Source organism: Citrobacter sp. T1.2D-1 (assembly GCF_950098555.1).
Taxonomy (GTDB): Bacteria; Pseudomonadota; Gammaproteobacteria; order Enterobacterales; family Enterobacteriaceae; genus Citrobacter_A; species Citrobacter_A telavivensis.
In genome coordinates this window covers 55515-113185 of sequence record NZ_CATNHH010000001.1, presented here as the reverse complement: position 1 = coordinate 113185, position 57671 = coordinate 55515, and the positions used below count along the sequence as shown (strand labels likewise).

At 55.1% G+C, this 57671-nt stretch carries 50 protein-coding genes (1 of these 50 only partly in view); 25 read left to right on the top strand and 25 right to left on the bottom strand.

What is annotated here, in order from left to right; genetic code table 11:
• The 3 genes in view from QQZ17_RS00575 to QQZ17_RS00565 are tightly spaced (at most 10 nt apart) and all read left to right on the top strand, a layout consistent with a single transcriptional unit that may run on beyond the window.
• A protein-coding gene (locus QQZ17_RS00575) for a non-oxidative hydroxyarylic acid decarboxylases subunit B (RefSeq protein WP_152402482.1) crosses the window boundary here: on the top strand, positions 1-489 show its 3' portion. Its footprint begins 105 nt before the window's first position; only the last 489 of its 594 coding nucleotides appear in the window; its start codon lies beyond the left edge, outside the window; it ends in the stop codon at positions 487-489.
• Positions 489-1916, top strand: coding sequence for a non-oxidative hydroxyarylic acid decarboxylases subunit C (locus QQZ17_RS00570; RefSeq protein ID WP_152402484.1), 1428 nt, complete (start codon positions 489-491; stop codon positions 1914-1916). The genes QQZ17_RS00575 and QQZ17_RS00570 overlap by 1 nt, the downstream gene beginning before the upstream one ends.
• A 10-nt stretch (positions 1917-1926) precedes the next feature.
• On the top strand, positions 1927-2163 hold the full coding sequence (locus QQZ17_RS00565; RefSeq protein WP_152402486.1) for a non-oxidative hydroxyarylic acid decarboxylases subunit D: 237 nt from the start codon (positions 1927-1929) through the stop codon (positions 2161-2163).
• A gap of 98 nt (positions 2164-2261) precedes the next feature.
• Here the strand turns inward: QQZ17_RS00565 and mutS are convergent, their stop codons facing one another.
• Complete coding sequence (gene mutS / locus QQZ17_RS00560) at positions 2262-4829, bottom strand: DNA mismatch repair protein MutS (RefSeq protein ID WP_152402488.1); 2568 nt, start codon at positions 4827-4829, stop codon at positions 2262-2264.
• Positions 4830-5890: 1061 nt separating this feature from the next.
• Between mutS and sinH the strand changes: the two genes are divergently transcribed.
• The 3 genes from sinH to QQZ17_RS00545 all read left to right on the top strand — a co-directional run bounded on the left by sinH (position 5891) and on the right by QQZ17_RS00545 (position 14832).
• A complete protein-coding gene (gene sinH, locus QQZ17_RS00555; protein WP_152402490.1) occupies positions 5891-8089 on the top strand; it encodes an intimin-like inverse autotransporter SinH in 2199 nt (732 codons plus the stop codon).
• A gap of 63 nt (positions 8090-8152) precedes the next feature.
• The gene (locus tag QQZ17_RS00550) at positions 8153-9130 is read left to right on the top strand and encodes a SinI family autotransporter-associated protein (protein WP_152402492.1); all 978 of its coding nucleotides are present in this window, start codon (positions 8153-8155) and stop codon (positions 9128-9130) included.
• 125 nt (positions 9131-9255) lie between these two features.
• Positions 9256-14832 carry an adhesion domain-containing protein gene (locus tag QQZ17_RS00545; RefSeq protein WP_187696612.1) on the top strand — a complete coding sequence of 1859 codons (5577 nt, stop codon included), beginning with the start codon at positions 9256-9258 and terminating at the stop codon, positions 14830-14832.
• Positions 14833-14889: 57 nt separating this feature from the next.
• Here QQZ17_RS00545 and sitD read toward each other — a convergent pair whose 3' ends face one another.
• From sitD to QQZ17_RS00525, 4 genes are read right to left on the bottom strand one after another with little or no spacing between them, the layout of a single operon-like run.
• Entirely contained in the window at positions 14890-15738 is an 849-nt protein-coding gene (sitD, locus tag QQZ17_RS00540) for an iron/manganese ABC transporter permease subunit SitD (protein ID WP_152402497.1), read from the bottom strand.
• Entirely contained in the window at positions 15729-16586 is an 858-nt protein-coding gene (sitC, locus tag QQZ17_RS00535) for an iron/manganese ABC transporter permease subunit SitC (protein WP_152402499.1), read from the bottom strand. The genes sitD and sitC overlap by 10 nt, the downstream gene beginning before the upstream one ends.
• Positions 16583-17404, bottom strand: a complete 822-nt coding sequence (sitB, locus tag QQZ17_RS00530; RefSeq protein WP_152402501.1) for an iron/manganese ABC transporter ATP-binding protein SitB — start codon at positions 17402-17404, stop codon at positions 16583-16585. Before sitB ends, sitC begins: the two co-directional genes overlap by 4 nt.
• Positions 17401-18318 (bottom strand): metal ABC transporter substrate-binding protein, encoded by a 918-nt coding sequence (locus QQZ17_RS00525; RefSeq protein WP_152402504.1) that lies wholly within the window; start codon positions 18316-18318, stop codon positions 17401-17403. The genes sitB and QQZ17_RS00525 overlap by 4 nt, the downstream gene beginning before the upstream one ends.
• A gap of 199 nt (positions 18319-18517) precedes the next feature.
• On the opposite strand from QQZ17_RS00525, the gene QQZ17_RS00520 reads away from it, so the two are divergent.
• The gene (locus QQZ17_RS00520) at positions 18518-18862 is read left to right on the top strand and encodes a nitrous oxide-stimulated promoter family protein (protein WP_152402506.1); all 345 of its coding nucleotides are present in this window, start codon (positions 18518-18520) and stop codon (positions 18860-18862) included.
• Between the two features lie 43 nt (positions 18863-18905).
• Here QQZ17_RS00520 and QQZ17_RS00515 read toward each other — a convergent pair whose 3' ends face one another.
• From QQZ17_RS00515 to hypA, 7 genes are all read right to left on the bottom strand, one after another.
• Entirely contained in the window at positions 18906-19334 is a 429-nt protein-coding gene (locus tag QQZ17_RS00515) for a TOBE domain-containing protein (RefSeq protein ID WP_152402508.1), read from the bottom strand.
• A 45-nt stretch (positions 19335-19379) separates the two neighbouring features.
• Positions 19380-21458, bottom strand: coding sequence for a formate hydrogenlyase transcriptional activator FlhA (flhA, locus tag QQZ17_RS00510; RefSeq protein WP_152402510.1), 2079 nt, complete (start codon positions 21456-21458; stop codon positions 19380-19382).
• A 168-nt stretch (positions 21459-21626) separates the two neighbouring features.
• Positions 21627-22637 (bottom strand): hydrogenase maturation carbamoyl dehydratase HypE, encoded by a 1011-nt coding sequence (gene hypE / locus QQZ17_RS00505; RefSeq protein WP_152402512.1) that lies wholly within the window; start codon positions 22635-22637, stop codon positions 21627-21629.
• The gene (gene hypD, locus QQZ17_RS00500) at positions 22634-23755 is read right to left on the bottom strand and encodes a hydrogenase formation protein HypD (RefSeq protein ID WP_152402514.1); all 1122 of its coding nucleotides are present in this window, start codon (positions 23753-23755) and stop codon (positions 22634-22636) included. The genes hypE and hypD overlap by 4 nt, the downstream gene beginning before the upstream one ends.
• On the bottom strand, positions 23755-24027 hold the full coding sequence (locus QQZ17_RS00495) for a HypC/HybG/HupF family hydrogenase formation chaperone (RefSeq protein WP_152406267.1): 273 nt from the start codon (positions 24025-24027) through the stop codon (positions 23755-23757). Before QQZ17_RS00495 ends, hypD begins: the two co-directional genes overlap by 1 nt.
• Positions 24018-24890 carry a hydrogenase nickel incorporation protein HypB gene (hypB, locus tag QQZ17_RS00490; RefSeq protein WP_152402515.1) on the bottom strand — a complete coding sequence of 291 codons (873 nt, stop codon included), beginning with the start codon at positions 24888-24890 and terminating at the stop codon, positions 24018-24020. Before hypB ends, QQZ17_RS00495 begins: the two co-directional genes overlap by 10 nt.
• A 3-nt stretch (positions 24891-24893) precedes the next feature.
• Complete coding sequence (hypA, locus tag QQZ17_RS00485; protein WP_042322631.1) at positions 24894-25244, bottom strand: hydrogenase maturation nickel metallochaperone HypA; 351 nt, start codon at positions 25242-25244, stop codon at positions 24894-24896.
• 210 nt (positions 25245-25454) lie between these two features.
• Here hypA and hycA point away from each other — a divergent pair, with 210 nt between their 5' ends.
• The 9 genes from hycA (at position 25455) to hycI (ending at position 33323) form a co-directional block, all read left to right on the top strand.
• Positions 25455-25916 (top strand): formate hydrogenlyase regulator HycA, encoded by a 462-nt coding sequence (hycA, locus tag QQZ17_RS00480; protein ID WP_152402517.1) that lies wholly within the window; start codon positions 25455-25457, stop codon positions 25914-25916.
• Between the two features lie 136 nt (positions 25917-26052).
• Positions 26053-26664, top strand: a complete 612-nt coding sequence (gene hycB / locus QQZ17_RS00475) for a formate hydrogenlyase subunit HycB (protein WP_125370070.1) — start codon at positions 26053-26055, stop codon at positions 26662-26664.
• Positions 26661-28487: a formate hydrogenlyase subunit 3 gene (gene hycC, locus QQZ17_RS00470; RefSeq protein WP_152402519.1), complete on the top strand. Its 1827-nt coding sequence runs from the start codon at positions 26661-26663 to the stop codon at positions 28485-28487. The genes hycB and hycC overlap by 4 nt, the downstream gene beginning before the upstream one ends.
• 2 nt (positions 28488-28489) lie before the next feature.
• A complete protein-coding gene (locus QQZ17_RS00465) occupies positions 28490-29413 on the top strand; it encodes a respiratory chain complex I subunit 1 family protein (protein ID WP_152402521.1) in 924 nt (307 codons plus the stop codon).
• Positions 29414-29430: 17 nt separating this feature from the next.
• Complete coding sequence (hycE, locus tag QQZ17_RS00460; protein WP_152402523.1) at positions 29431-31140, top strand: formate hydrogenlyase subunit HycE; 1710 nt, start codon at positions 29431-29433, stop codon at positions 31138-31140.
• Positions 31141-31149: 9 nt separating this feature from the next.
• Positions 31150-31692 carry a formate hydrogenlyase complex iron-sulfur subunit gene (locus tag QQZ17_RS00455; protein WP_152402526.1) on the top strand — a complete coding sequence of 181 codons (543 nt, stop codon included), beginning with the start codon at positions 31150-31152 and terminating at the stop codon, positions 31690-31692.
• Positions 31692-32459 (top strand): formate hydrogenlyase subunit HycG, encoded by a 768-nt coding sequence (gene hycG / locus QQZ17_RS00450; protein WP_152402528.1) that lies wholly within the window; start codon positions 31692-31694, stop codon positions 32457-32459. Before QQZ17_RS00455 ends, hycG begins: the two co-directional genes overlap by 1 nt.
• Positions 32456-32866 (top strand): formate hydrogenlyase maturation HycH family protein, encoded by a 411-nt coding sequence (locus QQZ17_RS00445; RefSeq protein WP_152402530.1) that lies wholly within the window; start codon positions 32456-32458, stop codon positions 32864-32866. Before hycG ends, QQZ17_RS00445 begins: the two co-directional genes overlap by 4 nt.
• Complete coding sequence (gene hycI, locus QQZ17_RS00440; RefSeq protein WP_152402532.1) at positions 32859-33323, top strand: hydrogenase maturation peptidase HycI; 465 nt, start codon at positions 32859-32861, stop codon at positions 33321-33323. Before QQZ17_RS00445 ends, hycI begins: the two co-directional genes overlap by 8 nt.
• 26 nt (positions 33324-33349) lie before the next feature.
• On the opposite strand, the gene QQZ17_RS00435 is transcribed toward hycI, so the two are convergent.
• The 3 genes from QQZ17_RS00435 to ascF all read right to left on the bottom strand — a co-directional run bounded on the left by QQZ17_RS00435 (position 33350) and on the right by ascF (position 36683).
• A complete protein-coding gene (locus tag QQZ17_RS00435) occupies positions 33350-33601 on the bottom strand; it encodes a SymE family type I addiction module toxin (protein WP_152402534.1) in 252 nt (83 codons plus the stop codon).
• A gap of 180 nt (positions 33602-33781) precedes the next feature.
• On the bottom strand, positions 33782-35206 hold the full coding sequence (locus tag QQZ17_RS00430) for a 6-phospho-beta-glucosidase (protein WP_152402536.1): 1425 nt from the start codon (positions 35204-35206) through the stop codon (positions 33782-33784).
• Between the two features lie 22 nt (positions 35207-35228).
• Positions 35229-36683, bottom strand: a complete 1455-nt coding sequence (gene ascF, locus QQZ17_RS00425) for a PTS cellobiose/arbutin/salicin transporter subunit IIBC (RefSeq protein WP_152402538.1) — start codon at positions 36681-36683, stop codon at positions 35229-35231.
• Positions 36684-36947: 264 nt separating this feature from the next.
• On the opposite strand from ascF, the gene QQZ17_RS00420 reads away from it, so the two are divergent.
• From QQZ17_RS00420 to hypF, 3 genes are all read left to right on the top strand, one after another.
• Entirely contained in the window at positions 36948-37961 is a 1014-nt protein-coding gene (locus QQZ17_RS00420; protein WP_152402540.1) for a LacI family DNA-binding transcriptional regulator, read from the top strand.
• 145 nt (positions 37962-38106) lie between these two features.
• Entirely contained in the window at positions 38107-38652 is a 546-nt protein-coding gene (hydN, locus tag QQZ17_RS00415; protein WP_152402542.1) for an electron transport protein HydN, read from the top strand.
• Positions 38653-38800: 148 nt separating this feature from the next.
• A complete protein-coding gene (hypF, locus tag QQZ17_RS00410) occupies positions 38801-41062 on the top strand; it encodes a carbamoyltransferase HypF (RefSeq protein WP_152402544.1) in 2262 nt (753 codons plus the stop codon).
• 155 nt (positions 41063-41217) lie between these two features.
• Here the strand turns inward: hypF and norW are convergent, their stop codons facing one another.
• On the bottom strand, positions 41218-42351 hold the full coding sequence (gene norW / locus QQZ17_RS00405) for an NADH:flavorubredoxin reductase NorW (RefSeq protein WP_152402546.1): 1134 nt from the start codon (positions 42349-42351) through the stop codon (positions 41218-41220).
• Positions 42348-43796, bottom strand: a complete 1449-nt coding sequence (norV, locus tag QQZ17_RS00400; protein ID WP_152402548.1) for an anaerobic nitric oxide reductase flavorubredoxin — start codon at positions 43794-43796, stop codon at positions 42348-42350. Before norV ends, norW begins: the two co-directional genes overlap by 4 nt.
• 189 nt (positions 43797-43985) lie before the next feature.
• On the opposite strand from norV, the gene norR reads away from it, so the two are divergent.
• Positions 43986-45503 (top strand): nitric oxide reductase transcriptional regulator NorR, encoded by a 1518-nt coding sequence (norR, locus tag QQZ17_RS00395; protein WP_152402550.1) that lies wholly within the window; start codon positions 43986-43988, stop codon positions 45501-45503.
• On the opposite strand, the gene gutQ is transcribed toward norR, so the two are convergent.
• From gutQ to srlA, 7 genes are all read right to left on the bottom strand, one after another.
• Positions 45500-46465, bottom strand: coding sequence for an arabinose-5-phosphate isomerase GutQ (gene gutQ / locus QQZ17_RS00390; RefSeq protein WP_152402551.1), 966 nt, complete (start codon positions 46463-46465; stop codon positions 45500-45502). The two genes, norR and gutQ, sit on opposite strands and share 4 nt — an antisense overlap.
• The gene (gene srlR, locus QQZ17_RS00385; protein ID WP_042322672.1) at positions 46458-47231 is read right to left on the bottom strand and encodes a glucitol operon DNA-binding transcriptional repressor SrlR; all 774 of its coding nucleotides are present in this window, start codon (positions 47229-47231) and stop codon (positions 46458-46460) included. Before srlR ends, gutQ begins: the two co-directional genes overlap by 8 nt.
• Before the next feature lie 68 nt (positions 47232-47299).
• Positions 47300-47659, bottom strand: coding sequence for a transcriptional regulator GutM (gene gutM / locus QQZ17_RS00380; protein WP_152402553.1), 360 nt, complete (start codon positions 47657-47659; stop codon positions 47300-47302).
• 91 nt (positions 47660-47750) lie between these two features.
• A complete protein-coding gene (gene srlD / locus QQZ17_RS00375; RefSeq protein ID WP_152402555.1) occupies positions 47751-48530 on the bottom strand; it encodes a sorbitol-6-phosphate dehydrogenase in 780 nt (259 codons plus the stop codon).
• A 10-nt stretch (positions 48531-48540) separates the two neighbouring features.
• A complete protein-coding gene (gene srlB, locus QQZ17_RS00370; RefSeq protein WP_046486374.1) occupies positions 48541-48903 on the bottom strand; it encodes a PTS glucitol/sorbitol transporter subunit IIA in 363 nt (120 codons plus the stop codon).
• A gap of 11 nt (positions 48904-48914) precedes the next feature.
• Entirely contained in the window at positions 48915-49898 is a 984-nt protein-coding gene (gene srlE / locus QQZ17_RS00365) for a PTS glucitol/sorbitol transporter subunit IIB (RefSeq protein WP_152402556.1), read from the bottom strand.
• Positions 49895-50458: a PTS glucitol/sorbitol transporter subunit IIC gene (gene srlA, locus QQZ17_RS00360; RefSeq protein ID WP_042322680.1), complete on the bottom strand. Its 564-nt coding sequence runs from the start codon at positions 50456-50458 to the stop codon at positions 49895-49897. The genes srlE and srlA overlap by 4 nt, the downstream gene beginning before the upstream one ends.
• A gap of 270 nt (positions 50459-50728) precedes the next feature.
• Here srlA and mltB point away from each other — a divergent pair, with 270 nt between their 5' ends.
• Entirely contained in the window at positions 50729-51808 is a 1080-nt protein-coding gene (gene mltB / locus QQZ17_RS00355) for a lytic murein transglycosylase B (protein ID WP_046486369.1), read from the top strand.
• 45 nt (positions 51809-51853) lie between these two features.
• Here mltB and QQZ17_RS00350 read toward each other — a convergent pair whose 3' ends face one another.
• Entirely contained in the window at positions 51854-52105 is a 252-nt protein-coding gene (locus QQZ17_RS00350) for a hypothetical protein (RefSeq protein ID WP_371305256.1), read from the bottom strand.
• A 181-nt stretch (positions 52106-52286) separates the two neighbouring features.
• Here QQZ17_RS00350 and pncC point away from each other — a divergent pair, with 181 nt between their 5' ends.
• The 4 genes from pncC (at position 52287) to alaS (ending at position 57422) form a co-directional block, all read left to right on the top strand.
• The gene (gene pncC / locus QQZ17_RS00345) at positions 52287-52784 is read left to right on the top strand and encodes a nicotinamide-nucleotide amidase (protein WP_046486367.1); all 498 of its coding nucleotides are present in this window, start codon (positions 52287-52289) and stop codon (positions 52782-52784) included.
• An 80-nt stretch (positions 52785-52864) separates the two neighbouring features.
• Complete coding sequence (gene recA / locus QQZ17_RS00340) at positions 52865-53926, top strand: recombinase RecA (RefSeq protein ID WP_152402559.1); 1062 nt, start codon at positions 52865-52867, stop codon at positions 53924-53926.
• Positions 53927-54041: 115 nt separating this feature from the next.
• Positions 54042-54542 (top strand): recombination regulator RecX, encoded by a 501-nt coding sequence (recX, locus tag QQZ17_RS00335; RefSeq protein WP_152402561.1) that lies wholly within the window; start codon positions 54042-54044, stop codon positions 54540-54542.
• A gap of 252 nt (positions 54543-54794) precedes the next feature.
• Positions 54795-57422 (top strand): alanine--tRNA ligase, encoded by a 2628-nt coding sequence (gene alaS / locus QQZ17_RS00330; protein WP_152402563.1) that lies wholly within the window; start codon positions 54795-54797, stop codon positions 57420-57422.
• Positions 57423-57671 lie beyond the last annotated feature (249 nt).

Genomic DNA, 57671 nt, shown 5'->3' with positions numbered 1-57671 from the left:
TCGAAGTGGGCCAAAACGACCATTGAACTGGAAACGCCATACTGCGCGCGCGATGTCGCTGGACTGGCGGATTATTGCCACAGCCCGGCGGATCAGGCGGCGACGATTTCGTCAGGTTCGTTTCGCACCGACGGCATGATCGTTATCCCCTGCAGTATGAAAACGTTGGCCGGAATTCGCGCCGGCTACGCCGAAGGTCTGGTGGGACGCGCCGCCGACGTAGTGCTGAAAGAAGGGCGCAAACTGGTGCTGGTGCCGCGTGAAATGCCGCTCAGCACGATTCATCTCGAAAACATGCTCGCGCTTTCTCGCATGGGTGTGGCAATGGTGCCGCCGATGCCCGCTTTCTACAACCATCCACAAACCGTTGATGATATTACACAACACATTGTGGCCCGCATCCTGGACCAGTTTGCGCTGGAGCATCCGCACGCACGTCGCTGGCAGGGGTTGTCACAGGCACAAAATTTTTCACAGGAGAATGAATAATGGCATTTGATGATTTGCGCAGCTTTTTGCAGGCGCTCGACGACCAGGGGCAACTGCTGAAAATCAGTGAAGAGGTGAATGCAGAACCGGATCTGGCGGCAGCCGCCAACGCCACTGGCCGTATTGGCGACGGTGCGCCGGCACTATGGTTCGACAATATTCGCGGCTTCACCGATGCGCGCGTGGCGATGAACACCATCGGATCCTGGCAAAATCATGCCATTTCGTTGGGCTTGCCACCGAATACGCCGGTGAAAAAGCAGATTGATGAGTTTATCCGTCGCTGGGATAAGTTCCCGGTAGCCCCGGAGCGTCGCGAGAATCCGCCTTGGGCGGAAAACAGCGTCGATGGCGAAGAGATTAATCTGTTCGACCTTCTGCCACTGTTTCGCCTGAACGATGGGGATGGTGGGTTTTACCTGGATAAAGCCTGTGTGGTCTCCCGCGATCCGCTTGACCCGGACAACTTCGGTAAACAGAACGTGGGTATCTATCGGATGGAAGTGAAGGGCAAGCGTAAGCTGGGCCTGCAGCCGGTACCGATGCACGATATCGCGCTGCATCTGCATAAGGCGGAAGAGCGCGGCGAGGACCTGCCGATCGCCATCACGCTGGGCAACGATCCTATCATCACACTGATGGGCGCAACGCCGCTGAAATACGATCAGTCCGAATATGAGATGGCGGGTGCGCTGCGTGAAAGCCCGTATCCCATCGCCACCGCGCCGTTGACCGGGTTTGATGTGCCGTGGGGATCGGAGGTGATCTTGGAAGGGGTGATTGAAAGCCGCAAACGCGAAATCGAAGGGCCGTTTGGCGAGTTCACCGGTCACTATTCCGGTGGTCGCAATATGACGGTGGTGCGTATCGATAAGGTTTCGTATCGCAGCAAACCGATTTTTGAATCGCTTTATCTGGGTATGCCGTGGACGGAAATCGACTATCTGATGGGGCCGGCTACCTGCGTGCCACTGTATCAGCAACTGAAAGCGGAATTTCCGGAAGTGCAGGCGGTTAACGCGATGTACACCCACGGCCTGCTGGCGATTATCTCCACCAAAAAACGTTACGGTGGCTTTGCCCGCGCAGTGGGCCTGCGTGCGATGACCACGCCGCATGGCCTGGGTTACGTGAAGATGGTCATCATGGTTGATGAAGATGTTGACCCGTTCAACCTGCCGCAGGTGATGTGGGCGCTCTCTTCGAAAGTGAACCCGGCGGGTGACCTGGTTCAGCTACCGAATATGTCGGTACTGGAACTGGATCCAGGTTCAAGTCCTGCGGGGATCACCGACAAACTGATTATCGATGCCACCACGCCAGTCGCACCAGACAACCGTGGTCACTATAGCCAGCCGGTGGTGGATTTACCGGAAACCAAAGCCTGGGCTGAAAAACTGACCTCGATGCTGGCCGCACGCAAATAAGGAGAAGAAGATGATTTGCCCACGTTGTGCTGATGAACATATTGAAGTGATGGCGACATCGCCGGTGAAAGATGTCTGGACGGTGTATCAGTGCCAGCACTGCCTTTATACCTGGCGTAATACGGAACCGCTGCGCCACACCAGCCGCGAACATTATCCGCAGGCGTTTCGCATGACGCAAAAAGATATTGATGACGCGCCGATGGTGCCGAATATTCCGCCGCTGCTGGCGGAAGATAAACGTTAACGGAGTGCCGGATGGCGACTGGCGCCTTATCCGGCCTACGAAAGTACAGTACCGTGAGTGTGTAGGCCCGATACGCAAAGCGTCATCGGGCATTTCTCTTACACCAGACTTTTCAGACGATAGATCCACTCCAGCGCCTGACGGGGCGACAGGGAATCCGGATCGAGATTTTCCAGGGCTTCAACAGCGGGAGAGGTCTCTTCAGGGACGGACAGCAGCGACATCTGCGTGCCATCCACCTGCGTTGCCGCCGCGTTTGGCGAAATGCTTTCCAGCTCGCGTAGTTTCTGCCGCGCTCGTTTGATCACCTCTTTCGGAACGCCCGCCAGCGCCGCGACCGCCAGGCCGTAACTCTTACTGGCCGCACCATCCTGAACGCTGTGCATAAAGGCGATGGTATCGCCGTGCTCCAGGGCATCCAGATGCACGTTGGCAACGCCTTCCATTTTCTCCGGCAGTTGTGTCAACTCGAAATAGTGCGTCGCGAACAGCGTCAGCGCTTTGATCTTATTCGCCAGATTTTCCGCGCACGCCCACGCCAGCGACAGGCCGTCGTAAGTCGACGTCCCGCGGCCAATCTCATCCATCAACACCAGACTGTTCTCGGTAGCGTTGTGCAGAATGTTGGCCGTTTCGGTCATCTCTACCATGAAGGTGGAGCGCCCGGAGGCCAGATCGTCCGCTGCGCCCACGCGGGTAAAGATGCGATCGATAGGACCAATCTCTACCTTCTGCGCCGGCACGTAGCTGCCGATATAGGCCAGCAGTGCAATCAGCGCGGTCTGGCGCATGTAGGTACTTTTACCGCCCATATTTGGCCCGGTAATGATCAGCATTCTGCGCTGCGGTGAGAGGTCCAGCGGATTGGCAATAAACGGCTCATTTAGCACCTGTTCCACTACCGGATGGCGACCTTCGGTAATCCGAATACCCGGTTTATCGCTAAAGGTCGGACAGGTGTAGTTCAGCGTATATGCGCGCTCGGCCAGGTTCACCAGTACGTCGAGTTCCGCCAGCGCACTGGCGCTCTGTTGCAGATCCGCCAGATGGGGCAGCAGCAGGTCGAACAGTTCATCATAGAGCTGTTTTTCCAGCGCCAGCGCTTTGCCCTTGGAGGTCAGGACTTTGTCTTCGTACTCTTTGAGTTCCGGGATAATGTAGCGCTCGGCGTTTTTCAGCGTCTGGCGACGAACGTAGTTGATTGGCGCGAGGTGGCTCTGCCCACGGCTGATCTGGATGTAATAACCGTGTACTGCGTTAAAGCCGACTTTCAGCGTGTCCAGTCCGGTACGCTCACGTTCGCGAATTTCCAGCCTGTCGAGATAGTCGGTCGCACCGTCTGCCAGCGCGCGCCACTCATCGAGTTCTTCGTTGTAGCCTGGTGCGATAACGCCGCCGTCACGGACCAGTACCGGTGGCGCGTCAACGACCGCACGTTCAAGCAGTTCCCGCAGTTCGGTGAATTCGCCCATTTTCTCGCGCAGCATCTGTACGGGGGCGCTGTCCACCGATTCCAGTTGCGCACGCAGTTCCGGCAACTGCTGGAAGGCGTGGCGCATGCGGGCGAGATCGCGAGGACGGGCGGTGCGCAGTGCCAGACGCGCAAGAATACGTTCCAGATCGCCTACCTGACGCAGCACCGGCTGTAGTTCGCTGGTCGCATCCTGTAGCGAGCCGATAGTCTGCTGGCGTTCAGTCAGGATTTTCGTGTCACGTACCGGCATGTGCAGCCAGCGTTTGAGCATACGGCTGCCCATCGGCGTTACGGTACAGTCGAGCACGGAGGCCAGCGTGTTCTCTACGCCGCCTGCCAGATTCTGGGTAATCTCCAGATTGCGGCGCGTCGCGGCATCCATGATGATGCTGTCCTGCTGGCGCTCCATGGTGATAGAACGAATATGTGGCAGGGAAGTGCGTTGCGTGTCCTTGACGTATTGCAACAGGCAGCCGGCAGCGCAAAGCCCGCGCGGCGCGTTTTCAACGCCAAAGCCAATGAGATCGCGGGTACCAAACTGCAAATTCAACTGCTGACGGGCAGTATCAATTTCAAATTCCCACAGCGGGCGACGTCGTAATCCACGACGGCCTTCAATCAGCGCCATCTCAGCGAAGTCTTCGGCATACAGCAGTTCCGCCGGATTGGTACGCTGCAGTTCGGCTGCCATCGTTTCCCGATCGGCCGGTTCGCTCACGCGAAAACGTCCGGAGCTGATATCCAGCGTGGCATAACCGTAGCCTTTGCTGTCCTGCCAGATGGCAGCCAGCAGGTTGTCCTGGCGCTCCTGTAACAGGGCTTCATCGCTGATGGTACCTGGAGTGACAATACGAACGACTTTACGCTCAACAGGCCCTTTGCTGGTGGCGGGATCGCCTATCTGCTCACAAATGGCGACGGATTCACCCTGATTCACCAGTTTGGCGAGGTAGTTTTCAACCGCGTGATGGGGAATGCCCGCCATCGGGATAGGTTCGCCTGCGGATGCGCCGCGCTTGGTCAGCGAAATGTCGAGCAGTTGCGACGCCCGTTTTGCATCGTCGTAAAAGAGTTCGTAAAAGTCGCCCATGCGATAGAAAAGCAGGATCTCCGGGTGCTGGGCTTTCAGCTTGAGATACTGCTGCATCATGGGCGTATGGGCGGTAAGGTCCTTGTTGATAGACTCTTGCATATTGATTTTACTCGTTTTTTAAGTCTTGTGAGTACTCGGGGGTGACATGTAGCACCGTTTAAACCCCTATAAATCGATAAATTTATATATCAAATGTTGTCGATACCATCGGACATACCTTTTGATTCGCAGGTATACATCAATGAAAATACCTGCCAATGAGTAGATTGTAATCAATCGGCTCTCAATTACGTGAAAACCGATTTTAACCCGCAAAGGAGAGTTGACTACTTAACCAATCCTGAACGAAAGTCTTATCTTATCACTGACAACCCTTGGGATTCACCCGTCGGTTTTGGCGCTAAATCTGAGCGAGTAATGTCATTATCAGAAACACGATCGGTCGCTCGTGGTAAAACATCGAAAGAGGTTATCAGATCTACGATTGGTAATGTCTCTGACTTTGTCAGTATTGATCAGGCTCGCGAGGCTGTTCGCAACTCAGTGATGCACAAATCGGAGTTTGGGGAGGGAAAGAGATTTTAATCAGAAATCTCCAACTGATTAGTTGGTTAGTTTGTATTTGTCATGTCAATGTGATGGGAAACGTAACTGCGGGGAAAAGTCAGAAAATCCTTTGCGAACAGTGTACGTATATCTCAGCTTTATTGCCTTAATGGTAAGCATTTCGTCTGTAAATCATGCTGGTTTAACGTCGCGCGAGTGGTGCCATTTTTCGCTGTGTTCAGAACTCAACCCGGTGGCTCATGACCACAAGTTCAGCCAGAACTTATCGATTTACCTGCATCATTGAAAATGGAAAAGATCTGATATCATACTTGCACTTTCGTCAGAATCTCTTTTCTCTTTTCCTCTTCGCGACGATGAACTGATTGATTACTGCAATCAAATTTATCTCTTGCAATAGCTCCAGTAATAAAAAACTAAATTATCCAATAATGGACAAATTAGTGCTGAAGAGCTGTGCTAGTACTAGATATAATCTTCTAAATGATGTTTGGATGAGTTGTTTATTTGTGTAAGTATTTTGTTTAATGATTGTATCTCTTTGAATAAATAGGTCCCATTTATATAGAATATTTCTATAGTGGTAGGTTTGAATGACTCGTGTTGTTATCTTTGTATTGATCATGGTTATAATACCTAGAGCGTTGTTAGCTGCAAATCAATATACTGAAAGTCAGACGCTTACCAAAGAACCCTCCCCACCCCTGGCAGCAATTGAGTTACCTGATTTAGGTAGTGAGGCTGCGAAGAAAATAGAAAAAGAAGATTTTAAAGAGCAATCAGAAAGTTATATAACGAATTCTGCTGCTCAGGGGTTTGAAAACCTGACACCAGAGGCGCTGGAATCACAGGCCAAAAGCTATTTACAAAATAAAATTACCTCTACAGCACAATCCTACATCGAAGGTCTGATGTCACCTTATGGCGTTGTGCGCACGAATTTATCGGTTGATCAGGAAGGGTCTCTGGAAGGCAGTTCTCTGAATTATTTCGTCCCCTTATATGAAGACCCGGATAATGTCCTGTTCAGCCAGCTTTCTACTCAACGTAAAGAAGATCGTACTATCAGTAATATAGGGGTAGGGCTGCGTCATAATATCGGGCGCTGGATGCTCGGTGGTAATACTTTTTATGATTACGATTTTTCTCGTGGGCATCGTCGGTTGGGGCTGGGAGCCGAGACCTGGACTGACTTTCTGCGATTCTCCGGAAACTATTATCACCCGCTCTCCAACTGGAAGAATTCTCCTGATTTAGACTTTTATGAAGAGCGTCCGGCACGTGGGTGGGATGTGCGCGTAGAGACATGGCTGCCATTTTATCCACAGGTAGGTGGTAAGTTGGTTTATGAACAATATTATGGTGATGAAGTGGCGCTATTTGGTGAGGATAACCTGGAGCGCAACCCGCAGGCCGTCACGTTTGAGTTGAATTATACCCCTGTACCGTTGCTCACGTTCAGTACGGATTATAAGTATGGTACAGGAGATAACACGGATGTAAACGTGACAGCCACGCTAAATTATCAGTTTGGCACACCGCTTAAAGCACTGCTCGATCCGGAAAATGTCAAAATCCAGCATTCATTGGAAGGCAGTCGCCATGATTTTGTCGACCGTAATAATTTTATCGTTCTCGAATATCGCGAAAAAGATCCGCTGGACGTTTCGCTGTTTCTGAAAGCCGATACAACCAATGAACATCCGGAATGTGTGATCAGCGATACGCCGGAAGCGGGCGTGGGCCTGGAAAAATGTAAGTGGACAATCAATGCACTGGTGAGTCATCACTACAAAATAGCGACGGCCTCATGGCAGGCAAAGAACAATGCTAACCGTACTCTGGTCATGCCCGTGGTTAAGGCGAACACGCTGACGGAGGGCAATAACAACAGCTGGAATCTGGTATTGCCTACATGGGAAGACGCTGCAACGGATGCTGAACGTCTTGCGTTGAATACATGGAAAGTCAGGATCTCGCTGGTGGATGAAGAAGGTAATCATCAGAACTCCAGCATCGTGGAGTTGACGGTACAGCAGCACCGCAAAATTGAATTGGTTGTCGATAACCTCGCGGGGGCAGATCTCAGCCAGCATCAACATGAGACCAGCGCACAGGCGGACGGCGTCGACGGCGTCGTGATGGCACTGCTGCTGACAGATGCTTATGGCGATGATAGCGACAGCAAAGGCGAGAAACTGGTGGATGACGCCATGATGCCTGAGTTGTACGACAGCAATGACAAAATGGTCACGCTCTCCACCAAACCCTGCACGAACGTAACACCCTGTGTGTTTATTGCCAACCGCGATAAACAGGCCGGAACCCTCACACTTTCCAGTACGCAGCCAGGCACTTTTCGCTGGAAGGCTAAAACGGATGCCTATGGTGACAGTAATTATGTGGATATCACTTTTCTGGGCCAAAACGTCAACGATGTTAATGCCGCTATTTACCAGACTCATGTCGGTAATCCGGTGAATTTAATTGGAAATAAGAATGGGCACCTGCCATTGAACAGCGCATACCGATTTATGTTATGGCGCGATAAAAACAAGGACGGAGTGTTCCAGATGTCGGAGCAGCTCAGCGCTGAGGAAATGGCGCAGTACGACTACAAATGGGAGTTTACTGGTGAAAGCATCAGCGGGGATTCGGGGGCGCAAACCAATACCGAGAACCAGGATTTGGTGCTTCCGGTGACGAACCGTGAAGCGAAGCAAAAATTTGGCGCCAGCGAAAAAAGCGGCGTTCAGGGGTATGGGATACGAGTCACGTATCACAAAAAGTAAAAGACTATTGGCGTGATGGTTAACAAGGGCCAGTCGCTGATATTCGAAACAAGAGGAATATTAATGAAACAAGTAACAATACAGCGTCTGACCAAAATTGCTATAGCGTTAGCCATTGCCGGATATTGCTCCGTACCTGTCGCACTTGCCGCGAATAAAGTGAGTAAAGTGGGCAATCTAAAAGAGGGGGCTGGCTGGTTGACGAGTGGTAACACGGGCAGCATTGTCGGTACGGTTCCTAAAATTAAAATCCCGAACGCGCCAGTGACCGATGACGGCCTGCACGTCAAGGTGGAAATTGATCGCTCGGGTCGTACGGGTGGTTCTACGGCGTCGACGGATGGCGAGAAGCAACTTCATGTCGGCGATAAGCTCACCGTCTCTTGGGATATCAACGATACCGAAGGTGATACTGACGCCACGGGGTTAACGAAAAAGAGCATCAAGTGGATGTGTTACAAAGATCAGAGCAAAAAGGATGGTCGGACCCTTCAGGGCAACGGCACGAATGGCTCAGACTCTTATACCATCGTAACCGCAGACGAGAACTGTTATATCGGGATGCAAATTACCCCGACGACGGAGACCGGCGATCCCCGCACGGGCGTGCTGGTTGATATGGCTGATTTGTCCACCGCGGCTGGCGGCGGTAGCGACAGTGATGATATTCCGGAAGGGCCGGTGGTGGATGACGATCTGCAGGTGACTATTTATGACACCACCGATACCTCGGTTAACCTGCTCAAGAACACCACGGTTCCACTGCATACCGGTCATACCTATAAGGTCAAACTGTGGCGAGATACCAACGGTAACGGCACCTACGATTCCGGTACAGATACCGATGTCACCAGCTACTATGACTATATGTGGGTGTTTACTGGAACGAGCGCAACGGCAAATACGTCCGGCGATTCCAGCGTACAGAACGAGGATCTGGTGCTCCCGGCAACCAATACTGCCGCAACCGGTGTTCTCTCCGGTGCAGGCGTGGATGGTGTTCAGGGAAATACGTTGGCCATCAAATACAAACGTAAATAGTTTTTTATCTCTGATGCCATTCCCCGCAGGGAATGGCATTTTTGCAGATGTAATTTTTGTTGAGTACACCACTGGGTAAAAAAAACGAAGCCAGTCAGGACTGATTAATGTGCGGATATCGGAAAATGAAGAAGATATTGAGTATCTTATTGCTGCTGGCGATGTCGTTCGGAATACCCCCATTTTCAGCCCAGGCAGCGTTCAAAGGAGGAACCTGGCAGACAACGCCTACTTCTACGGGTGAAATTAAGGGGACCAGTCCGCAGGCCGACAGTGCGGCGATCGCGGTTTATCAGGGCAGCATACAGCTAGATCCCACTAAAACGTACGCCGTACCGTTCAGCGCAACGCCCGGCGATTTCAGCGCTGATACTGCCGCCAGCCATCTTATCCTGACGAATCCCCATGATACTGAAGGCGACCTGTTCGCCGCGCCACCGGCCTTACAGTGGGAGAACCAACAGCCGCCCGGTGCGGACCTGGTTTGGGCCGATGCAGCCACACCGGAGACGCTGCTTGACCCACAGCCGGTAGACGACAAAAGTTTTTGTGCACAAAATCTGGCCGGGCGTCATCTGGTGACGTGGCCGCAGGTGAATTCAACCACGCCGCTGCCGCTGCTGTATCTCTCCACGCTCACCGGTTCTCCCGCCACTGGCACCGTGGCGCTGCAGGATAAGCGGGTGGCGATTGATATCGCACCCTCACCGAATGCGCCGTTGACGGTCAGCGCCAGTCACTATGACGATACGCTGAAAGCTGCGAAGGTGAAGGCCGGTGAGAGTATCACTCTGACCATTACCACCCACGACTGTACGGGAAATGTGCTAAATAACGTACCCTTTGTCATTACCCGCAGTGATGCGCGTGGTCGACAGGGCGATGTCAACAACAGCCTACCGGTACATATCGGCAATACTGAACTGATCTCCTCTGGCACCGAATATCAGGGTGTCACGGATGCTAACGGTACAGCGACCGTGACAGTGACGCAGGATGGTGGACCGGGGGTAAAAACCACGCTGAAGGTGAAACCATCAAAAAGCAGCGTGTTGGAAACCGATGTGGATGTGATATTTACCACGTTGACAAGCCCTAACAGCGATAAAGCCGCGATGTGGGGTCATATGGTGGAGAGTACCACGGTAGGTGATTTTACGTTTAGCCGCCCTAAGCTGTCGGGGGAGACCAGTGGAGCGAATGGCTCTGCGACCGACCATAACGAAGTCTGGGCACTGTTTGACTGGAACAACGCTAACAGCCACTGCAACTCCCTACTGCCGGATCTTCGGCGGTTAGTTGCGCTGGATGTTGCTCAGGGCACGCAAACTATTCAGGAGACGCTGGGGTGGCCGATACAGGGTAATAATTACTGGTCGGCTTCGCCCGGTGACTCTGGGCGGCACTTCGCGGTGGATATGAATGGTCAGGAAAGCGAATCCCGCAATGACAGTGAGCACTACCTTGTCAGTTGCGTGGATCATGCTATGCCGGTGGTTATACCCAAAATAACGCTGACGCCTGATCATTACGACACCACGCTGACTGCGGCGAAAGCAATGACCGGTGAATCCATCACCATGACGGTCACGATCACCGACAGCGTGACCGGGGAGCCGCTTCCTCACACCTATTACTCCCTGGCGCTGGACCCGGCGCATAACCGCGCCAATGAAACCAGTTCTGAGTGGGAAACGTCTCCCGTGGTGATCGCTGGCGAGCAGATTCAGGCCAGCGATCCACACCTTTATGAGGGGGTTACTGATGCCAGCGGTGCCGCAACCGTGGTATTGACCCAGCCTCATGGTGCCGGCGTGCGCACCACCATTACGGCCGAAATGCGCGAAGGGTATACCGCCACCGACAGTAAAGACGTGATTTTTACCGTCATCACCAGTCCGGACAGCGACAAGGCTCGCATGTGGGGCCATATGAAAGATGCGGCAACGGCAGACGGCAGTCTGTTCGTACGCCCGCTGCTGGCGGCGGAGTCCAGTTACGAAGCGGGTAATAATCGGGAGAATAATGAAGACTGGGCTACATTTACTCAGCTCAGCAAGGCGGAAAGCCAGTGCGGCGACGGACAGGTGCCGTCAGCCAATTCACTGGAAAAACTGTATGCCGGGCACAGCGCAAACCAGATAGTGACAGATCTGGGCTGGCCGACAGAAGGCTACAGCTATCTGTCGGCAGACACGGATGGCACTACTTACCACAATGTCAGCCTGAAAAACGGCGACCAGGGCAGCTTTACCGGTAGCACGTCGAACTATCTTTCCTGCGCTGCCACGGGGTTGGTATCGCAGCTTCAGGTCATTACCAACGGTGACGCCAGCCAGCGGCAGGCGAAAGCGAAAGCGGGTGAACCTATCACGCTGACAGTGCAGACAACCAACGCGGTAAACGACTTGCCTGCGCCGAATGTGGCGTTCACGGTGACGTCCGGGGAGTCCACTAACCGGCAGGGGAGTGCCACCGGGTTTACATCCGGCGGCCCGCTGATGGTGAACGGACAGTCATTTGGCACTAACAGCGGCATGACAGGCACTTACCAGGGGATTACGGATGCGCAGGGGCAGGCGCAATTGGTCATTGAGCAACCGAAAGGGCCTGGTGTAAAAACACCGCTGACCATCAAACTGGATGACTCGCGGGTCGCCGATGCGATTAACTATGAGGTGATTTTTACTGCCGTCACCAGCCCGGATACGGACAAAGCGCAGATGTGGGGGCACATGGATGACAGCGTGACGGTGGGTGATGATACATTTTATCGCCCCAAACTGACGAGTGAGTTTACTACCACCCCAAGTGGTTCAACGCGTGCACTGGATAACGAGGTGTGGGGAATACTGACCAGCGCTAGTGCACAGAGTAGCGCGGCAGGAGGATGTGAAACCAGCCACCTCCCCAGTACTAACCAGATGAAGGCGCTGTATAACGCGAACAAAGACAATAAACTTAATACTGAACACGGCTGGCAGACTGTCTATAGCTACTGGACGTCGACGCTGTCTTCAGGAGGACCCACCGTCGGTTGGGATGTTATCAGTATGACGTCCGGCGCCACGGGCTCCAGCGGCGCTGGCATGTTCGTGGTCTCCTGCCTGAAAGATGCCAACCCAGTAGCGACACAGATAACTCTGGAGACGACGGATAAAACTCAGTGGTCAGAGACGCTGAACGCCGCCAGAGTGAAAAAAGGCGATACACTGCGATTAAAACTGATGACAAAGGATAGTGCGGGTAATCCGGTACCCGATACGTCGGTTGTTATCTCGCGCGGTGACGATTATTCTCGCCAGGACGTCAAAGAGAGCTCCCCCGCATCAATGGTGATTAACGGGCTGTCATTGGCCAATCAATCCTCTTTGCTGTATGCCTCAACCGGCGCTGACGGAAGCCTGATTCTGGAGATCACGCGGGCAAACACCAAAGGTACAAAAGCGGTGATTACCGCAAAGCTATTTGATAACGACAGCGTCACGGCTGACATGGGTTCGATTTTTACCGTTGCCACCAGTCCGGACTCGGCGAAGGCGACTTACTGGGGGCATATGCCCGAAACGCTGACGGCAACCGATGGTACCGTCTTTAAACGCCCGATACTCTTTAATGAACTGGCTCAGACCAGCGGGTATAAATCTTCTTCAGAAAATTATGAGACGTGGGCTGTCTTAACGTATCCGCAGGCGCAGGATAACGCTTCCTCAGGATGCGATGAGGCGCATATTCCGACCCGGGATTCCTTAGATTCGCTCTACAACGCCTATCCAGGCGGCAAAATAGAATCAGAACAAGGGTGGCCTACATACACATATTACTGGAGCAATACGGCCGATAGTTCTGTTACCGCCAGCCGCAATTATTATACCGTTAGCCTGTATTCGGACAGCAGTTCAGGGATGGCGCAAAGTCAAACAAAGTATCTGACCTGCCTTGATAAGGCGAAAGCAAAGGGGAATGTCGCTCAAATTGAACTGACGTCTGCGCAATATGTACCCGAACTGAAAGCCGCCAAAGTGAAAAAAGGTGAGATAATTACGTGGCAGATAGAATTCAAAGACGCACAAGGGAATATATTGCCAAATGTCGCTTTTTCTATCCTCGGTGCCCAGAGTACAAAACGTAATGGCGAGCCGTACTCCGCTTACCTGTACGCAGGATATCCCGGAGGGTCTGCGACATATTTATCAGGGAGTACCCGTTTCTACGGTGTCACGGACAGTAATGGGCAGGCGCTGGTGGAGGTTTCCGGCGGCGCAGGGTTTGAGGGATTACTCTCTGTTTCACCAGATGAGAACAGTGCATTAGTTGAAAATATGGCATCCATTTTTACGATAGTAACCAGTCCGGACAGTGATAAAGCCGCGATGTGGGGACATATGCCAGATACCATCACCGTAGATGATATCGTTTTTGAGCGGCCAAAACTGGCGGCGGAGGCCCCATCAGCGAGTGGTCATACGACGATAAGCAACGAATCCTGGGCAACCGTGAGGGATCATAACGTGGCCTTCAACAACCCAGAAGCCGGAGGATGTGCGGCAAACCATTTACCGCAAATTGCTCAAATGAGTGCGTTATATGCTGCACACAGCGGCAACAAGATCAGTACCGAATTCGGCTGGCCGGTCACTTCAGGCTATAACTACTGGACTTCCACCTATTATTATCCAGACAGAGTCTCGGCCTGGTATTCAATCGAATTAAAAAGCGGGTATACATATTCTGCGAGTGGCTCATCGTGGATGATGATTACGTGCCTGAAAGACGCCAACCCTGTGCCATCGAAGATCGTTATTAAACCTGCCGATAGCACGCAATGGGATGCGTCACTGAATGTTGCGAAGGCAAAAAGCGGCGATACGCTTCATCTCAATGTAACCGTCGAAGATGCCAGCGGTAAACCAATACCCGCAACAATGCTGACCATTTCCCGCGGCAATGATTATAACCGTCAGGCAGTCCAGGAATCAGCACAAGCGATGACGGTTAACGGCTCCACATTGACTTCACCAGGATCAACAAGCAATTTGTCTACGGATGATGCCGGTAACCTGCTTCTGGACGTGACGCGTCCCTCCACAGTCAAAGGAACAAAAGCACCGATTACTCTCTCGATTACCGACATTCCCGGCGTAACGTCCAGTCTGGACACGGTGTTTACCGTACTGACGAGCCCTGACTCCAGTAAAGCTCAGTACTGGGGCCATATGCCGGAGACAGTTACCAGCAGTGCGGGGGTTGTTTTTCGTCGGCCAATGCTTCAGGCCGAGATCGGTGTGGGTTCCTACAGTTCGACTAATAACGAAAAATGGTCTGCGATAACTTACCCACAGGCTTCTTCGTTGAATATCGAGGGATGTTCCATCGACAAAATACCGCTGCTCAAGGAGTGGCAAACACTCTACGGCGATCATCCTGGTGGTGCGGTGGCAACGCTTTATGGATGGCCGACCAATTATGTCTATTGGGGTGCCGATCTGACGGCAGACAATAAGGCGCAATCTATCAACCTGGCTTCAGGAAGCACACAAGCGACAGCGTCTACGTCAACGGTAGATTATGCCATGCTGGTCTGCCTGGCTCAGACTCATAATACGTCTAAATCGACTGGCTTTATGCTGAATTCTGGATCTCAAATTCAGTCTTTCGTAGCGGAAAAAAAAAGTGACTCTACTGGCGGTATCCACAATTGAGTACGAGAGAGGATCTCTTTTATGACGCATTCTCGATCCTTCTTCCGTTTCAGAATTTTACACCGATTGTTGTTGTCGCAATTCCGAGCGCCGGTCGCGTAATGTGGCAAAAACAAACGCAGCGATAAAGATAAGGGTAAACAGCACCACGATCGTGGGAGCGGGGGCGCTGTCGAGGAAAAACGACAGATAAACGCCCAAAAATGAGGTGACTACCGACAGCCCGGTTGCCAACAGCAGTGCGTGGGCAAAGCGTCGGGTGAGGAGAACGGCAATCGCGCCAGGGGCTATCAGCAGGGAAATCGACAAAATGATCCCCACCGATTTCAGCGTCGCCACGATGGTCAGCGCAATCATGCAGAGTAATCCGTAGTGCAACAGCGTCGTGTTAAGACCGCAGGCCTTTGCCTGATGTGGATCGAAGGCGTGAAGCAGCAGATCTTTCCATTTGAAGAGGATGACTAGCGCAATTCCGAGCGCGATGAGCGCCGTTTGCCCAATATCGCTGAGCGAAATCCCCAGCATGTCGCCAAATAAAATATGGTCGAGATGGACCTCTGACTGGATAGAGATATACAGCACCAGTCCGGCCCCAAACATTCCGGAGAAGACGATCCCCATGATGGTGTCGCGTTTGATCCGGCTATTGTCGTCGAGATACCCGGTTGCCACGGCGCAGAACAGCCCGGCAATAAACGCGCCAATCGCCAGCGGAATGCCGACGATATACGCCAGTACAATTCCCGGAAAGACGGCATGGCTCATGGCATCGCCCATGAGTGCCCAGCCTTTCAGTACCAGAAATACCGACAGCAGCGCACAGGGAACGGCTACCAGGGCGGAAACGGAAAGCGCATTCACCATAAAGTCGAACTGAAAAGGTTCCAGCAGGATGCTCAGGAACATGACGGCTCCTTACGACGTGCACGACGACGGTTCGCCAGCAGGCCGTGTTTGGGGGCGAAAACGAACGCTAACAGGAACAGCAGCGTTTGCAGCACCACGATGATCCCGCCGGTAGCGCCGTCCAGCCAGTAACTGAGCCAGGCACCGAAGAAACTGGTCACACTGCCGATCGCAACGGCAATGATAAGAAGGCGCGGGAAGCGATCGGTCAGCAGCCAGGCCGTTGCGCCGGGCGTCACCACCAGGCAGATCACCAGAAAGGCGCCCACCGTTTGTAGCGCAGCCACGGTGGACACCGACAGCAGGGTGAAAAACAGCAGCTTCAGGCGATCCGGATTCAGGCCAATCGAGCGGGCGTGGTTTTCATCAAAAAAGGTGACCATCAGATCCTTCCACTTCAGCAGCAGGATAAGCAGGGAAACCGCGCCAATAATGGCCAGTTGCACAATATCTTCCGGCGCGATCGCCAACACGTTGCCGAGAATGATGGTCTGAATATTTACCGACATCGGGTTGAGCGACACCATAAACAGCCCAATGCCAAAGAATGACGAGAAGATCAGGCCAATAATGGCGTCCTCTTTCAGCCGCGAGCGCTGGTTCAGAAACAACATACTGCCTGCCGCCAGACCACCGGAGAGGAAGGCGCCGAGCGAAAAAGGTAAGCCGAGCATGTACGCCCCGGCAACGCCTGGCACGATGGAGTGCGAAAGCGCATCGCCAATCAGCGACCAGCCTTTGAGCATTAAATAGCAGGAGAGAAAGGCGCACAGGCCGCCAACCATCGCTGAAACCCACATCGCATTGAGCATGTACTGATAGCCAAAGGGTTCCGTCAGCCAGTTCATGATGATTCTCCGCTGCCTGCCGTACGCCGGGAAATAAACGGACGTTCGTCATCGGTAATGATGTGTTCTTCGCCGCCGCTGAGCGCGACGTGGCGTAAAACGCCGCTGAATGCCAGCTCAAGGTTTTCGGCGGTAAAGGTCGTATCGGTTGGGCCGCTTGCCAGTACGGTGCCTTTGATCATCACCGTATAATCGCAGAACTCGGTGACTGAACCGAGATTATGGGTGGAGACCAGCATGGTGCGCCCCTCATCGCGCAACTCGCGTAACAGCGCAATAATGCGGGCTTCGGTTTTGACGTCGACACCGGTAAAGGGCTCATCCAGCAGAATCACCTGGCCGTCCTGGGCAATGGCTCTGGCGAGAAAGACGCGTTTTTTCTGCCCGCCGGAAAGCTCACCAATCTGCCGGTGGCGGTATTCCAGCATGTCCACCCGCGCCAGCGCAGCGTCGACGCTGGCTCGATCCGCTGCCTTTGGGCGACGCAACCAGCCCATATGCCCGTAGCGACCCATCATTACCACGTCCTCCACCAGCACCGGAAATGACCAGTCGACCTCTTCTGACTGCGGCACGTAAGCAATAAGATTCTGTTTCAGCGCGTTATTCACCGGCAGTCGCAGGATAGATATCTCGCCGTCCGCCAGACGGACAAAGCCCATTAACGCCTTGAACAGCGTCGATTTTCCCGATCCGTTAACCCCTACCAGCGCGGCAATAGAGCCGCCGGGCACCTGAAAGGTGGCATCGCGTAGTGCGGTATGACCATTGCGATACGTCACCGTCACCTGATTCACGGTAATCGCCGATTGACTCATTTCTGGTTCCTCAGACCGTCGTTAATGCCGCTGACGATGGTCTCGGTAGTGACCCGCAACAGGTCGAGATAGGTGGGCACGGGGCCATCGGCGGCGCTCAGCGAATCGACATACAGCACGCCGCCGTAATGTGCACCGGACTCCCGGGCGACCTGGCGAGCCGGTTTATCCGAGACGGTGCTTTCGCTGAACACGGTGGGGATCTGATGTTGTCTTATCGCATCGATTACTTTACGCACCTGTCTTGGCGTTCCCTGCTGATCGGCGTTGATCGGCCAGAGGTACAGCTCTTTCAGATCGTTATCGCGGGCAAGATAAGAGAACGCCCCCTCACTGGTCACCAGCCAGCGTTTATCGGCAGGGATCTTTGCCAGCGCGGCATGGAGAGGGGCCAGCGTCTGGTGAATTTGCGCTTTATAACGTTCGGCATTTTTCTGGTAAACCGCGGCGTTATCCGGATCGTATTTCGCCAGCGCGTCGCGAATATTGTCGACGTAGATAATCGCATTTTCTGCAGACATCCAGGCGTGGGGGTTAGGTTTTCCGTTATACGGACCTTCGCTGATACCCATCGGTTTCACCCCGTCAGACACCGTCACGTCCGGTACGCCCGACAAATTCTGATAGAAGCGGGCAAACCACAGTTCCAGATTCAGGCCGTTAGAGAGGATCAGTTGCGCACCCTGTGCCCGCTTAATGTCACCCGGAGTGGGCTGATACTCATGAATTTCTGCGCCAGGTTTGGTGATCGAACTGACATTTGCCGCCTCGCCCGCCACGTTTTTCGCCATGTCGGCAATGATAGTGAAGGTGGTAACGACGTTGAGTTTCTCTCTGGCGTAAGCCGGTGACAGCGCAAAGATGACCAGTACGCCAGCCAGCAGAGACGACGTCAGACGGGAAATATGTGACATAGTATCCTCCTAAAAAAGTGGTTAATTATCCATCAAATATAGCCTTTGCTATGTTATATAGCACAAGGCATATATAAAGATAGTGTTAAATGAAAATAATTCTTATTTGAGTGGTGAAGGAGATGTCACCTTCGGGTGATAGTGTCGCGAGAATTTAAGTTGTAGAATAAATGCACCTTAATGTTGTGGAGGGCGCATCATGTCCGGCAAGCGTATCGCTCGCGAAAAACTGACGATTAAAAAGATGATCGCGCTGTACGAGAGCCAGTGTCCGCAGGCTTCCGACGAGTCGGGGCACTACGACGCGCTGTTCGCCTATGCGCAAAAGCGTCTGGATAAGTGCGTCTTTGGTGAGGAGAAACCCGCCTGTAAACAGTGTCCGGTACACTGCTATCAGCCTGCAAAACGTGAAGAGATGAAGCAGATCATGCGCTGGGCGGGGCCAAGAATGCTCTGGCGTCACCCGATTTTAACCGTTCGTCATCTTATCGACGATAAACGCCCCGTGCCGGCATTACCGGAAAAATATCAGCGCAAGAAGTAGGGCGTTGGTAAGCCCGACAGCATGACGTTATCGGGCACCAGAATTACGCTTTGGTGGCAATCAGAATCGCTGAGGCTTTAATCAGCGCGATCACGCGGCTGCCCTGGCTCAGTTTCATCTCTTGCTGACTTTCATTGGTGACGACTGCCACAATCTCAAATCCGGCGTCGGTTTTGATGTGGACAGTGGCATTGACCGCGCCTTCAGTGACCTGAGAAACGCTACCGACGAACTGGTTGCGGGCTGAAAATTTCAGACCACAATCTTCTGTTGCCAGAGTGACCCACGGCGCTTTGATCAACGCAATGGCGTCTTTGCCTTTCACCAGACCCAGCGCCTGCTGGCTGCTGTGGGTGACGATGGCGACCAGTTTTGCACCGCCAGCCAGGGTCAACTCAACTTCGTCATTCACTGCCCCTGTTGCGACTGCGCTAACCGTACCGGTCAATTGATTACGTGCTGATACCGCCATGTTGCCTCCTTTTGTTTATGTTTCACAGAGTATAGCCTGAACGACTTACACTAATGCATCCTTATCAATACCTAAGCGCTTCATGCGCGACAGCAGCGTTGTACGCTTGAGTCCGAGGCGCTGAGCCGCCCCTTTCGGACCCGCGACCACACCATTGGTCTCTTTCAGCACCCGCATGATGAGCTGATACTCGTCCTCGCCTTCCTGCGCGACTTCCGTTGCGACAGGGGGGACGTCCGGTGAGAGCATGCCAACATCCGGAAGTGAGAGTTGTAGTACGCTTCCCCGCGTCAGTAGAACGGCGCGCTCAACCACGTTTTCCAGTTCACGCACGTTGCCAGGCCACTCCATATTACTGAGGATGCGCAGCGTTTCCGCCGGGATACTGTCAATGTTACGTCCCAGGCGGCGAGCGATTTTAAAGGTGAACGCTTTCACCAACAGAGGAATATCCTCCGGGCGTTCGCGCAGCGGCGGAAGCTGGATCGGAAAAACGTTGAGGCGGTAGTAGAGATCGCTGCGAAACTCGCGATCGTCGACCATTTTTTTGAGATCGCGATTAGTGGCGGCGATCAGACGCACGTCGGTCTGGATCAGCTTATTGCTGCCCAGACGCTCAAATTCCTGTTCCTGTAAGACGCGCAGAAGCTTCGGCTGTAATTCCAGCGGCATGTCGCCGACTTCATCCAGGAATAGTGAACTTTTATCTGCCAGCTCAAAGCGGCCAATGCGCTGCGCGCTGGCACCGGTGAAAGCGCCGCGCTCGTGGCCGAACAGATCGCTTTCCAGCAGTCCGGCGGGCATGGCGGCACAGTTCATCTTCACCATCCGGCGCGCGTTACGCCCGCTCAGATTATGGATAGCACGGGCAATAAGCTCTTTCCCCGTGCCGGTTTCCCCAAGGATCAGCACGGTGCTGTCGCTCTGGGCCACCATCTCGACCTGCTTGAGCACGCTGTACATTGCTTCGCTGCGCCCGATGATTTCGCCAAATTCGCTGTCGACATTATTAAGCTGTTCGGTGAGCGCCAGGTTTTCATCCACCAGTCGCTCTTTCAGTCGATGAATTTCCTGATAGGCGAGGGCGTTATCCACGGCGATGGCCACGCGCTCGGCAATCTGGCGCAGCAGGTTCAGGTTGGCGGTGGTGAACACTTTTTCTTCACACTGCGCCAGCTTGAGCACGCCGAGCATGGTATTGCCCGACTTCAGCGGCAGCAGGCACAGCGTCTGGATCTGGTTGCCCCACGTATTGAATAGCATGCGTTCATAGGGGGCCAGCGCATCCCGTTCGTTCAGGTTAATCAGCAGCATCTCTTTGCTTTTAAACACCCGCTCCGTCAGGGTGCCCGCTTCATCCACTTCGCTCTGTTCGTGCGCCGGATGATTTTCATCGAGGTAGTGGGTGGAGTAAATGCTGAGCTTATTTTTGCGGTGGCTGCGAAGGACAATGCTGATGTCGTCGATATTGAAATAGTGGTGGATCTCTTTGGCGACTTCACTGACCAGTTCATCCATGTCGAGCCGGGAGAGCACGGCGTTGGTGATGGCGACCAGAATGCGAAAGTTGTCGCGTTCGCGGCACAAGAGATCGTAATCGACGTTGTTCGTGACCCGGCACTGAATTTGCTCCGCCACCACGCCAACTATCTGCGTGAAGGTTTGCAGCCGCTCGTACTCTTTTTCGCTCCAGGGGCGGTCTTCATTGCGGATGAATTCACAGCCGCCGAAAATGCGCCCATCCGCCGCCAGCGGCAGCAGGCAGTAGTGACCAAATGGTGTATAAAGTCCGCCGCAGGCCAGCTGCGGCCAGGTTTCCGTAAATTCGTGATAATTGCAGTGCAAGGCATCAGGTCGGGAAAGAATACGGCGGACCGGGCCGTGGGCCAATACGGTTTCGTCTTCGTAGACGACAGGATTGCCGTTATCGCGCGTGACGTAATACGACGCGCGCTGCGTTTGCGCTTGCCACAGTACAATTGCCGCGCTGTCGGCAAGCGCCGAGCGCTTTACCAGTTGCGAAAGCGCCTCACTTAGCGATTGAAGATCGGGCTGCTGTAACAATGTGCGAGTGATGTCGAACAATCCTTGCTGCCCGAGATCGCTCATCGGTGTATACGACATATTGCTTTTCCAGGAAAGTACCGCTGCGCGGTGCGAAAAAGAAACTAAATTATAGATAGATATACTCGACTTCCGCCGGATGGCGGCAAAATAGCCTTATCCGGCCTACGGTTCAAAAGCGTGTGTAGGCCGGATAAGGCGAAGCCGCCATCCGGCATAATTACAGAATTAACAAATACGCGGCAGAGGTTCGGCATGCGGTAAATCCAGTGTGCGCTTCACGCCGTAAAGACCGGCCAGACGCACACCTTTACGTTCGACGACGTCGCCAATCAGTGCCGCATCGCGCCCCAGCGGATGGGCATGCAAGGCAGCCAACACCTGCTCTGCCGCCTGACGTTTAACCGCAATCACCAGCTTGCCTTCGTTAGCGAAATTAAGCGCATCCAGACCCAACAGTTCACAGACTCCACGAACGGCGGGCTTCACGGGAATTGCGGATTCGGACAGCTCAATCCCGCAACCACTGGCAGCAGCAAACTCGTGGGCGACCGCGTTCACGCCGCCACGCGTCGCGTCGCGCAGAGCTTTCACGCCGGGAATATCGCGCAGCGACTGAATCAGCGGTGTCAATACCGCGCAATCGCTGACCAGTTCACCATCCAGCCCCAGTTGTTCACGCAGATTAAGAATGGTTGCCCCGTGATCGCCCAGCGTCCCGCTGACCAGCAGTACATCACCTGCACTCAGGGTTTGTGCGCCCCAGTGAATATTGGCCGGGATCGCCCCCATGCCCGCGGTGTTAATAAACAGTTTGTCCGCCGCGCCGCGCTGAACGACTTTGGTATCGCCGGTGACGATTGCAATGTTAGCCTCGCGCGCGGTGGCGGCCATGCTGCTCACCACGCTTTTCAGCGTCTCCATCGGCAGTCCTTCTTCGAGGATAAAACCGCAGGAGAGATAGCGAGGGATCGCGCCGCTGACGGCGACGTCGTTGGCGGTACCGCAGATCGCCAGCTTGCCGATATTACCGCCGGGGAAGAACAGCGGATCAATGACATAGCTGTCAGTGGAGAAGGCTAACCGATCGCCTTCAGCGACCAGTTGCGCCAGTTCAAGCCGCGCCTGATCTTCTTGTTCCGCCAGCCACGGGTTGGCAAAGGCTTCCATAAACAGGCTGTTAATCAGCTGCTGCATGGCCTGACCGCCACTGCCGTGGGCGAGTTGTACGCTGTTCATGCTTCACACTCCTGCTGACGATACTGATACCAGGCGGCGCATGCGCCTTCTGAAGAGACCATCAGCGCGCCGAAGGCGGTCTCTGGATTACAGGTCTTGCCAAACAGCGGGCACTGATGCGGTTTACATTTCCCGGTCAGCACTTCGCCGCAGCGGGCACGCGGATCGTCGTAAACCTGTTGGGGGGCCGGGCGGAAATGCGCTTCGGCATCAAAACGCTGGTAATCGGGCGTCAAATGCACACCGGACGATTCAATCACCCCCAGGCCGCGCCACTCACTGTCGCCAGTAACGCAAAATACCTCGGCAATAGCCTGTTGCGCCAACAGGTTACCGGCATCGGGCACCACGCGGCGGTACTGATTTTCGACCTGACTGTGGGCCGCTATTTTCTGCTCAACCAGCATCAGGACGCCTTGCAGTAGATCAAGGGGTTCGAATCCTGCGACCACCAGCGGACGATGAAATTCACTGGCAATAAAATGATAGGCTTCAGTGCCGATAACCATGCTGACATGGCCTGGCGCGAGGAACGCGTCGATGCCGTTGTCGGGCTGTTCCAGCAGACTGCGCAGGGTCGGAATGAGCGTGATGTGCTGGCAGAAGAAGTAAAAGTTCTGCACGTCGCGCAGTTTCGCCTGTTGCAGGGTAATGGCGGTCGTCGGCATGGTGGTTTCAAAGCCGAGACCGAAGAAAACGACTTTGCGCGTCGGGTTTTCCTGCGCCAGTTTGAGCGCATCCATCGGCGAGTAGACGATGCGAATGTCCGCGCCGCGTGCTTTCGCCTGCAACAGCGAACCCTGTTTCCCCGGCACGCGCATGGCGTCGCCAAAGGTACAGAAAATCACCTCCGGATGGCTGGCAATTTCCACGCAACTGTCGATACGCCCCATCGGCAGCACGCAGACCGGACAGCCCGGGCCGTGGATAAATTCCACGTTTTCAGGGAGCAACTGGTCAAGACCAAATTTAAAGATCGCGTGCGTGTGACCGCCGCAGACTTCCATGATGCGCAGCGGACGTTCGGCGGTGTATGGCAGATGCGCGGCGCGTTCACGCAGGTGCTCAATCAGTTGCATCACCTGTTCCGGCGCGCGGTATTCGTCAACAAAACGCATTATTTTTCCTCGCCATACAGCAGAGCGCCGACATCCGGCTCAACATCAAACATGTTCTGGAGCGCATCAAGCGTGTCGCGCGCTTCGGCTTCGTTAATCACGCTCATAGCAAAACCGACGTGGACCAGTACCCACTGGTTCAGACGGGGTTCACCGTGCTCATCGCAACTGCCGACCAGCGTCAGATCGACGTCGCGCTGAATACCGCAAACGTCGACTTTCGCCAGGTTACCTTCAATGGTGCGGATTTGGCCGGGAACGCCTATGCACATCGCTGTGCCTCCAGCCAGTTCAGCCACAGATCCATCCCTTCGCCGCTGGTGGCGGAAATCAGGATGATCTCGATGTCCGGGTTGACTTCCCGGGCGCTGGCAATGCACTTCTCAACGTCGAAATTCAGGTACGGCAGCAGGTCGACTTTGTTGAGCAGCATCAGCGAGGCGGCAGCGAACATATGCGGGTATTTCAGCGGCTTGTCTTCGCCTTCAGTGACAGAAAGCACTGCCACTTTATGGCGTTCGCCGAGATCAAAGCTCGCCGGGCAGACGAGATTGCCGACGTTTTCGATAAACAGAATACCGTGGTCTGCCAGCGGCAGACGCGGCGCGGCATCGGCAATCATCTGCGCGTCAAGGTGACAGCCTTTGCCGGTGTTGACCTGAATGGCCGGCGTGCCGGTGGCACGAATGCGCGCCGCATCGTTGACCGTCTGCTGGTCGCCTTCAATAACGGCACACGGCACGCTGTCTTTCAGCTTCATCAACGTTTCGGTGAGCAGGGTCGTTTTACCGGAGCCTGGACTGGAGACGAGGTTGAGCACCAACTGCTGTCGCGCGGCGAAGCGGGCGCGGTTGCGCTCAGCCAGCCGGTTGTTCTTATCCAGCACGTCGATTTCCACTTCCAGCATACGACGCTGGCTCATACCTGGCGCGTGGGTTCCGGCTTCACCGTGACCGTAGTGCAGATCGCCTTCTTCAGTCTGGCTCGGGGTGAATTCGGACGTTTTGATGCCAGTAATATTCAGCGCCGGGCGAGCTGCCGGGGCAAAAGGCGCGCTGCGAAACGCGGAATGAGGGTTATGCTCATCACCCTCTATATAAAGGTTGCCTTCAGCGCAACCACATGTTGTACACATCGCTCACTCCTGATCTATTTCTATTCGTCGAATCTGTAATCCGTCATCAGCCACGATCTGTAGCGTGTCGCTGTTGCATTGCGGACAACGGCGTACGCGCTGGGTGAGTAAGGTGACGTATTGCTGACAGGATTCACACCAGCATTCGGCTTCTTGTTCCTCGAGGTGCAGTTTACAACCTTCCGCAACGGTGCCACGGCATACCAGATCAAAACAAAAGGAGAGAGCGCTGGTTTCTACGCAAGAAAATGCGCCAATTTTGAGCCAGACCCCAGTTATCCGTTTTGCGCCGTGCGCGACGGCCTGTTGTTCGATCAATTCCAGCGCCCGCTGGCAAAGGGTAATTTCGTGCATGTCGCCTCCCGATGTGATGGGCAGGGTTAAGCAATAACTATGCCAGCCTGAAAATTGCGTGCGTTAGCCGATGACGATGATGACGAAATGACATGTCATCTGGACGTCGACATCCGTCATTTATTTTTAAATTCATGAAAAAACAATTAGTTAAAAACTGGCATGGAAAATGCTTATGGCAGGCTATCTCTGTTAAACGGGTAACCTGACATGACTATTTGGGAAATAAGCGAAAAAGCCGATTACATCGCGCAGCGGCATCGTCGCCTACAGGACCAGTGGCATATTTACTGTAACTCGCTGGTTCAGGGGATCACCCTGTCGAAAGCGCGTCTGCATCATGCGATGAGCTGCGCGCCGGATAAAGATCTCTGCTTCGTGCTGTTCGAACACTTTCGTATCACCGTCACGATGGCGGATGGCTTCAACAGCCACACCATCGAGTATTACGTCGAAACAAAAGATGGCGAAGATAAACAACGGATTGCACAGGCGCAATTGAGCATTGACGGCAAAGTGGACGAGCGGGTCAGCAACCGTGACCGCGAGCAGGTGCTGGAACACTATCTCGATAAAATCTCCAGCGTCTATGACCGACTGTATACCGCCGTTGAGAGCGGATCGCCGATCAATCTGAGCCAACTGGTGGCGGGACAAAACCCGGCGGCCTGAACGCGGCGCTTTGCGTTGTGACGTCGTGTCATCGGTTGTCACGACGATTTGAGGGACAGACGTGTCGATAAGTGTCGATACTGACATTTCATCGGCATGTTTTCGTCAAAAATGACTATCACCTGAGGAATGCCTGGTGAATCGTTTTGTAATTGCTGACTCCACGCTCTGTATCGGCTGCCACACCTGTGAGGCCGCCTGTTCAGAGACGCATCGCCAGCACGGCCTGCAGTCTATGCCGCGCCTGAAAGTGATGCTGAATGAAAAAGAATCTGCGCCGCAGCTTTGCCACCACTGTGAAGATGCCCCCTGCGCCACCGTATGTCCGGTCAACGCCATTAACCGGGTGGATGGCGCTGTGCAGCTCAATGAAAGCTTGTGCGTGAGCTGCAAACTGTGCGGCATCGCCTGTCCGTTTGGCGCGATCGAATTTTCCGGCAGCCGTCCGCTGCATATCCCGGCCAATGCCAATACTCCGAAAGCCCCGCCTGCACCACCGGCACCGGCTCGCGTCAGCACACTGCTGGACTGGGTTCCGGGCGTGCGCGCCATTGCGGTGAAATGCGACCTGTGCAGCTTTGATGAACAAGGCCCGGCTTGCGTGCGGATGTGTCCAACCAAAGCCTTGCATCTGGTGAACAACATGGATATCGCCCGCGCCAGCAAGCGCAAACGTGAGCTGACGTTTAATACCGACTTCGGCGATCTCTCCTTGTTTCAGCAGGCTCAGAGTGGGGATGCAAAATGAGCGCAATTTCACTGATCGTAAGCGGCGTGGCCTGGTTTGCCGCCGCCGCCGTCCTGGCATTTCTGTTTTCTTTTCATAAAGCGCTGAGCGGCTGGGTCGCTGGCGTGGGCGGCGCGGTTGGCAGTCTGTGCACCGCGGCGGCGGGTTTCACCGTACTGATCAACGCTGTCGCCGTGAGCGGCGTGATGCCGTTTATCGGTCACGGCGTGCAAATCACCCCGCTGAATGCCATCTGGCTGATTACGTTAGGGCTGTGCGGGCTGTTCGTCAGCCTGTACAACATCGACTGGCATCGCCATCCGCAGGTCAAAGCGAACGGCCTGCTGGTGAATTTGCTGATGGCGGCGGCGGTGTGCGCCGTTGCTGCCAGTAATCTCGGCACGCTGGTGGTGATGGCGGAAATTATGGCGCTGTGCGCCGTGTTCCTGACCGTTTGTAGCAAAGAAGGCAAGCTGTGGTTTGCGCTGGGACGTCTTGGTACGCTGCTGCTGGCGATTGCCTGCTATCTGGTGTGGCAGCGCTATGGCACCCTGGAGCTGCGTCTGCTCGATCTGCGCACGCAGGAACTGCCGCTGGGCTCCGACATCTGGCTGCTCGGCGTGGCGGGCTTTGGTCTGCTGGCGGGGATCATTCCACTGCACGGCTGGGTACCACAGGCACATGCGAATGCCAGCGCACCTGCTGCCGCCCTGTTCTCCACCGTGGTGATGAAGGTCGGTCTGCTGGGTATTCTCTCTTTATCGCTGATTGGCGGTAATGCGCCGCTGTGGTGGGGCGTGCTGCTGCTGATACTCGGCATGATCACCGCGTTTGTCGGCGGCCTGTATGCGCTGATGGAGCACAATATTCAGCGTCTGCTGGCGTATCACACCCTGGAGAACATCGGCATTATTCTGCTCGGTCTGGGCGCAGGTGTGACCGGGATTGCCCTCAATCAACCGGCGCTGATTGCCCTTGGCCTGACCGGCGGTCTCTACCACCTGGTGAACCACAGCCTGTTCAAAAGCGTACTGTTCCTCGGTGCGGGCAGCATCTGGTTTCGTACCGGACATCGCGATATCGAAAAGCTGGGCGGCATCGGCAAACGCATGCCGGTGATTTCTATCGCTATGTTGGTCGGGCTGATGGCGATGGCCGCACTGCCGCCGCTGAACGGCTTCGCCGGTGAGTGGGTTATCTATCAGTCTTTCTTCAAACTGGGCAACAGCGGCGCGTTTATTGGTCGTCTGCTGGGACCATTACTGGCGGTTGGACTGGCGATCACCGGTGCGCTGGCGGTGATGTGTATGGCGAAAGTGTATGGCGTCACCTTCCTCGGCGCGCCGCGCACGAAAGAGGCGGAAAACGCCTGCTGTGCGCCGATCCTGATGGGCATCAGCGTCGTGGCGCTGGCGATTTGCTGTGTGCTGGGTGGTGTTGCCGCGCCGTGGCTGCTGCCGCTGCTGGCGACCGCCGTCCCTCTGCCGCTGGAAACCGCCAATACCACCGTTTCGCAGCCGATGATCACACTGCTGCTGATAGCCTGTCCGCTGTTGCCGTTCATCCTCATGGCGATGTTCAAAGGCAACCGTCTGCCGTCGCGTTCACGCGGTACGGCATGGGTCTGCGGTTACGATCACGAGCAGTCAATGGTCATTACCGCGCACGGTTTCGCGATGCCGGTGAAGGAAGCTTTTGCTCCGGTCCTCAAACTGCGGAAGTGGCTTAACCCGGTAGCGTGGGTTCCGGGCTGGCAGAGCGCGGCTGTGCCGGTTCTGTTCCGTCGTCTGGCGCTGATTGAGCTGGCCGTGCTGGTGGTGATTGTGGTTTCACGAGGAGCCTGAGAATGAGTGTTTTATATCCGTTAGTTCAGGCGCTGGTGTTGTTTGCCGCCGCGCCGCTGCTATCCGGCGTGACCCGCGTGGCACGTGCCCGTCTGCACAATCGCCGCGGTCCGGGCGTATTGCAGGAATATCGTGACATTATCAAACTGCTGGGCCGCCAGAGCGTCGCGCCAGCGGACGCCGGGTGGGTCTTTCGCCTGACGCCGTTTGTGATGGTCGGCGTGATGCTGACTATCGCGACCGCGCTGCCGGTGGTGACCGTTGGCTCTCCGCTGCCGCAACTGGGCGATTTGATAACCCTGATTTACCTGTTCGCCATCGCCCGTTTCTTCTTTTCCATTGCCGGTCTGGATACCGGTAGCCCGTTCACCGCGATCGGTGCCAGCCGTGAAGCGATGCTCGGCGTGCTGGTTGAGCCGATCCTGCTGCTGGGTTTGTGGGTCGCCGCGCAGGTGGCCGGTTCCACCCATATCAGCAATATCACCGATACGATCTACCACTGGCCGACGGCCCGCAGTATTCCGCTGATTCTGGCGCTGTGCGCCTGCGCCTTCGCCACCTTTATCGAAATGGGCAAACTGCCGTTCGATCTGGCGGAAGCGGAACAGGAGTTGCAGGAAGGACCGTTGACCGAATACAGCGGCAGCGGTTTTGCGGTGCTGAAGTGGGGCATTAGCCTGAAACAGCTGGTGGTACTGCAAATGTTTGTCGGCGTGTTCCTGCCGTGGGGACAGATGGAAGCGTTCAGCATGGGTGGACTGCTGCTGGCGCTGGTGATTGCCGTCGTCAAGCTGCTCGTCGGCGTGCTGGTGATTGCCCTGTTCGAAAACAGCATGGCGCGTCTGCGTTTTTGCGCCACTTCACGCGTGACCTGGGCCGGTTTTGGGTTTGCGTTTTTAGCGTTCGTCTCCTTGCTGGTGGCGTGATTTAAGAGAGTTTGAGCATGTCTGAAGAAAAATTAGGTCAACAATACCTTGCTGCACTGCACCAGGCGTTTCCTGGCGTGGTGCTGGACGAAGCCTGTCAGACCCGGGATCAGCTGACGATCACCGTGAAGGTTAATTATCTGCCGGAAGTGGTCGAATTCCTGTACTACAAGCAGGGCGGGTGGCTCTCTGTGCTGTTCGGCAACGATGAACGCCAGTTGTGCGGTCACTACGCCGTGTACTACGTGCTGTCGATGGAGCAGGGTACCAAATGCTGGGTAACGGTGCGTGTTGAGGTCGACCCGAACAAGCCGGAATACCCGTCCGTTACGCCGCGCGTGCCTGCGGCGGTGTGGGGCGAGCGCGAAGTGCGCGATATGTACGGTCTGATCCCGGTCGGTTTGCCGGACGAACGCCGTCTGGTGTTACCGGATGACTGGCCGGATGAACTCTATCCGCTGCGTAAAGACAGCATGGATTACCGTCAGCGCCCGGCACCGACCACCGACGCTGAGACTTATCAGTTCATCAACGAACTGGGTGACAAGAAAAACAACGTGGTGCCGATTGGCCCGCTGCACGTCACTTCGGATGAGCCGGGACACTTCCGCCTGTTCGTTGACGGCGAAAATATTATCGACGCCGATTATCGCCTGTTCTATGTCCACCGCGGCATGGAGAAACTGGCGGAAACCCGGATGGGTTACAACGAAGTCACCTTCCTGTCGGATCGCGTCTGCGGTATCTGCGGCTTTGCCCACAGCACCGCGTACACCACTTCGGTTGAAAACGCGATGGGCATTGTGGTGCCGGAACGCGCGCAGATGATCCGCGCCATTCTGCTGGAGGTGGAGCGTCTGCACTCCCACCTGCTGAACCTCGGTCTGGCCTGTCATTTCACCGGCTTCGACTCCGGTTTTATGCAGTTCTTCCGCGTGCGTGAAACCTCCATGAAGATGGCGGAGATCCTGACCGGGGCGCGTAAAACCTACGGTCTGAACCTGATCGGCGGGATTCGTCGCGATCTGCTGAAAGAGGACATGATCCAGACCCGCCAACTGGCGCAGCAGATGCGTCGCGACGTGCAGGAACTGGTGGATATGTTACTCAGCACACCGAACATGGAACAGCGCACCGTGGGTATTGGTCGTCTGGATCCGGAAATCGCGCGTGATTTCAGTAACGTTGGGCCGATGGTTCGCGCCAGCGGTCACGCCCGTGACACCCGCGCCGATCACCCGTTTGTCGGTTACGGCCTGCTGCCGATGACGGTTCACAGCGAACAGGGTTGTGATGTTATCTCGCGCCTGAAGGTGCGTATCAACGAAGTGTATACCGCGCTGAATATGATCGACTTCGGTCTGGACAACCTGCCGGGCGGTCCGCTGATGGTAGAAGGCTTTACCTACATTCCGCATCGCTTTGCTCTGGGCTTCTCCGAAGCGCCGCGCGGTGATGATATCCACTGGAGTATGACCGGCGACAACCAGAAGCTGTACCGCTGGCGCTGTCGTGCGGCGACTTATGCCAACTGGCCAACTCTGCGCTATATGCTGCGCGGCAACACCGTTTCTGATGCACCGCTGATTATCGGTAGCCTTGACCCTTGCTACTCTTGTACCGACCGCATGACCGTGGTGGATGTGCGTAAGAAGAAGAGCAAAGTCGTGCCATATAAAGAACTTGAGCGCTACAGCATTGAGCGTAAAAACTCGCCGCTGAAATAAGGAATCGCCATGTTTACCTTTATCAAAAAAGTCATCAAAACCGGTGCGCCAACTTCGTCTTATCCGCTGGAGCCGATTGCGGTTGATAAAAATTTCCGCGGCAAGCCGGAGCATTATCCGCAGCAGTGTATTGGCTGCGCGGCCTGCGTGAATGCCTGTCCGTCGAATGCGCTGACGGTGGAAACCGATCTGGCCAGCGGCGAACTGGCCTGGCAGTTCAACCTTGGGCGCTGCATTTTCTGCGCCCGCTGCGAAGAAGTGTGCCCGACGGCGGCGATCAAGCTTTCGCAGGAGTACGAACTGGCGGTGTGGAAGAAAGAAGATTTCCTCCAGCAGTCTCGTTTTGCGCTGTGCAACTGTCGCGTGTGCCATCGTCCTTTCGCCGTCCAGAAAGAGATTGATTACGCCATTGCGCTGCTCAGGCACAACGGCGACAGCCGCGCGGAGCATCACCGCGAAAGCTTTGAGACCTGCCCGGACTGCAAGCGCCAGAAGTGCCTGGTGCCGTCCGACCGTATTGAACTGACTCGCCATATGAAAGAGGCCAGCTGATGAGCAATTTATTAGGCCCGCGTGACGCAAACGGTATTCCGGTACCGATGACGGTGGATGAGTCCATCGCCAGCATGAAGGCGTCATTGCTGAAAAACATCAAGCGTTCAGCGTATGTTTACCGCGTGGACTGCGGCGGCTGTAACGGTTGCGAAATTGAAATTTTTGCAACGTTGTCACCGCTGTTCGATGCCGAACGCTTCGGTATCAAAGTCGTACCGTCGCCGCGTCATGCGGACATTCTGCTGTTCACCGGCGCGGTCACCCGCGCGATGCGCTCTCCGGCGCTGCGTGCCTGGCAGTCAGCGCCCGATCCGAAAATCTGTATCTCTTACGGCGCTTGCGGTAACAGCGGTGGCATCTTCCACGACCTGTACTGCGTCTGGGGCGGCACCGACAAAATTGTGCCGGTGGATGTGTATATTCCAGGATGCCCGCCGACGCCTGCGGCTACGCTGTACGGTTTCGCGATGGCGCTGGGCCTGCTGGAGCAGAAAATTCATGCTCGCGCCCCAGGCGAGTTGGATGAACAGCCTGCGGAAATTCTGCACCCGGAAATGGTGCAACCACTGCGCGTGAAGATTGATCGCGAAGCACGTCGTCTGGCGGGCTATCGCTACGGGCGACAGATTGCTGATGACTACCTGCGACAGTTAGGTCAGGGTGAACATCAGGTGGCGCGCTGGCTGGAAGCGGAAAGCGACCCACGTCTCACTGAGATCGTTTCGCATCTGAATCAGGTTGTTGAAGAGGCGCGTATCCGATGAGTGAAACGGTGGTGTTCAGTCAACTGAGCCGTAAGTTTATTGATGAGAACAATGCGGCACCCGCAGAGGCGCAGCAGGTTGTCTATTACAGCCTGGCGATTGGCCATCATCTTGGGATCATCGACTGTCTTGAAGCGGCGTTGACCTGCCCGTGGGACGCCTATCTGACGTGGATTGCCACGCTGGAAGAGGGGAGCGAGGCCCGTCGAAAGATGGAAGGGGTGCCGAAGTACGGGGAGATCGTCATCGATTTTAACCATGTGCAAATGCTGGCGCACGCGTTCGATCGGGCGCTTGTCGTACAAACTCCGGAGCAGCAGGCATGGAGTAAACAGATGCTCGGCATGCTGCACGATATTCACCAGGAGAGCGCCATCTACCTGATGGTGAGGAGACATCGTGACTGACGTTTTACTGTGTGTTGGCAACAGCATGATGGGGGATGACGGCGCGGGTCCGCTGCTGGCAGAAAAATGTACGGCGCAGGCGAAGGGCAACTGGGTGGTCATCGACGGAGGCAGTGCGCCGGAAAATGATATCGTGGCCATTCGTGAACTGCGCCCGGATCGTCTGCTGATCGTGGATGCTACCGATATGGGGCTGAATCCCGGCGAAATCCGCATCATTGATCCTGACGATATCGCCGAAATGTTCATGATGACGACCCATAATATGCCGCTGAACTATCTGGTCGATCAGCTCAAAGAAGACGTCGGTGAGGTGATCTTCCTCGGTATTCAGCCGGATATTGTCGGATTTTATTATCCCATGACCCAGTCGATTAAGGATGCCGTCGACACCGTTTACCTGCGTCTCGACGGTTGGGAAGGCCACGGCGGTTTCGCGGAACTGGACGCGTCGTGATGTTCATGCCGGATGACGGTTTGGCCTCATCCGGCCCGTTCTTCTTTCACCTGTTCAATCACTAATTTCCCCTGCATCACCGCCACATTGACGATGGTGCCGGTAGGAAAACCGGCCTGTTCCAGCCAGTCGCCGTTAATGGTTAACGATGCATGCCGGCTATAGCGGCGCGTGTTGCCGGTTTTTGGATCTTCATGGCGCTTTCTGACATAGCTCACCTTTAAACGACGAAAGGGCCTGCTGATAGCGACTTCAGGACTGTCAGTCTCAATAGTCATAAACGATTCCTTGTTGCCCACGGGTAGAAGAATATACCTGTATAAAATGCCAGTAAAAGAGGGGAAGGGCAAACCGGAAACTGGAAGGGAGATAGCGGAAACAGAATGCAAATGATGTAACGGGAAAGGGAGGGAAGACCGGTAGAGGCCGGACAGCGAGAGCGCCATCCGGCATCTTGTTTACGCCAGATCCTGTCCGTTGCTGGCGATCACTTTTTTATACCACCAGAATGATTTTTTACGGGTTCGTGCAAGCGTACCGTTTCCGGCATCATCGCGGTCGACATAGACGAATCCATATCGTTTGCTCATTTCCCCCGTTGACGCGGCCACCAGATCAATACAGCCCCAGGTGGTGTAACCCATCAGCGGCACGCCATCCTCAATGGCGTCAGCCATGGCCCGGATATGTTCGCGCAGATAGCTGATGCGATAATCGTCATTAATGTTGCCGTCGGCATCGATTTCATCTTTTGCCCCAAGACCGTTTTCCACCAGAAACAGCGGTTTCTGATAGCGGTCGTACATCATGTTCATTGTGATGCGCAGGCCAAGCGGGTCTATTCCCCAACCCCAGTCGCTTACCTGAAGGTACGGGTTGCGAAGTGACTTCACCACGTTTGCGGCACTGGTGTTCTTTGTATTCATCTCAGCCGACGCGCAGCGCGACGCGTAATAGCTGAAGGAGACAAAATCGACGGTATTTTTCAGGATGGCATCATCTTCCGGGGTTTTCTCTATCACCACGCCTTTCTCGCGGAACACGCGGGTAGAGTAAGCCGGATACGCCCCGCGCGCCTGCACGTCAATGAAGAACAGGTTTTCACGATCTTTTTCCAGCGCCGTCCAGACATCTTCCGGTTTACAGGAGTATGGATAAAAATTTCCCCCTGCCAGCATACAACCCACCTGGTTCTGCGGGTTTACCTCATGGGCGATTTTCGTCGCCAGCGCGCTGGCAATCAGCTCGTGGTGCGCGGCCTGATATTTCACCTGATCCTGATTTTCCCCCTCTTCAAACACCAGCCCCGCGCCGGAGAACGGGCTGTGCAGCATGATGTTGATTTCATTGAAGGTCAGCCAGTATTTCACCAGACCATCGAAGGCTTCAAAACAGGTGCGTGCATAGCGAGTGAAAAAATCCACCATCTTGCGGTTACGCCAGGAGCCGTATTCGGTGACCAGATGCATCGGCACATCGAAGTGGCACAACGTCACCAGCGGTTCAATACCGTACTTTTTGCACTCGGCAAACACCGCGCGATAGAACGCAATGCCTTCCTCGTTTGGCGTCAGTTCGTCGCCGTTGGGATAGAGGCGGCTCCAGGCAATCGAGGTACGAAAGACGGTGAAGCCCATTTCCGCCATCAGGGCGATATCGTCTTTATAGCGATGGTAAAAATCGATCGCCTGATGGCTTGGATAGAATTCGTCATTCCGCAGTTGGAAACGTTTCTCCAGTCCCAGTTTGACCGGCATGCGATGCTCGCCGTGCGGGATCATATCGACGGTGGTCAGCCCTTTGCCGCCTTCCCGGTATGCCCCTTCAGACTGGTTGGCGGCCAGTGCGCCGCCCCATAAAAATCCTTGCGGAAATACAGCCATAGTAAACCTCAGTGAATAACAGTCAGACGCTGGCGCTTTTTACCGCGGACGGTTGCGCCGCCTGGTTTTTTCGTGCCTGTGCGGCCGCATCCTCGACGGGGATATCCTCAAAGCCCAGCAGCAGCGTCAGGACAAACGACAACACGACCGCCAGCGCCATGACGCCGAACACCCAGACGATGGTCATTGGGTTGGCCGGATCGAAAAACTGAACGCTGGTAAACAGGCCCGGTGCCGCCATTGAGTGGCTGGCGAGCCCGGCCATACCAGCGACGGCGCCACAGATGAAGCCGCTGATAAGACTCGCAATCAGCGGACGTTTCAGGCGTACCGCCACACCGTAGAGGGCGGGTTCTGAAATCCCCGCCATGATGGCCGAGGCCGCCGCTGCCAGTGCGGTCTGGCGCAGTTCCGGGTTTTTCGTTTTCCAGGCAACCGCCAGCGAGGAGCCGCCGAGCGACAGGTTGGCACCAATTTCGGACGGCATTACCATCCCTTCTTTACCCGTTTCGGCGATGGTCTGGATGATGGTCGGCGTAAAGACGCGGTGCATCCCGGTCATCACCAGCAGCGGCCACAGTGCGCCCATAATGGCGACAGACAGCCAGCCGAGATAGCCGTGAATGGTATAGACCAGCGCGGAAATTGCGCTACCGATCCAGATGCCAATTGGCCCAATCAGGACGATGGCAAGCGGTGCGGCGATCAGTACGATCAGCATGGGTTTCAGGAAGTTTTTGGTGACCGCGGGCGTAATGTGATCCACCCAGCGTTCGATATACGACAAACACCATGTCATGACCAGCGCCGGAATAACCGTATAGGTATATTTCACCGCGGTGACCGGGATCAGCGCGAATTCAACGTGCTCGCCCTGTGCCGCTTTCGCCATCAGATCGATAAAGCTCGGATGCACCAGCACCCCGGCAATGGCGATTGCCAGCGACATGTTGGTTTTGAATTTAATCGCCGCCGAGGCAGCTACCATTAACGGCAGGAAGAAGAAGGCGCCATCGCCGATCACGGTCAGGATCGTTAAGGTGGAAGAGCCTTTTTCCAGCACGCCGGTCATTTCAAGGATCATCGCCAACAGTTTGAGCATCGATCCGCCGATAATCGCCGGGATCAGCGGTGACATGGTGCCGATCAGCGCATCAAGGATCCCCGCGCCAATGCGTCTGAGCGTCAGCTTCGGTTTGCCGACGGGTTCTGCTGGTTGCATATCGCCCGGCAGCAGGCTAACGACTTCCCGATACGCCTGGGAGACGGTATTGCCGATGATGACCTGACACTGGTTGTCGCTGCGAACCACGCCGAGTACACCGCTGAGAGTTTTGAGCGTGGCGCTGTCGACCCGCGCGTCATCTTTCACGACGAAACGCAGACGCGTCATGCAGTGTGTCACTGCGGTGATGTTGTCGACGCCGCCCAGAGCCGTCACCACGGCGCGCGCCAGCGCTGCATAATTCTTGGACATAGGATTTTTATCCTGTTTTATCAGTAGGGTACGTTTTATTTTGCCGCTCGCTCGCCTGAACGATCGTCAGTGATGAAACGTCGATGAGAAACCGGTTACACAAAATCATGAATAGATTGTGTTATTCAGGCAATATTTAATTTTATCTATTTTCGTGAATTGTGATTTGAGTCACTTGTGGTTTTTTGGCGTGATTTAGCATCAAGGACAACCGCGCAGCGGTGAAGTACACTGCATCTCATTGCGAGAAAAGGAAGAAAAATTATGACGACGATGCTGGAGGTAGCGCAGCGGGCCGGAGTGTCGAAGGCGACGGTCTCCAGGGTGCTTTCAGGGAATGGCTACGTCAGCCAGGAGACGAAGGATCGCGTATTTCAGGCGATTGAAGAGAGCGGCTATCGGCCTAATCTGCTGGCGCGTAGCCTTGCGGCGAAAACCAGTCAGACGCTGGGACTGGTGGTGACTAACACCCTCTACCACGGCGTCTATTTCAGCGAATTACTGTTTCACACCGCGCGGATGGCGGAAGACAAAGGTCGTCAGTTGCTGCTTGCCGATGGTAAGCACAGCGCCGAAGAAGAGCGCCAGGCGATCCAGTATCTGCTGGACTTGCGCTGCGACGCCATCATGATCTACCCGCGTTTTCTCAGTGTGGATGAGATCGATAAAATTATCGACAGCCACTCGCAGCCGATTATGGTGCTTAACCGCCGGTTACGAAAAAACAGCAGCCACTGCGTCTGGTGCGATCAAAAACAAACCAGTTTTAACGCCGTGGCGGAACTGATTGCCGCAGGCCATCAGCAGATTGCCTTTATTACCGGCTCAATGGACTCCCCTACCGGGGTTGAACGTCTGTCGGGGTACAAAGAGGCGCTGACCCGACACGGCATCGCCGTCAATGACGAGCTGATCGTCAAAGGCAAATGGACGCCTGCCTGCGGTGCGGCGGGAGTGGACACGCTGCTTTCACGTAACGCGACGTTCAGCGCGCTGGTGGCCAGCAATGACGACATGGCGATTGGGGCCATCAAACAGTTGCATGACAAAGGACTGGTCGTGCCGTCGCAGGTGTCGGTGATCGGTTTTGACGATATTGCAATGGCCCCCTACACCATACCGGCGCTCTCCAGCGTCAAAATTCCAGTGACGGAGATGATTCAGGAGACCATTGGTCGACTCATCTTCATGCTGGACGGCGGGGCGTTTACGCCACCGAAAAGCTTCACCGGCACGCTGATCCGCCGCGATTCTGTTGCGCCTGTCACGGCGCAGTAAAAATTGTCACCCGTCATCGTCATTCGTGACGATGACACCGCAATGGTCGCCCCCTGTTTTTAAATATCGTTAAATTACAGCAAGATAAAAACTGGCATGATTTGTGAATGTTTCGGCACATTATCTGTCATTGCTGGAGAGTTTGATGAACCGTTTCATCATTGCAGACGCCAATAAGTGCATTGGTTGCCGTACCTGTGAAGTGGCCTGCGTGGTCTCCCATCAGGAAAACCAGGACTGCGCGTCACTGACCCCTGAAACCTTTTTACCTCGTATCCATGTGATAAAAGGCGTCAATGTCTCGACGGCGACGCTGTGCCGCCAGTGTGAGGACGCGCCGTGTGCGAACGTTTGTCCGAACGGTGCCATCAGCCGTGATAAAGGCTTTGTCCACGTCATGCAGGAACGTTGCATTGGCTGTAAAACCTGCGTGGTGGCCTGCCCGTATGGGGCAATGGAAGTGGTGGTGCGTCCGGTCGTGCGTAATAGCGGCGCAGGCCTGAACGTGCGGGCGGAAAAAGCAGAAGCTAACAAGTGCGATCTCTGCCATCACCGTGACGCCGGTCCGGCCTGTATGGAAGCCTGCCCGACGCACGCCCTGATTTGTGTTGATCGCAATAAGCTCGAGCAACTCAGCGCAGAAAAACGTCGTCGCGCGGCGCTGGAGTCTTCTGCATCGCTGCTTTTCTAATCCCTGAAAATCCGCGTAAAATACGGTAGTACTTATGCCGGATGGCGATGCTCTCGCATCTTATCCGGCCTACTGTTCGCATCCCCGTAGGCCTGATAAGCGTAGCGCCATCAGGTAAACCGGGATAGATGACTGCGGAAACGACTTAATGGCACTAAACAATCACTCCGGCGTACAGCTACGTATTCGCGGCAAAGTGCAGGGCGTCGGCTTTCGCCCCTTTGTCTGGCAACTGGCGCAGCAACTGCAATTGCACGGCGATGTCTGTAATGACGGTGATGGCGTCGTCGTTCGCCTGCTGGAAGAACCCTCCACGTTTATCGCTGAACTGCATCAACACTGTCCGCCGCTGGCGCGTATCGACAGCGTGGAGAGTGAGCCATTTCACTGGGGACAGCAGCCCACCGAGTTCAGCATCCGCCAGAGCGCGGGCGGCACGATGAACACCCAGATTGTGCCCGATGCCGCCACCTGCCCGGAATGTCTTGCTGAAATGAACACGCCCGGTGAGCGGCGTTATCGCTATCCGTTTATCAACTGTACCCACTGCGGCCCGCGTTTTACCATTATCCGGGCGATGCCCTACGACCGTCCGTTTACGGTGATGGCGTCATTTCCGCTCTGTCCGCAATGCGATAAGGAGTACCGCGACCCGTATGACCGTCGTTTTCACGCCCAGCCGGTGGCTTGCCCGGCGTGTGGTCCGCATCTGAGCTGGTTGAGCGGCGGACGACAGGCGGAAAAGGATGCGGCATTGCAGGCTGCGGTTGAGATGCTGAAGGCGGGGGGCATTATCGCGGTTAAGGGCATCGGCGGGTTTCATCTGGCCTGCGATGCGCGAAACGGCGATGCGGTAGCAACTCTTCGCGCGCGTAAGCGCCGTCCAGCAAAACCGCTGGCGGTGATGCTGCCCGATGACAGCGGCTTGCCAGATGCGGCAAGTCGGCTGCTGAAAACACCCGCCGCGCCGATTGTGCTGGTGGATAAACAGCATATTTCCTCGCTGTGTGACGGTATTGCCCCTGGGCTTGCAGAAGTTGGTGTGATGCTGCCCGCCAATCCGCTGCAGCATCTCCTGCTCCAGGAACTGAAGGGGCCGCTGGTGATGACCTCCGGTAATCTCAGTGGCAAACCTCCGGCCATCAGCAACGAACAGGCGCTTGAGGATTTACAGGATATTGCCGGGGGTTTCCTGTTGCACAATCGCGACATCGTGCAGCGCATGGACGATTCCGTGGTACGTGAAAGCGGCGAAATGCTGCGTCGCTCGCGGGGATATGTCCCGGACGCGCTGGCGCTGCCGCCGGGTTTTCGCGACGTGCCGCCGATGCTTTGTCTGGGGGCGGATTTGAAAAACACCTTCTGCCTGGTGCGCGGTGAGCAGGCGGTGATCAGCCAGCATCTTGGCGATCTCAGCGACGACGGGATCCAGCATCAGTGGCGTGACGCGCTGCGGTTGATCCAGAATATCTATGACTTCACGCCGCAGCGCCTTGTTTGCGATGCCCATCCAGGATACGTCTCCAGCCAGTGGGCCAGTGAGATGAGCCTGCCGACAGAAAGTGTGTTGCATCATCATGCCCATGCTGCGGCCTGTCTGGCTGAACACGGCTGGCCGCTGGACGGTGGCGATGTCATCGCCCTGACGCTGGACGGCATCGGAATGGGTGAAGCGGGCGCGCTGTGGGGCGCAGAGTGTCTGCGGGTGAACTACCGTGAGTGCGAGCACCTTGGAGGGCTGCCCGCCGTGGCGCTTGCCGGTGGCGATCTCGCTGCAAAGCAGCCCTGGCGTAACCTGTTAGCGCAGTGTCTGCGTTTTGTGCCGGACTGGCAGCGCTATCCGGAAACCGTCGGCGTGCAGCGGCAGAACTGGAGCGTGCTGGCGCGCGCGATTGAGCGCGGGATTAACGCACCGCTGGCCTCGTCCTGTGGGCGTCTGTTTGATGCGGTTGCCGCAGCGCTGAACTGCGCGCCAGAATCGCTCAGCTATGAAGGTGAGGCCGCCTGCACGCTGGAGGCGCAGGCGTCGCAATGCGCGGGCGTTAAACACCCGGTGACGTTGCCGCTGTCGGGTAATCAACTGGATCTGGCGACCTTCTGGTCGCAGTGGCTGAACTGGCAGGCAACGCCGGCCGAACGCGCATGGGCCTTCCACGATGCGCTGGCGCAAGGGTTTGCGGCGATGATGCGTGAACAGGCCACCGCGCGTGGTATCGACACGCTGGTGTTCGGCGGTGGGGTGATGCACAACCGGTTACTGTCGGCGCGGCTGGCTTATTATCTGGCGGATTTCACGCTGCTGTTCCCGCAGCAGTTACCGGCGGGTGATGGCGGACTGTCGCTGGGGCAGGGAGTGATTGCTGCGGCGCGCTGGCTGAGCCATCGTGATATGCCGGATGGCGACGCGTAGCGTCTTATCCGGCCTACAATGCGGCACATGCCGTAGGCCGGACACCACGTCACTTATACGCTGACAGTGGCAGGACGGATGGCGACGAATAGCGTTACAACGCGTAACATCCAGTAGGCCGGATAAGGCGTAGCCGCCATCCGGCGCCACGTCATTTACACGAGCAGCGTTTTCAACAGGGCGAAAGCCTCCTTCATCCTGTCTTCGCTCACCACGAAGGCGCAGAGTTGTCCTTCAGCGTTCACCCCTTTGGCTACCATCCCGTCAGGTTCTGCGGCAATGTGCCAGTTCAGATCGCGACGCTGGGTTTCCCCTGCCAGGTGCAGCGGCAGTTCCGGCGTTTTAATTTTGACTAACATGGCGGGCAACTTCAGCGGCGCGTTGCCGCCGAGCAGGTTTTTCGCCAGGTACATGGCGCTGAGCTGAATCGGCTGCAGGAAAGGCAGTACCTGGCCGTTAATCTCCGCGCAGTCGCCGAGAGCATAAATATCCGGGTTGCTGGTTTGCAGGTAGCTGTCGACACAAACGCCGCGATTGAGCGTTAAACCGGCGCGACGCGCCAGCGCCGTTTCCGGACGCAGGCCGGTGGCGGCAATCACCGCATCGACGTCAATGCTGCGCTGACTATCGAACGTTGCGCGAATACCGGATGCGGTTTTCTCCAGCCCCTGCAACGATGATTTCAGCAGCAGATGCACGCCCATATCGGTAAGGCGATGCTGTAAGCGACTGCTCACTTCTGGTGGCATCAGCGAGGCGAGAAGGCTGGCGGCATTATCAATCAACGTGACCGCTTTACCCGCGCGACAGAAATCCATCGCCAGCTCTGTACCAATCAATCCGCCACCGACAATGAGCACCCGTTGGGCGTCGCGCAACTGTGTTTCACCGGCGCGGAACTCCTGCTGACTGTTCAATGTGAGCATTAACTCACGTCCTGCTATCGGGGGAACAACGGCCGCAGCGCCCGTGGCCAGCACCAGTTTGTCATATTGCCACTGCTTATCCTGGCTTTTCACCACGTGGGCATCGGCATCAACGTCGGTGACCCAGGTGTGGGGAAAGAGACGCAGACTGAATTGTTCGGCAAATTCTCCCGCCGACTGGCGGGTGAGATCGTCGGCGTGCTGCGCCTGGCTTATCACATGGCTGAGATCGGGTTTGTTGTACTCATCCATGCTGTCAGCCGCAATCAGGGTTAACGGGACATCCGCGTCCTGCTTGCGAATGTTTTTAACTAACTGGCGGGCGGCGAAGCCCGAACCAATGATGACGATTCCCCGGCTCATTTTGCCTCCGTTGCCAGCACGTCGAAGACGTCTTTGCCTAATGAACATTCCGGGCACAGGAAGTTGTCTGGTACGTCGCTCCACGGCGTACCCGGCGCAACGTCCTGCAACGGTTCACCTTTTGCCGGATCGTAAATCCACTGGCACACGCTGCACTGCATGCACGGACCGAGGTCGGCTGCCGCTGCGGCGGCGCAGGCGCACGCTTCGTCTTTCGCCGTCGCTTTCACTGTCACTTCCGGCAGCGGCGCGAGCGCCCACTGACGCGCGATGTCGCGACCGTGCTGACGGCACAGCTCCAGCGCATCCAGATCCGGGCGCCATTTAGCCTTCAGGCTCAGGGACATTTCAAAACCGGCATCCTGTAAACGGGTGGATAAGCGGTCAACCGCACCGCCGCTCCAGCCGTGGGATCCAAAGGCGCTGGCGCGTTTGTTACGAAAACGCAGTCCGGTCATCTCTTCCACCAGACCGGCGATTTTCGGCATCATCACGTTGTTCATCGTGGAGGTGCCGACCAGCACGCCTTTCGAGCGGAAGACGTTGGTCAGGATTTCATTTTTATCGCTGCGGGCGACATTAAAAATTTTCACCGCCACGTTCGGGTCGACTTCGTTAATCCCCTGGGCAATCGCATCCGCCATCATGCGGGTGTTATTGGACATGGTGTCGTAGAAAATAGTGATCCTGTCTTCCTGATAGTCCGCCGCCCATTTCAGATATAACTCAACAATCTGGGTGGGATTATCGCGCCAGACCACACCGTGAGAGGTGGCAATCATATCCACCGGCAGGTTGAAGCCGAGGATTTCGCTAATTTTTGGCGTCACTAGTCGGCTGAACGGGGTCAGGATGTTGGCGTAATAGCGCTGGCACTGCTCGAACAGTTCGGTTTGATCCACTTCATCGTTAAACAGACGTTCGTCACAGTAGTGCTGACCGAAAGCGTCGTTACTGAACAGGACGGCATCGCCGGTCATGTAGGTCATCATGCTGTCCGGCCAGTGCAGCATCGGGGTTTCCACGAAGATCAGCTGCTTGCCGTTGCCGATATCCAGCGTGTCGCCGGTTTTCACGACGTTAAAGTTCCACTCCGGATGGTGGTGGTGACCGGTAATCGAGTCAATGGCGTTGGCGGTGCAGTAGATGGGCGTATCCGGGATCTGCATCATCAGTTCGGTCAGCGCCCCGGCGTGATCTTCTTCCGCATGGTTGATAATGATGTAATCGATATCTGCGAGGTCAATTTCATTACGCAGGTTCTGCACAAATTCGCGGCTGAATTTATGATCGACGGTATCGATCAGAACATTTTTTTCTTCACGGATGAGATAGCTGTTGTAGCTGCTGCCGCGCAGCGTTTTGTATTCAGTTCCGTGGAAATCACGCACTTCCCAGTCACGTTGGCCAACCCAATGAATGTTATTTTTAACCAGAATAGACATAGCAACCTCAATTAATTCAGCGTTGTTCAAAGTAAGTTGCTTTGCATATTGCAGGCTACGTGCCAACTTTTTAATTTGTTGATTTACAATAAAATATTGTTTCTATACTCATTAAATGGTAGTCAAAAAGACTATCCATGACACAGTCAATATGACACCATGAATTGTCAAAATGACAGTGAGGACACCATGAGTTTTTCCGTTGATGTGCTGGCGGGTATCGCCATTGAATTACAGCGCGGAGTGGGTCATCAGGACCGGTTTCAACGTCTGATTACCACGCTGCGTCAGGTGCTGGAATGCGACGCCTCAGCGCTACTGCGCTATGAGGCGCGCCAGTTTATCCCGCTGGCGATTGACGGTCTTGCTCGTGATGTGCTCGGCAGGCGCTTTACGCTGGAAGGGCATCCCCGACTGGAGGCCATCGCCCGCGCTGGCGACGTGGTGCGCTTTCCAGCGGACAGTTCCCTGCCCGATCCGTATGACGGGCTGATCCCGGGGCAGGAGAGCCTGAAAGTGCACGCCTGCATTGGGCTGCCGCTTTTTGCCGGGCAGAACCTGATTGGCGCGCTGACCCTCGACGGTATGGCGCCAGACCAGTTTGATGTTTTCAGTGATGAAGAGTTACGACTGATCGCCGCGCTGGCCGCCGGTGCGCTCAACAATGCGCTGCTGATTGAACAACTGGAACGCCAGAATATGCTGCCAGGTTCGGGTATCGATTTCGAACAGGTAAAAGAGACGCAGCTGATTGGCCTCTCGCCGAACATGATGCAGTTGAAAAAAGAGATCGAGATTGTGGCAGGCTCCGATCTCAACGTGCTAATCAGCGGCGAAACCGGCACCGGGAAAGAGCTGGTGGCGAAGGCGATTCACGAAGGTTCACCTCGTGCGGTCAATCCGCTGGTCTATCTGAACTGTGCCGCGCTGCCGGAAAGTGTGGCGGAGAGTGAACTGTTTGGTCATGTGAAAGGGGCGTTTACCGGGGCCATCAGCAACCGCAGCGGCAAGTTTGAAATGGCCGATAACGGCACGCTGTTTCTTGACGAAATTGGGGAGCTGTCGCTGGCGCTGCAAGCGAAATTGCTTCGCGTGTTGCAGTACGGCGATATTCAGCGTGTCGGCGACGACCGCAGTCTGCGCGTAGATGTGCGCGTGCTGGCGGCGACCAACCGCAGTCTGCGCGAAGAGGTGCTGGCGGGACGTTTTCGTGCCGATCTGTTTCATCGCCTGAGCGTGTTCCCGCTTTCCGTTCCTCCGCTACGAGAACGCGGTGAGGATGTGGTGCTGCTGGCGGGCTATTTTTGCGAGCAGTGCCGACTACGGCTGGGGCTTTCCCGCGTAGTGCTCAGTTCGGGCGCGCGCAGCCATCTGTTGAATTACGGCTGGCCGGGTAATGTGCGTGAGCTGGAACATGCCATTCATCGGGCGGTGGTGCTGGCGCGGGCGACCCGGGCCAGAGACGACATCGTACTGGAAGTGCCGCATTTCGCGTTACAGGAGGAGGCGATGACGTCGCAGCCGGAAGTGGCGGCGGATATCCCGCGCAATCACAATTTGCGTGACGCGACGGAGGCTTTCCAGCGGGAAATGATTCGCCAGGCGCTGGCGCAAAATAATCACAACTGGGCGGCCAGCGCGCGGGCGCTTGAAACAGACGTCGCCAACCTGCACCGGCTGGCGAAGCGTCTTGGGCTGAAGGATTAGATAATTCCGGCCTGGTAGAAATCCTGTAGGTTGATGGCGCCGGTGAGTTTACCGGTTTCATCCACCACCGGTGCGGCGGTGATTTTGCGCTTCATCAGAATCTCTTTAGCATCAATCGCCCGGCTTTCTGACTGTAAGGTGATGCCGTTGTGGGTCATGGCTTCACTGACCGGCGTGGTGAGCGCGCCGCCGCCAACCAGCCAGCGACGCAGGTCACCGTCGGTAAAGACGCCTTTCACCTGCATCTGCTCGTCGCAAACGGCGACCAGACCCAGACCGGTACGGCTTAACTCCAGCATCGCGTCCATCACGCTGGTGGCGAGTTGAACCTGCGGGACGGCATCGTCGCGGCGCATCAGGTGATGCACTTTATTGAGTAAACGCGCGCCCAGCGCACCGGCCGGATGCGAGCGGGCAAAATCTTCTTCATTGAAACCGCGAGCCTGCATGACCGCCATCGCCAGCGCGTCGCCCATCATCAGGGTATTGACGGTGCTGGACGTCGGTGCCAGGTGCATCGGGCAGGCTTCGCGCTCGACGGAAATATCCAGCACGGCCTTCGCCGCCAGACCCAGCGGTGAATTGGGTTTGCCGGTCATGGCCAGCAGGGCGATGGACTTGTCTTCCAGGCGAGGGATGATGAGATCCAGCTCTTTTGCGCCACCGGAATAGGAGATGAACAACATCACGTCGCGGCTTTCGATCATCCCCAGATCGCCATGCAGCGCTTCGGCAGGATGAACAAAAAAGGCCGGAGTGCCGGTACTGGCGAGCGTCGCGGCGATTTTCTTACCAATATGACCCGACTTGCCGATACCCGAGACAATCACTTTGCCTTCGCAATGGATAATGATATTGGCGGCACGGATAAAATCATCGCCCAGACGTTCCGGCAAACGGCTTGCTTCCTGTAATTCTAGCATTAACGTCTGACGGCCCGCGTTCAGTAGTGCATCACTCATTGGTTTCTCCGGTTATGATCACTTCAATTCCTTTCTCTTCCAGCGCCTGACGAAATGCGGGATCAATACCCGCGTCGGTAATCAGTTTGTCGACGCTTTCCAGACTGCACACAACATTCGGACTCTTGCGACCAAACTTGGATGAGTCCGCCATCAGGATCACTTCGCGAGCGGCGTTGCACATCGCTTTACTGACGGTGTAGACCTCATTAAAAGTGGTCACGCCAGCACTGAGATCAATGCCGTCGGTGCCCATGAAGAGTTTATCAAAACTGAACTGCTCAAAGGCGTTTTCCGCGAGCTGTCCGTGAAATGAGGCCGATTTTTTACGGAACGTGCCGCCGGGCATCAGGATGGTTTGTTCGTTGTCTAACTCGGACAGCGCGTTGACAATATGCAGGCTGTTGGTCATGACGGTGATATTACTAAAGCGGGTAAGCATCGGCACCATTTGTAGTACGGTGCTCCCGGCATCCAGAATGATGGAGTCGCCATCGTGGATAAAGCGGACGGCTGCTTCAGCAATACGTTCTTTCTTGAGCGTATTGATCAGCGTTTTGTGATCGATAGGCGGATCGGACTCCTCTTTATTTAACATCACGCCGCCATAGGTACGAATGACGGTTTCGGCATTTTCCAGGACGACAAGGTCTTTGCGAATGGTTGTGCCCGTGGTGTCAAAGTACTGGGCCAGTTCTTCTACTGAGCATTTCCCCTGCTTTTGCAGATGCTCAAGAATAGCGGCCTGACGCTGACGAGGTTTCATTGGTGTAATTACCCTGAATTAAATTTGCGAAATGATAATTTCGCAAGCTATAAGCATTCACAACGAAATTACCCATGTTTCAAACTAAGCGCCAATGATAGTGCATTCTGCGACAACGGATCATGGGGAAAGATCACATCAGGCTGTAATTCATTAAGATGTTTGCCCTGAATGGCGTCGATTTTGCCAGGTCTGGCGAATACGGTGAGACCTTTCATAAACAACGTATCGGTGACCCGCCGATCGTCATCGAGTGCGACGGCGACAACGACGCGCGGTTTAAAACGTCCTCCCGAACGCCCCACGCCGACATGTCCTTGTAGGCAAAGTTGGTCAAACGCTTTGTTAAAGCGCGATATTTGCCAGTACCCCAGCGCCAGTTGCGCGCACCAGGCAATGACGGCGACGGTAACGAGTGCGGATACCATGTTGTGCTCCTTTTATTTTGCCGGATGGCGGTTTCACCTTATCCGGCCTACGGGTAAGCCCGGCAAGCATAGCGTCACCGGGCGACACCCATTAGAACATCACCTGACCGCCAGTCACATTGATTGACTGTCCGGTGCAGTACGACGCTTTCTGGCTGGCATAGAATAACAACATGTTCAGCACATCCTGATAGTCGCAGCCACGCTTCAGCGGAACCTTATCAATGTAATACTGCTCCACTTCGTCAGGTTCAATACCCAACTTGGTGGCGTACTGCGGCAGCAGCGACTGGAACATCGGTGATTTCAGCAGGTTGCCAAGCATCAGCGAATGCACGGTGATGCCATATTCCGCCAGATCCAACGCCAGCGACTGCGTTAACCCCACGCCGCCAAACTTCGCTGCGCTGTAGCCGGAGTTGTGTTTGCTGCCCACTTTACCGGATTTGGAGTTGATCTGAATAATGCGTCCCTGAATACCATCGCGGATCATCAGACGGGAGAATTCACGCGCGCAGAGGAAGTAGCCCACCAGATTCACCTGCAGCGAGCGGTCAAAATCGCCGAGCTGGAAGTCACTGATAAATGCCGCTTTGGCGATACCCGCGCTGTAAACCAGCAGATCCACGCGGCCAAAAATTTCATCTACGCCGCGAGAGAGTGCGAGTACGCTCTGTTCGCTGGTGGCGTCGGCACCAAAACCGTAGGCCATGCCTTCGCCAAATTCTGCGTTAATCTCCTGTGCGACGTTCGCGGCTTTATCGCTCTGAATATCTACAACCGCAACGCGATACCCTTCTGCTGCAAGCCCACGGCAAAGGAACGCCCCCAGGGTCTGTCCTCCACCAATGACAATGGCAACCTGATTCATTTTTCTCTCCTTAAGCGACAAACTTCAAAATACAGCCCGGCGCGATGTCGTCCGGTACAGGCCCCGCAACGTGCACGGTGCCGGGAAATTCCGCTTCGCTCTGTCCATCGAAGCGCAGGGTGATATGCCCCAGTTCACGTAAATTCTGTTCGGCCACGCTGCCGACGGCGGTGACCGGATAATGATGCTGACCCAGTTCGAACTGCGCACCGGGTTGCAACGGGCCGTTCAGTTCGCCATGACAATGGATAAAGCAAAACTCCTCGATATCCGCAGGCGCGCCTTCACGAAAGGTAATCAGCATCTGGTCACAGAGGGCATCCGGTGCGCTCTGTCCGATACGGGTGATGGTGGTCTGATAAATAACGGTCATGTCTGAACCTCTTATTGATAAATAAAGCCGGAAACAAACCAGGCGATGAGAACGGTAGGCGCACCGGTCAGGAAACGGCTCACCAGTACTGACGGTACGCCGACGCGAACCGTGTCCTGACGCGCTTCTGCCAGTGAAAGACCGACCGGGATAAAGTCACAGGCCGCCTGGGCGTTGATGGCAAACAGCGCGGGCAGCGCCAGGTGTGGCGGGATGTTGCCCAGACCAATTTGCACGCCGATCAGGACGCCGATAACCTGCGCAATGACCGCGCCAGGGCCGAGGAACGGCGACAGCAGCGGGAACGAACAAATCAGCGCCAGCGTCACCAGGCCCAGCGGATGGCTGGCAAGCGGCGCCAGGCCGTGGGCGATCCAGTCGCCAAGACCCGAGGCCATGATGATGCCGATAAGCGCCGAGACGAATGCCATGAAGGGGAGAATGGTTTTCAGTACTGTATCAATGGTGTCGCGACCCGACTGGAACAGCACGGCCACCGCCGACCCCATTCCCATTCCGACTTTCGCCAGCAGGCCATCGCTTTGTTCCGTGATCTTTTTGCTGGCATCGTAATCGCGTCCGGCGGTGGTACTTGCCGGTTGCTGTTGCGGCTGTGCTGTGGCAGACGCGTCGCCCACCACGGTAATGTTGTCTTCCCTGACGCCAGAGACATAGATGTCTTCGACGATGTACTGGGCAAGCGGTCCGGATTTCCCGGTTGAGTGAATGTTCACAGTCGGGATACGGCGTTTGGGATAGATCCCGCAGCGCAGCGTCCCGCCACAGTCGATGATGGCGACGCCAATTTCGTCTTCCGGCGGTTCGCCCTCTTTAAAGCCGTCGACAGCCTGCCAGCCGGTTAACTGCGCCAGTTTGTCGACAATCGCCGGGCGCGTGCCTGCGGTGATATAGACAATTTTCTTGCCGGCGACCACGTCCAGCTCCAACGGGCCACCCCAGCCGCCAGTCCCTTTTTCAATACGAATACGCGTCATGATGCTGCTCCTGCAAGGTGGACTTTCTGCTCAAGTTGGATACCCATCTTTTTCTCAAAGATGGAGGTCGTGAGGTCCGTGACCCAGCCACGAAAGAAGTTGGTGACCAGACCGACCAGCAGGTAGCTCACTGCCAGCGGGCCGAGTGGGAGACCTAACGTGGTCAGGCCGCTGGCAATACCGAGATAAACGAACAGTTCGCCGGGGTTGATATGTGGGAACAGGCCGTTCATCGAGTGACAGCTGTAAGAGGCTGCCGCGTAGTAGCTGGGCTTATATTTCTCTGGCATAAAGCGGCCCAGACTCAGGGTCATGGGGTTACAAAACACAAACGTGCCAATAAAGGGCAGAATCAGGTAACGGGATAATGGGTTCCCGGCACAGCGCTGGGCGAAGCGTTCGATCCGCTGTTGGCCGATAAAGTTGATTAGCGCATTCATGATGACCAGCAGGCTGATCAGCAGTGGAAGAATACCGGTGACCATCCCGGTAAACACCTCTCCACCTTTCTGGAACAGCCCGATGAACCACTCTGCTCCATGTGTAATGGTTTCGATCATTGTTCTCTCCTGTAGGGATTTTTAGTTATCTTGCGAATGGGTGACTTATTTTAATCAGATTGAAAGCAATAAAAGTGTTATTTTGATCTCAAAATGAAAGTAAAATATTTTAAATTGAAAGTTTTTTGCGGGAAGGAAAGAATGTGCTGACGATCAAGTCATGGAGAGCGATACGTAAATTGTGTGACGGAGCGCGTCTGGCGCTTCCTTGTATGGCGGGGGATGCTTTACCATACTTCTCTCTGGCTGAATCTGTTTAATGGATGTCTCATGTTCAAGCGTCGTTATGTAGCATTACTTCCCCTGTTTGTGTTACTTGCTGCCTGTAGTAGCAAACCGAAACCTCAAGAACCTCAAACGACAACGGGGACGCCTTCCGGCGGTTTCCTGCTTGAGCCCCAGCACAACGTTATGCAGATGGGCGGTGATTTTGCCAACAACCCAAATGCGCAGCAGTTCATCGATAAGATGGTGAACAAGCACGGTTTTAATCGTCAGCAGTTGCAGGAGATTTTGTCGCAGGCGAAGCGTCTGGATTACGTTTTACGTCTGATGGACAGGCAGGCGCCCACCACGCAGCCGCCAGCGGGGCCTAACGGCGCATGGCTGCGCTACCGCAAACAGTTCATCACGCCAGATAACGTGCAAAACGGCGTGGCGTTCTGGAATCAATATGAAGACGCGCTGAACCGCGCCTGGCAGGTTTATGGCGTTCCGCCGGAGATCGTCGTGGGCATTATCGGCGTGGAAACTCGCTGGGGTCGTGTGATGGGAAAAACGCGCATTCTGGATGCGCTGGCGACGCTGTCGTTTAACTATCCACGTCGTGCGGAGTACTTCTCTGGCGAACTGGAGACGTTCCTGCTGATGGCGCGTAACGAACAGGACGATCCGTTAGATCTGAAAGGTTCCTTCGCTGGCGCGATGGGGTACGGACAGTTCATGCCGTCGTCCTATAAAGAGTACGCGGTGGATTTCAATGGCGACGGCCACATCAACCTGTGGGATCCGGTCGATGCCATCGGCAGCGTGGCGAATTACTTCAAAGCACACGGTTGGGTGAAGGGCGACACGGTGGCGGTGATGGCGAACGGTCAGGCACCGGGACTGGCGAATGGTTTTAAAACACAGTACAGTCCTTCTCAACTGGCGGCAGCCGGATTAACGCCGCAACAACCGCTGGGCAACCATCAGCAGGTGAGCCTGTTGCGCCTGGATATCGGCACCGGTTACCAGTACTGGTACGGCCTGCCGAACTTCTATGCCATTACCCGCTACAACCACAGCACCCATTATGCGATGGCGGTGTGGCAGTTGGGTCAGGCGGTGGCGCTGGCGCGCGTGCAGTAATCTACGCTTACAGAGGGGAGCACGGGCTTCCCTCTGCTGGTACTATCACTGTTTTTTCGACCGATTCTCTGCACGCAGCAGGGATATCTTCTTTGATATTGTCAGGCTGTAGCCAAGGCATCCCAGGCCTAAGATAATTTGGCCGCCATCATAAGGTTCAATATATCCGGCCGATATAATGTTCAGCGCCCCCATCACTAAAGAACATACGCCGCCAATGATGAGCCATAACCGTAGTTGATGGTGTTGTTTCAACTGTTGCTGAAGGGGAACTTCCTTTTTGCCTAATGACATCATGTACTCTCTTCATCCATGCAAAATTGAACTTCACTCTATCGTTTTTAAGCACGGGTTTACCTGCATAAGTGAGAGGCTGGAGTTTTTTCGGAATACGACTCGTAAAATGGTTACTCCATCCCCATCTCTGTCGGGAAAGTGCTATCTTGTCCGGCATATTTTTTAACTGACAGAGGCTGATATGACTGACAGTGAACTGATGCAGTTAAGTGAACAGGTTGGGCTGGCGCTGAAAGCGCGCGGTGCGACCGTGACCACCGCAGAGTCCTGCACCGGCGGTTGGGTGGCGAAAGCCATTACCGACATTGCCGGCAGCTCCGCCTGGTTCGAGCGCGGTTTTGTCACGTACAGTAACGAAGCGAAATCGCAGATGATAGGCGTGCGTGAAGAGACGCTGGCACAGCATGGCGCGGTCAGTGAGCCGGTGGTGGTTGAGATGGCGATTGGCGCACTGAAAGCGGCACGCGCTGATTTTGCTGTTTCCATCAGCGGGATTGCCGGGCCGGATGGCGGCAGCGAAGAGAAACCGGTCGGCACGGTCTGGTTCGCCTTCGCGAGCGTGCGCGGAGAAGGGATTACCCGTCGGGAATGCTTTAGCGGCGACCGTGATGCGGTGCGTCGACAAGCCACGGTTTATGCGTTGCAAACCCTGTGGCAACAATTTCTACAAAACACTTGATACTGTATGACCATACAGTATAATTGCGACAACAGTACAGAATCACTATCCGGCTTCAGCTGGCATGACAGGAGTAATTAATGGCTATCGACGAAAACAAACAGAAAGCGTTGGCGGCAGCGCTGGGCCAGATCGAAAAGCAATTCGGTAAAGGCTCCATCATGCGCCTGGGTGAAGACCGTTCTATGGACGTGGAAACCATCTCCACCGGTTCGCTTTCACTGGATATTGCGCTGGGCGCAGGCGGTCTGCCGATGGGCCGTATCGTCGAAATCTACGGGCCGGAGTCTTCCGGTAAAACTACGCTGACGCTGCAGGTGATTGCCGCTGCGCAGCGCGAAGGTAAAACCTGTGCGTTTATCGATGCAGAACATGCGCTGGATCCTATCTATGCGCGTAAGCTGGGTGTTGATATCGACAATCTGCTCTGTTCTCAGCCGGACACCGGTGAACAGGCGCTGGAAATCTGTGACGCGCTGGCACGTTCTGGTGCCGTTGACGTTATCGTTGTCGACTCTGTAGCGGCGTTGACGCCGAAAGCGGAAATCGAAGGCGAAATCGGTGACTCTCATATGGGTCTCGCAGCACGTATGATGAGCCAGGCGATGCGTAAACTGGCCGGTAACCTGAAGCAGTCCAACACGCTGCTGATCTTCATCAACCAAATCCGTATGAAAATTGGTGTGATGTTCGGTAACCCGGAAACCACTACCGGTGGTAACGCACTGAAATTCTACGCGTCTGTTCGTCTGGACATCCGCCGTATCGGCGCGGTGAAAGAGGGCGATAACGTGGTGGGCAGCGAAACCCGCGTGAAGGTGGTGAAAAACAAAATCGCAGCACCGTTTAAACAGGCTGAATTCCAGATCCTTTACGGTGAAGGTATCAACTTCTATGGCGAACTGGTTGACCTGGGCGTGAAAGAGAAGCTGATCGAGAAAGCGGGTGCATGGTACAGCTACAACGGTGAGAAAATTGGTCAGGGTAAAGCGAATGCAACTGCCTGGCTGAAAGACAACCCGGCTACCGCGAAGGAAATTGAGAAGAAAGTTCGTGAAATGCTGCTCAATAACCAGGATGACAAACCCGCTTTCACCGTTGATGATGGTGAAGGCGTTGCGGAAACTAACGAAGATTTTTAATCGTCAGGTGTCCCCCGTGCGGATAACGCAAAACTGCCATCCGGCAAAAAGTTGAATTACACTCAAGGGCTGCATTGATGCGGCCCTTTTTGCATTTCTGATTTCGAAGGTTGTTATGAGTGAACCCACACCGCGCCGACCTGCGTATTCCCGGCTGTTAGATCGCGCAGTACGTATCCTCGCGGTTCGCGATCACAGCGAACAAGAGTTACGACGTAAGCTTGCCGCCCCGGTGATGGGGAAAAACGGGCCGGAAGAGATTGATGCCACGGCAGAAGATTATGACCGGGTGATCGCCTGGTGCTACGAACATCATTATCTTGATGATGACAGATTTATCTCCCGTTTTATCGCCAGTCGCAGCCGTAAGGGGTATGGTCCGGCGCGCATCCGACAGGAGTTGAATCAAAAGGGGATTGCCCGTGAATCGGCTGAAAAAGCGATGCGGGAATGTGACGTTGACTGGTGCGCCCTCGCGCGTGACCAGGCGACTCGCAAATACGGTGAACCGCTGTCAGGCGCATTTTCGGAAAAGGTTAAGATACAGCGGTTTTTGCTTTATCGCGGGTATCTGATGGAGGATATTCAGGAAATATGGCGAAATTTTGACGATTGAGCGCATACGGGATTTTACTTCCCCGTAAAGAAAACTTATCTTATTCCCACTTTTTCCGTTCGGGTGATGGTTGTCATATGACGACCTGCGTCTGTAACGAATATTCCTTAAATACACAAAATCATTCAAGCTGCATCAAGGCGGTAAGTGAGTGAATCCCCTGGCGCTTACTGGAGTCAGTGACTGGGGAACGATCGCAGCCAACGCAGAGGCGGTTTGAAAGATGAAGTGTAGCTTGATTTCAGGATAATTATGAGCAAGAGCACCGCTGAGATCCGTCAGGCGTTTCTCGACTTTTTCCATAGTAAGGGACATCAGGTAGTTGCCAGCAGTTCCCTGGTTCCGAACAATGACCCCACTTTGTTGTTTACCAACGCCGGGATGAACCAGTTCAAGGACGTTTTCCTTGGGCTCGACAAGCGTAATTATTCCCGCGCAACCACGTCACAGCGTTGCGTGCGCGCGGGTGGTAAGCACAACGATCTGGAAAATGTTGGTTACACTGCACGTCACCATACCTTCTTCGAAATGCTGGGCAACTTCAGCTTCGGTGACTATTTCAAACATGACGCCATTCAATACGCGTGGGAACTGCTGACCGGTGAGAACTGGTTTGCCCTGCCGAAAGAGCGTCTGTGGGTGACCGTCTATGAAACAGACGATGAAGCCTATGAAATCTGGGAAAAAGAAGTAGGTATCCCTCGCGAGCGCATTATCCGCATCGGCGATAACAAAGGTGCGGCCTATGCGTCGGACAACTTCTGGCAGATGGGCGATACCGGTCCATGCGGTCCGTGCACCGAGATTTTCTACGATCATGGCGATCACATCTGGGGTGGTCCTCCGGGAAGCCCGGAAGAAGACGGCGATCGCTACATTGAGATCTGGAACATCGTCTTTATGCAGTTCAACCGTCAGGCTGACGGTACGATGGAGCCGCTGCCGAAGCCTTCCGTCGATACCGGTATGGGGCTGGAGCGTATTGCGGCTGTGCTGCAACACGTCAACTCCAACTACGAAATTGACCTGTTCCGTACGCTGATTGAAGCGGTAGCGAAAGTGACCGGTGCGACCGATCTGAGCAACAAGTCGCTGCGTGTGATTGCGGACCACATTCGTTCCTGTGCGTTCCTGATTGCCGATGGCGTGGTTCCGTCGAACGAAAACCGGGGCTATGTCCTGCGTCGCATCATTCGTCGCGCGGTACGTCATGGCAACATGCTGGGCGCGAAAGAGACCTTCTTCTACAAACTGGTGGGGCCACTGGTTGACGTCATGGGAGCGGCGGGCGAAGAACTGAAGCGTCAGCAGGCTCAGGTTGAGCAAGTACTGAAAACTGAAGAAGAGCAGTTTGCCCGTACGCTGGAGCGTGGCCTGGCACTGCTGGATGAAGAACTGGCGAAACTGTCAGGTGATACGCTGGATGGCGAAACGGCATTCCGTCTGTACGATACCTACGGTTTCCCGGTTGACCTGACGGCGGACGTTTGCCGCGAGCGCAACATCAAAGTGGATGAAGCCGGCTTTGAAGCCGCCATGGAAGAGCAGCGCCGTCGCGCCCGTGAAGCCAGCGGTTTTGGCGCGGACTATAACGCGATGATCCGCGTTGATAGCGCCTCTGAATTTAAAGGTTACGACCATCTGGAACTGAATGGCAAAGTGACTGCGCTGTTCGTCGATGGTAAAGCGGTGGATGCCATTAGTGCCGGTCAGGAAGCCGTTGTCGTACTGGATCAGACCCCATTCTATGCGGAATCCGGTGGTCAGGTTGGCGATAAAGGTGAACTGAAAGGCGCGGGCTTTACCTTTGCCGTAAGCGATACGCAAAAATATGGCCAGGCGATTGGTCATCTCGGCAAACTGTCTGCGGGCTCTCTGAAAGTGGGCGACGCGGTTCAGGCTGACGTAGATGAAGCGCGTCGTGCGCGTATTCGTCTGAACCACTCCGCCACGCACCTGATGCATGCGGCGCTGCGCCAGATTCTGGGCACGCACGTGGCGCAGAAAGGCTCGCTGGTCAACGACAAAGTACTGCGTTTCGACTTCTCACATAATGAAGCGATGAAACCTGCGGAAATCCGTGCGGTTGAAGACCTGGTAAATGCGCAAATTCGTCGCAACCTGCCGGTTGAAACCAACGTGATGGATCTGGAAGCGGCGAAAGCAAAAGGCGCAATGGCGCTGTTCGGCGAGAAATATGACGAACGCGTTCGTGTACTGAGCATGGGTGATTTCTCTACCGAACTGTGTGGCGGGACTCACGCCAGCCGTACGGGGGATATCGGTCTGTTCCGTATCATCTCCGAGTCCGGGACGGCGGCAGGGGTTCGTCGTATTGAAGCGGTAACGGGTGAGGGCGCTATTGCGACTGTGCATGCAGAAAGCGATCGCTTAACCGATATCGCACAGCTGTTGAAGGGCGATAGCCAGAACCTGGGCGACAAAGTACGTTCAGTACTGGAACGTACTCGTCAGCTCGAGAAAGAGCTTCAGCAGTTGAAAGAACAGGCTGCCGCGCAGGAAAGTGCAAATCTTTCCAGCAAAGCGGTTGATATCAATGGCGTTAAGCTGTTGGTGAGTGAGCTTGCAGGTGTTGAGCCGAAAATGTTACGTACCATGGTTGATGATCTGAAAAATCAACTGGGGTCGACAATTATCGTGCTGGCAACGGCAGCTGAAGGTAAGGTTTCTCTGATTGCGGGCGTGTCTAAGGACGTGACCGATCGTGTCAAAGCAGGGGAACTGGTCGGTATGGTCGCTCAGCAGGTGGGCGGTAAGGGTGGTGGTCGTCCGGACATGGCGCAAGCCGGTGGTACGGATGCGTCTGCTCTGCCTGCGGCGTTAGCCAGTGTGCAAGCCTGGGTCAGCGCAAAACTATAAAATATATACACAAAATCATTCAAGCTGCGTCAGGGCGGAAAGCGAATAAACCCCCGGAAGTGAACAGGTAGTTCGTGACCGGGGGAATGTGCGTAGCCAATGCTGAGACAGCCTGAAGGATGAAGTGTGTAAGCGTTAGCCGATGCCGTGGATAAGCATTCCGCGGCGTTTGCATCAACGTTGTCGACAACGATAAAGTCAGGTTGAAGTTGTGTATATCGGCTAAACTTAGGTTTAACAGAATGTGAT

What these genes read in the sequence shown, in the direction of transcription:
- QQZ17_RS00570 (WP_152402484.1), top strand. Translation starts at nt 489, where the DNA reads ATGGCATTTGATGATTTGCGCAGCTTTTTGCAGGCGCTCGACGACCAG.
- QQZ17_RS00565 (WP_152402486.1), top strand. Translation starts at nt 1,927, where the DNA reads ATGATTTGCCCACGTTGTGCTGATGAACATATTGAAGTGATGGCGACA.
- mutS (WP_152402488.1), bottom strand. Translation starts at nt 4,829, where the DNA reads ATGCAAGAGTCTATCAACAAGGACCTTACCGCCCATACGCCCATGATG.
- sinH (WP_152402490.1), top strand. Translation starts at nt 5,891, where the DNA reads ATGACTCGTGTTGTTATCTTTGTATTGATCATGGTTATAATACCTAGA.
- QQZ17_RS00550 (WP_152402492.1), top strand. Translation starts at nt 8,153, where the DNA reads ATGAAACAAGTAACAATACAGCGTCTGACCAAAATTGCTATAGCGTTA.
- QQZ17_RS00545 (WP_187696612.1), top strand. Translation starts at nt 9,256, where the DNA reads ATGAAGAAGATATTGAGTATCTTATTGCTGCTGGCGATGTCGTTCGGA.
- sitD (WP_152402497.1), bottom strand. Translation starts at nt 15,738, where the DNA reads ATGTTCCTGAGCATCCTGCTGGAACCTTTTCAGTTCGACTTTATGGTG.
- sitC (WP_152402499.1), bottom strand. Translation starts at nt 16,586, where the DNA reads ATGAACTGGCTGACGGAACCCTTTGGCTATCAGTACATGCTCAATGCG.
- sitB (WP_152402501.1), bottom strand. Translation starts at nt 17,404, where the DNA reads ATGAGTCAATCGGCGATTACCGTGAATCAGGTGACGGTGACGTATCGC.
- QQZ17_RS00525 (WP_152402504.1), bottom strand. Translation starts at nt 18,318, where the DNA reads ATGTCACATATTTCCCGTCTGACGTCGTCTCTGCTGGCTGGCGTACTG.
- QQZ17_RS00520 (WP_152402506.1), top strand. Translation starts at nt 18,518, where the DNA reads ATGTCCGGCAAGCGTATCGCTCGCGAAAAACTGACGATTAAAAAGATG.
- QQZ17_RS00515 (WP_152402508.1), bottom strand. Translation starts at nt 19,334, where the DNA reads ATGGCGGTATCAGCACGTAATCAATTGACCGGTACGGTTAGCGCAGTC.
- flhA (WP_152402510.1), bottom strand. Translation starts at nt 21,458, where the DNA reads ATGTCGTATACACCGATGAGCGATCTCGGGCAGCAAGGATTGTTCGAC.
- hypE (WP_152402512.1), bottom strand. Translation starts at nt 22,637, where the DNA reads ATGAACAGCGTACAACTCGCCCACGGCAGTGGCGGTCAGGCCATGCAG.
- hypD (WP_152402514.1), bottom strand. Translation starts at nt 23,755, where the DNA reads ATGCGTTTTGTTGACGAATACCGCGCGCCGGAACAGGTGATGCAACTG.
- QQZ17_RS00495 (WP_152406267.1), bottom strand. Translation starts at nt 24,027, where the DNA reads ATGTGCATAGGCGTTCCCGGCCAAATCCGCACCATTGAAGGTAACCTG.
- hypB (WP_152402515.1), bottom strand. Translation starts at nt 24,890, where the DNA reads ATGTGTACAACATGTGGTTGCGCTGAAGGCAACCTTTATATAGAGGGT.
- hypA (WP_042322631.1), bottom strand. Translation starts at nt 25,244, where the DNA reads ATGCACGAAATTACCCTTTGCCAGCGGGCGCTGGAATTGATCGAACAA.
- hycA (WP_152402517.1), top strand. Translation starts at nt 25,455, where the DNA reads ATGACTATTTGGGAAATAAGCGAAAAAGCCGATTACATCGCGCAGCGG.
- hycC (WP_152402519.1), top strand. Translation starts at nt 26,661, where the DNA reads ATGAGCGCAATTTCACTGATCGTAAGCGGCGTGGCCTGGTTTGCCGCC.
- QQZ17_RS00465 (WP_152402521.1), top strand. Translation starts at nt 28,490, where the DNA reads ATGAGTGTTTTATATCCGTTAGTTCAGGCGCTGGTGTTGTTTGCCGCC.
- hycE (WP_152402523.1), top strand. Translation starts at nt 29,431, where the DNA reads ATGTCTGAAGAAAAATTAGGTCAACAATACCTTGCTGCACTGCACCAG.
- QQZ17_RS00455 (WP_152402526.1), top strand. Translation starts at nt 31,150, where the DNA reads ATGTTTACCTTTATCAAAAAAGTCATCAAAACCGGTGCGCCAACTTCG.
- hycG (WP_152402528.1), top strand. Translation starts at nt 31,692, where the DNA reads ATGAGCAATTTATTAGGCCCGCGTGACGCAAACGGTATTCCGGTACCG.
- QQZ17_RS00445 (WP_152402530.1), top strand. Translation starts at nt 32,456, where the DNA reads ATGAGTGAAACGGTGGTGTTCAGTCAACTGAGCCGTAAGTTTATTGAT.
- QQZ17_RS00435 (WP_152402534.1), bottom strand. Translation starts at nt 33,601, where the DNA reads ATGACTATTGAGACTGACAGTCCTGAAGTCGCTATCAGCAGGCCCTTT.
- QQZ17_RS00430 (WP_152402536.1), bottom strand. Translation starts at nt 35,206, where the DNA reads ATGGCTGTATTTCCGCAAGGATTTTTATGGGGCGGCGCACTGGCCGCC.
- ascF (WP_152402538.1), bottom strand. Translation starts at nt 36,683, where the DNA reads ATGTCCAAGAATTATGCAGCGCTGGCGCGCGCCGTGGTGACGGCTCTG.
- QQZ17_RS00420 (WP_152402540.1), top strand. Translation starts at nt 36,948, where the DNA reads ATGACGACGATGCTGGAGGTAGCGCAGCGGGCCGGAGTGTCGAAGGCG.
- hydN (WP_152402542.1), top strand. Translation starts at nt 38,107, where the DNA reads ATGAACCGTTTCATCATTGCAGACGCCAATAAGTGCATTGGTTGCCGT.
- hypF (WP_152402544.1), top strand. Translation starts at nt 38,801, where the DNA reads ATGGCACTAAACAATCACTCCGGCGTACAGCTACGTATTCGCGGCAAA.
- norW (WP_152402546.1), bottom strand. Translation starts at nt 42,351, where the DNA reads ATGAGCCGGGGAATCGTCATCATTGGTTCGGGCTTCGCCGCCCGCCAG.
- norV (WP_152402548.1), bottom strand. Translation starts at nt 43,796, where the DNA reads ATGTCTATTCTGGTTAAAAATAACATTCATTGGGTTGGCCAACGTGAC.
- norR (WP_152402550.1), top strand. Translation starts at nt 43,986, where the DNA reads ATGAGTTTTTCCGTTGATGTGCTGGCGGGTATCGCCATTGAATTACAG.
- gutQ (WP_152402551.1), bottom strand. Translation starts at nt 46,465, where the DNA reads ATGAGTGATGCACTACTGAACGCGGGCCGTCAGACGTTAATGCTAGAA.
- srlR (WP_042322672.1), bottom strand. Translation starts at nt 47,231, where the DNA reads ATGAAACCTCGTCAGCGTCAGGCCGCTATTCTTGAGCATCTGCAAAAG.
- gutM (WP_152402553.1), bottom strand. Translation starts at nt 47,659, where the DNA reads ATGGTATCCGCACTCGTTACCGTCGCCGTCATTGCCTGGTGCGCGCAA.
- srlD (WP_152402555.1), bottom strand. Translation starts at nt 48,530, where the DNA reads ATGAATCAGGTTGCCATTGTCATTGGTGGAGGACAGACCCTGGGGGCG.
- srlB (WP_046486374.1), bottom strand. Translation starts at nt 48,903, where the DNA reads ATGACCGTTATTTATCAGACCACCATCACCCGTATCGGACAGAGCGCA.
- srlE (WP_152402556.1), bottom strand. Translation starts at nt 49,898, where the DNA reads ATGACGCGTATTCGTATTGAAAAAGGGACTGGCGGCTGGGGTGGCCCG.
- srlA (WP_042322680.1), bottom strand. Translation starts at nt 50,458, where the DNA reads ATGATCGAAACCATTACACATGGAGCAGAGTGGTTCATCGGGCTGTTC.
- mltB (WP_046486369.1), top strand. Translation starts at nt 50,729, where the DNA reads ATGTTCAAGCGTCGTTATGTAGCATTACTTCCCCTGTTTGTGTTACTT.
- QQZ17_RS00350 (WP_371305256.1), bottom strand. Translation starts at nt 52,105, where the DNA reads ATGATGTCATTAGGCAAAAAGGAAGTTCCCCTTCAGCAACAGTTGAAA.
- pncC (WP_046486367.1), top strand. Translation starts at nt 52,287, where the DNA reads ATGACTGACAGTGAACTGATGCAGTTAAGTGAACAGGTTGGGCTGGCG.
- recA (WP_152402559.1), top strand. Translation starts at nt 52,865, where the DNA reads ATGGCTATCGACGAAAACAAACAGAAAGCGTTGGCGGCAGCGCTGGGC.
- recX (WP_152402561.1), top strand. Translation starts at nt 54,042, where the DNA reads ATGAGTGAACCCACACCGCGCCGACCTGCGTATTCCCGGCTGTTAGAT.
- alaS (WP_152402563.1), top strand. Translation starts at nt 54,795, where the DNA reads ATGAGCAAGAGCACCGCTGAGATCCGTCAGGCGTTTCTCGACTTTTTC.